General features: G+C 34.0%; 56 protein-coding genes, 2 tRNA genes and 1 rRNA gene (1 of these 59 running past the window's edge). 35 read left to right on the top strand and 24 right to left on the bottom strand.

The window, feature by feature from the left end:
- Positions 1-1197: the 3' portion of a diaminopimelate decarboxylase gene (gene lysA, locus FDM27_RS11180; protein WP_071183604.1), read on the top strand. The gene continues 27 nt to the left of window position 1, outside the view; 1197 of the gene's 1224 nt are visible here — the last part of the coding sequence; the start codon falls outside the window, past its left edge; its stop codon occupies positions 1195-1197.
- Between the two features lie 47 nt (positions 1198-1244).
- Here the strand turns inward: lysA and pafA are convergent, their stop codons facing one another.
- Positions 1245-2858, bottom strand: coding sequence for an alkaline phosphatase PafA (pafA, locus tag FDM27_RS11175; protein WP_140486524.1), 1614 nt, complete (start codon positions 2856-2858; stop codon positions 1245-1247).
- Between the two features lie 175 nt (positions 2859-3033).
- Here pafA and FDM27_RS11170 point away from each other — a divergent pair, with 175 nt between their 5' ends.
- From FDM27_RS11170 to FDM27_RS11155, 4 genes are all read left to right on the top strand, one after another.
- Positions 3034-4425 (top strand): alpha/beta hydrolase family protein, encoded by a 1392-nt coding sequence (locus tag FDM27_RS11170; protein ID WP_140486522.1) that lies wholly within the window; start codon positions 3034-3036, stop codon positions 4423-4425.
- 234 nt (positions 4426-4659) lie between these two features.
- Positions 4660-6900: a TonB-dependent siderophore receptor gene (locus tag FDM27_RS11165; protein ID WP_140486520.1), complete on the top strand. Its 2241-nt coding sequence runs from the start codon at positions 4660-4662 to the stop codon at positions 6898-6900.
- A gap of 115 nt (positions 6901-7015) precedes the next feature.
- Positions 7016-7903: a dienelactone hydrolase family protein gene (locus FDM27_RS11160; RefSeq protein ID WP_140486518.1), complete on the top strand. Its 888-nt coding sequence runs from the start codon at positions 7016-7018 to the stop codon at positions 7901-7903.
- 76 nt (positions 7904-7979) lie between these two features.
- Positions 7980-9194, top strand: coding sequence for an RsmB/NOP family class I SAM-dependent RNA methyltransferase (locus tag FDM27_RS11155; protein WP_140486516.1), 1215 nt, complete (start codon positions 7980-7982; stop codon positions 9192-9194).
- Positions 9195-9294: 100 nt separating this feature from the next.
- Here FDM27_RS11155 and rho read toward each other — a convergent pair whose 3' ends face one another.
- On the bottom strand, positions 9295-11085 hold the full coding sequence (gene rho, locus FDM27_RS11150; protein WP_140486514.1) for a transcription termination factor Rho: 1791 nt from the start codon (positions 11083-11085) through the stop codon (positions 9295-9297).
- Positions 11086-11267: 182 nt separating this feature from the next.
- On the opposite strand from rho, the gene FDM27_RS11145 reads away from it, so the two are divergent.
- The 3 genes from FDM27_RS11145 to FDM27_RS11135 all read left to right on the top strand — a co-directional run bounded on the left by FDM27_RS11145 (position 11268) and on the right by FDM27_RS11135 (position 14159).
- Entirely contained in the window at positions 11268-11681 is a 414-nt protein-coding gene (locus tag FDM27_RS11145) for a DUF4293 domain-containing protein (RefSeq protein WP_140486512.1), read from the top strand.
- 103 nt (positions 11682-11784) lie between these two features.
- On the top strand, positions 11785-12447 hold the full coding sequence (locus FDM27_RS11140) for a response regulator (RefSeq protein ID WP_140486510.1): 663 nt from the start codon (positions 11785-11787) through the stop codon (positions 12445-12447).
- A 143-nt stretch (positions 12448-12590) separates the two neighbouring features.
- Positions 12591-14159: an ATP-binding protein gene (locus FDM27_RS11135; RefSeq protein ID WP_410503845.1), complete on the top strand. Its 1569-nt coding sequence runs from the start codon at positions 12591-12593 to the stop codon at positions 14157-14159.
- Here the strand turns inward: FDM27_RS11135 and FDM27_RS11130 are convergent, their stop codons facing one another.
- Complete coding sequence (locus FDM27_RS11130) at positions 14160-14657, bottom strand: metallophosphoesterase family protein (protein WP_140486506.1); 498 nt, start codon at positions 14655-14657, stop codon at positions 14160-14162.
- 235 nt (positions 14658-14892) lie between these two features.
- Between FDM27_RS11130 and truA the strand changes: the two genes are divergently transcribed.
- The 3 genes from truA (at position 14893) to FDM27_RS11115 (ending at position 18295) form a co-directional block, all read left to right on the top strand.
- A complete protein-coding gene (gene truA, locus FDM27_RS11125; RefSeq protein ID WP_071183614.1) occupies positions 14893-15663 on the top strand; it encodes a tRNA pseudouridine(38-40) synthase TruA in 771 nt (256 codons plus the stop codon).
- 86 nt (positions 15664-15749) lie between these two features.
- Positions 15750-17504 carry an ABC transporter ATP-binding protein gene (locus FDM27_RS11120; RefSeq protein WP_071183615.1) on the top strand — a complete coding sequence of 585 codons (1755 nt, stop codon included), beginning with the start codon at positions 15750-15752 and terminating at the stop codon, positions 17502-17504.
- Between the two features lie 5 nt (positions 17505-17509).
- The gene (locus tag FDM27_RS11115) at positions 17510-18295 is read left to right on the top strand and encodes an ABC transporter ATP-binding protein (RefSeq protein WP_140486504.1); all 786 of its coding nucleotides are present in this window, start codon (positions 17510-17512) and stop codon (positions 18293-18295) included.
- 89 nt (positions 18296-18384) lie between these two features.
- Here FDM27_RS11115 and FDM27_RS11110 read toward each other — a convergent pair whose 3' ends face one another.
- The 5 genes from FDM27_RS11110 to FDM27_RS11090 all read right to left on the bottom strand — a co-directional run bounded on the left by FDM27_RS11110 (position 18385) and on the right by FDM27_RS11090 (position 21953).
- Positions 18385-18849, bottom strand: coding sequence for a tRNA (cytidine(34)-2'-O)-methyltransferase (locus FDM27_RS11110; protein ID WP_140486502.1), 465 nt, complete (start codon positions 18847-18849; stop codon positions 18385-18387).
- Positions 18850-18871: 22 nt separating this feature from the next.
- Positions 18872-19456: a pseudouridine synthase gene (locus FDM27_RS11105; RefSeq protein WP_140486500.1), complete on the bottom strand. Its 585-nt coding sequence runs from the start codon at positions 19454-19456 to the stop codon at positions 18872-18874.
- Between the two features lie 65 nt (positions 19457-19521).
- Positions 19522-20922, bottom strand: a complete 1401-nt coding sequence (locus FDM27_RS11100; RefSeq protein ID WP_140486498.1) for a hypothetical protein — start codon at positions 20920-20922, stop codon at positions 19522-19524.
- An 11-nt stretch (positions 20923-20933) separates the two neighbouring features.
- On the bottom strand, positions 20934-21485 hold the full coding sequence (locus tag FDM27_RS11095) for an RNA polymerase sigma factor (RefSeq protein ID WP_071183620.1): 552 nt from the start codon (positions 21483-21485) through the stop codon (positions 20934-20936).
- Positions 21486-21542: 57 nt separating this feature from the next.
- Complete coding sequence (locus FDM27_RS11090) at positions 21543-21953, bottom strand: hypothetical protein (RefSeq protein WP_140486496.1); 411 nt, start codon at positions 21951-21953, stop codon at positions 21543-21545.
- Positions 21954-22101: 148 nt separating this feature from the next.
- Between FDM27_RS11090 and rmuC the strand changes: the two genes are divergently transcribed.
- Both rmuC and FDM27_RS11080 read left to right on the top strand, forming a co-directional pair.
- Positions 22102-23469, top strand: a complete 1368-nt coding sequence (gene rmuC / locus FDM27_RS11085; RefSeq protein ID WP_140486494.1) for a DNA recombination protein RmuC — start codon at positions 22102-22104, stop codon at positions 23467-23469.
- Positions 23470-23580: 111 nt separating this feature from the next.
- Positions 23581-24123 carry a YceI family protein gene (locus FDM27_RS11080; protein WP_071183622.1) on the top strand — a complete coding sequence of 181 codons (543 nt, stop codon included), beginning with the start codon at positions 23581-23583 and terminating at the stop codon, positions 24121-24123.
- A 2-nt stretch (positions 24124-24125) separates the two neighbouring features.
- Here FDM27_RS11080 and FDM27_RS11075 read toward each other — a convergent pair whose 3' ends face one another.
- Positions 24126-25040: a TIGR01777 family oxidoreductase gene (locus FDM27_RS11075; protein WP_140486492.1), complete on the bottom strand. Its 915-nt coding sequence runs from the start codon at positions 25038-25040 to the stop codon at positions 24126-24128.
- A gap of 110 nt (positions 25041-25150) precedes the next feature.
- On the opposite strand from FDM27_RS11075, the gene FDM27_RS11070 reads away from it, so the two are divergent.
- From FDM27_RS11070 to FDM27_RS11035, 8 genes are read left to right on the top strand one after another with little or no spacing between them, the layout of a single operon-like run.
- Complete coding sequence (locus tag FDM27_RS11070; protein ID WP_071183624.1) at positions 25151-25810, top strand: TetR family transcriptional regulator C-terminal domain-containing protein; 660 nt, start codon at positions 25151-25153, stop codon at positions 25808-25810.
- Positions 25810-27111, top strand: a complete 1302-nt coding sequence (locus FDM27_RS11065; protein WP_071183625.1) for an ABC1 kinase family protein — start codon at positions 25810-25812, stop codon at positions 27109-27111. Before FDM27_RS11070 ends, FDM27_RS11065 begins: the two co-directional genes overlap by 1 nt.
- On the top strand, positions 27111-27239 hold the full coding sequence (locus FDM27_RS11060; RefSeq protein ID WP_071183626.1) for a DUF2256 domain-containing protein: 129 nt from the start codon (positions 27111-27113) through the stop codon (positions 27237-27239). Before FDM27_RS11065 ends, FDM27_RS11060 begins: the two co-directional genes overlap by 1 nt.
- Positions 27221-28699, top strand: coding sequence for a cryptochrome/deoxyribodipyrimidine photo-lyase family protein (locus FDM27_RS11055; protein WP_071183627.1), 1479 nt, complete (start codon positions 27221-27223; stop codon positions 28697-28699). Before FDM27_RS11060 ends, FDM27_RS11055 begins: the two co-directional genes overlap by 19 nt.
- A 57-nt stretch (positions 28700-28756) precedes the next feature.
- Entirely contained in the window at positions 28757-29041 is a 285-nt protein-coding gene (locus FDM27_RS11050; RefSeq protein WP_083382030.1) for a TIGR03643 family protein, read from the top strand.
- A 23-nt stretch (positions 29042-29064) separates the two neighbouring features.
- A complete protein-coding gene (locus tag FDM27_RS11045; RefSeq protein ID WP_140486490.1) occupies positions 29065-29748 on the top strand; it encodes an SDR family NAD(P)-dependent oxidoreductase in 684 nt (227 codons plus the stop codon).
- A 12-nt stretch (positions 29749-29760) separates the two neighbouring features.
- Entirely contained in the window at positions 29761-30372 is a 612-nt protein-coding gene (folE, locus tag FDM27_RS11040) for a GTP cyclohydrolase I FolE (protein WP_232227126.1), read from the top strand.
- Positions 30373-30388: 16 nt separating this feature from the next.
- Positions 30389-31807, top strand: a complete 1419-nt coding sequence (locus FDM27_RS11035; RefSeq protein WP_140486488.1) for an SDR family oxidoreductase — start codon at positions 30389-30391, stop codon at positions 31805-31807.
- Between the two features lie 150 nt (positions 31808-31957).
- Here FDM27_RS11035 and FDM27_RS11030 read toward each other — a convergent pair whose 3' ends face one another.
- From FDM27_RS11030 to FDM27_RS11000, 7 genes are all read right to left on the bottom strand, one after another.
- Positions 31958-33253: a cryptochrome/photolyase family protein gene (locus tag FDM27_RS11030; protein ID WP_140486486.1), complete on the bottom strand. Its 1296-nt coding sequence runs from the start codon at positions 33251-33253 to the stop codon at positions 31958-31960.
- The gene (locus FDM27_RS11025; RefSeq protein ID WP_071186077.1) at positions 33253-33714 is read right to left on the bottom strand and encodes an SRPBCC family protein; all 462 of its coding nucleotides are present in this window, start codon (positions 33712-33714) and stop codon (positions 33253-33255) included. The genes FDM27_RS11030 and FDM27_RS11025 overlap by 1 nt, the downstream gene beginning before the upstream one ends.
- Positions 33715-33868: 154 nt before the next feature.
- Positions 33869-34309 (bottom strand): sterol desaturase family protein, encoded by a 441-nt coding sequence (locus tag FDM27_RS11020; RefSeq protein ID WP_071183631.1) that lies wholly within the window; start codon positions 34307-34309, stop codon positions 33869-33871.
- 24 nt (positions 34310-34333) lie between these two features.
- A complete protein-coding gene (locus FDM27_RS11015; RefSeq protein ID WP_140486483.1) occupies positions 34334-35176 on the bottom strand; it encodes a phytoene/squalene synthase family protein in 843 nt (280 codons plus the stop codon).
- On the bottom strand, positions 35173-36648 hold the full coding sequence (locus tag FDM27_RS11010; protein ID WP_140486481.1) for a phytoene desaturase family protein: 1476 nt from the start codon (positions 36646-36648) through the stop codon (positions 35173-35175). Before FDM27_RS11010 ends, FDM27_RS11015 begins: the two co-directional genes overlap by 4 nt.
- 34 nt (positions 36649-36682) lie before the next feature.
- Entirely contained in the window at positions 36683-37579 is an 897-nt protein-coding gene (locus FDM27_RS11005) for a MerR family transcriptional regulator (RefSeq protein WP_071183634.1), read from the bottom strand.
- A 102-nt stretch (positions 37580-37681) separates the two neighbouring features.
- The gene (locus FDM27_RS11000) at positions 37682-41182 is read right to left on the bottom strand and encodes a methylmalonyl-CoA mutase family protein (protein ID WP_140486479.1); all 3501 of its coding nucleotides are present in this window, start codon (positions 41180-41182) and stop codon (positions 37682-37684) included.
- A gap of 121 nt (positions 41183-41303) precedes the next feature.
- On the opposite strand from FDM27_RS11000, the gene FDM27_RS10995 reads away from it, so the two are divergent.
- The 3 genes from FDM27_RS10995 (at position 41304) to FDM27_RS16075 (ending at position 43511) form a co-directional block, all read left to right on the top strand.
- Complete coding sequence (locus tag FDM27_RS10995) at positions 41304-42011, top strand: DUF4197 domain-containing protein (RefSeq protein ID WP_071183636.1); 708 nt, start codon at positions 41304-41306, stop codon at positions 42009-42011.
- 135 nt (positions 42012-42146) lie between these two features.
- Positions 42147-43001 (top strand): formyltetrahydrofolate deformylase, encoded by an 855-nt coding sequence (purU, locus tag FDM27_RS10990; RefSeq protein WP_140486477.1) that lies wholly within the window; start codon positions 42147-42149, stop codon positions 42999-43001.
- A gap of 369 nt (positions 43002-43370) precedes the next feature.
- Complete coding sequence (locus FDM27_RS16075) at positions 43371-43511, top strand: hypothetical protein (RefSeq protein WP_181161663.1); 141 nt, start codon at positions 43371-43373, stop codon at positions 43509-43511.
- Here the strand turns inward: FDM27_RS16075 and FDM27_RS10985 are convergent.
- Both FDM27_RS10985 and pyrF read right to left on the bottom strand, forming a co-directional pair.
- On the bottom strand, positions 43506-44306 hold the full coding sequence (locus tag FDM27_RS10985) for an ABC transporter substrate-binding protein (protein WP_140486475.1): 801 nt from the start codon (positions 44304-44306) through the stop codon (positions 43506-43508). The two genes, FDM27_RS16075 and FDM27_RS10985, sit on opposite strands and share 6 nt — an antisense overlap.
- Positions 44307-44390: 84 nt before the next feature.
- Positions 44391-45212: an orotidine-5'-phosphate decarboxylase gene (gene pyrF, locus FDM27_RS10980; protein WP_140486473.1), complete on the bottom strand. Its 822-nt coding sequence runs from the start codon at positions 45210-45212 to the stop codon at positions 44391-44393.
- 173 nt (positions 45213-45385) lie between these two features.
- Between pyrF and FDM27_RS10975 the strand changes: the two genes are divergently transcribed.
- The 8 genes from FDM27_RS10975 to FDM27_RS10940 all read left to right on the top strand — a co-directional run bounded on the left by FDM27_RS10975 (position 45386) and on the right by FDM27_RS10940 (position 50676).
- Positions 45386-45949, top strand: a complete 564-nt coding sequence (locus tag FDM27_RS10975; protein WP_071183639.1) for a helix-turn-helix domain-containing protein — start codon at positions 45386-45388, stop codon at positions 45947-45949.
- Positions 45950-45965: 16 nt separating this feature from the next.
- The gene (locus tag FDM27_RS10970) at positions 45966-46412 is read left to right on the top strand and encodes a response regulator (protein ID WP_071183640.1); all 447 of its coding nucleotides are present in this window, start codon (positions 45966-45968) and stop codon (positions 46410-46412) included.
- A 3-nt stretch (positions 46413-46415) separates the two neighbouring features.
- The gene (locus FDM27_RS10965; protein ID WP_140486471.1) at positions 46416-48182 is read left to right on the top strand and encodes a CHASE3 domain-containing protein; all 1767 of its coding nucleotides are present in this window, start codon (positions 46416-46418) and stop codon (positions 48180-48182) included.
- An 84-nt stretch (positions 48183-48266) separates the two neighbouring features.
- A complete protein-coding gene (locus tag FDM27_RS10960) occupies positions 48267-48800 on the top strand; it encodes a hypothetical protein (RefSeq protein ID WP_140486469.1) in 534 nt (177 codons plus the stop codon).
- 192 nt (positions 48801-48992) lie between these two features.
- Complete coding sequence (locus FDM27_RS10955) at positions 48993-49622, top strand: porin family protein (RefSeq protein WP_071183643.1); 630 nt, start codon at positions 48993-48995, stop codon at positions 49620-49622.
- 27 nt (positions 49623-49649) lie between these two features.
- Positions 49650-49802 (top strand): lmo0937 family membrane protein, encoded by a 153-nt coding sequence (locus FDM27_RS10950; protein WP_140486467.1) that lies wholly within the window; start codon positions 49650-49652, stop codon positions 49800-49802.
- A 25-nt stretch (positions 49803-49827) separates the two neighbouring features.
- A complete protein-coding gene (locus FDM27_RS10945; RefSeq protein ID WP_071183644.1) occupies positions 49828-50094 on the top strand; it encodes a YtxH domain-containing protein in 267 nt (88 codons plus the stop codon).
- Positions 50095-50139: 45 nt separating this feature from the next.
- On the top strand, positions 50140-50676 hold the full coding sequence (locus FDM27_RS10940; protein ID WP_071183645.1) for an outer membrane beta-barrel protein: 537 nt from the start codon (positions 50140-50142) through the stop codon (positions 50674-50676).
- A 99-nt stretch (positions 50677-50775) separates the two neighbouring features.
- Here FDM27_RS10940 and FDM27_RS10935 read toward each other — a convergent pair whose 3' ends face one another.
- The 3 genes from FDM27_RS10935 to FDM27_RS10925 all read right to left on the bottom strand — a co-directional run bounded on the left by FDM27_RS10935 (position 50776) and on the right by FDM27_RS10925 (position 55395).
- Positions 50776-52839: a DUF5723 family protein gene (locus tag FDM27_RS10935; protein WP_140486465.1), complete on the bottom strand. Its 2064-nt coding sequence runs from the start codon at positions 52837-52839 to the stop codon at positions 50776-50778.
- A gap of 143 nt (positions 52840-52982) precedes the next feature.
- Complete coding sequence (prfA, locus tag FDM27_RS10930; protein ID WP_140486463.1) at positions 52983-54059, bottom strand: peptide chain release factor 1; 1077 nt, start codon at positions 54057-54059, stop codon at positions 52983-52985.
- A gap of 175 nt (positions 54060-54234) precedes the next feature.
- Positions 54235-55395, bottom strand: coding sequence for an MFS transporter (locus FDM27_RS10925; protein ID WP_140486461.1), 1161 nt, complete (start codon positions 55393-55395; stop codon positions 54235-54237).
- Between the two features lie 150 nt (positions 55396-55545).
- Here FDM27_RS10925 and FDM27_RS10920 point away from each other — a divergent pair, with 150 nt between their 5' ends.
- From FDM27_RS10920 to FDM27_RS16145, 3 genes are all read left to right on the top strand, one after another.
- Positions 55546-56025, top strand: coding sequence for a DUF6265 family protein (locus FDM27_RS10920; protein WP_255510522.1), 480 nt, complete (start codon positions 55546-55548; stop codon positions 56023-56025).
- 155 nt (positions 56026-56180) lie between these two features.
- A complete protein-coding gene (locus FDM27_RS10915) occupies positions 56181-56885 on the top strand; it encodes a family 43 glycosylhydrolase (protein ID WP_219846414.1) in 705 nt (234 codons plus the stop codon).
- Positions 56861-57148 carry a hypothetical protein gene (locus FDM27_RS16145; protein ID WP_255510521.1) on the top strand — a complete coding sequence of 96 codons (288 nt, stop codon included), beginning with the start codon at positions 56861-56863 and terminating at the stop codon, positions 57146-57148. Before FDM27_RS10915 ends, FDM27_RS16145 begins: the two co-directional genes overlap by 25 nt.
- A gap of 192 nt (positions 57149-57340) precedes the next feature.
- Here FDM27_RS16145 and FDM27_RS10910 read toward each other — a convergent pair.
- The 3 genes from FDM27_RS10910 to rrf all read right to left on the bottom strand — a co-directional run.
- A tRNA-Leu gene (locus tag FDM27_RS10910) sits at positions 57341-57426 on the bottom strand.
- Between the two features lie 7 nt (positions 57427-57433).
- A tRNA-Phe gene (locus FDM27_RS10905) sits at positions 57434-57506 on the bottom strand.
- 74 nt (positions 57507-57580) lie between these two features.
- Positions 57581-57671: ribosomal RNA gene (gene rrf / locus FDM27_RS10900) — 5S ribosomal RNA — on the bottom strand; the annotation flags it as partial.

Here is a 57671-nt window from a genome sequence, read left to right as displayed (position 1 = left end):
GCTGAACAATTTGGCAGTCCATTATATGTATATGATGCCGAAAAAATAAAATCACAATACGAGAGATTAACGAAAGCTTTTTCTAAAGTAGAAAAACTACGTATCAATTATGCTATGAAGGCGTTGTCTAACGTTGCCATCCTTCAGTTGTTGAGAGAATTGGGATCTTGTTTAGATGCAGTTTCTATTCAGGAAGTACAATTAGGACTTCACGCAGGATATTCTCCTGATCAGATATTCTTTACTCCAAACGGTGTTTCTCTCGAAGAAATTGAAGAAGTACACGCTTTAGGTGTTCAAATCAATATTGATAATCTATCTATTCTGGAGCAATTTGGTGCAAAACACCCACATGTTCCGGTTTGTATCCGTATCAATCCTCACGTTATGGCGGGTGGAAACGAAAACATTTCAGTAGGACATATTGATAGTAAATTTGGTATTTCAGTTCACCAATTACCACATTTAGTGCGTATTGTTGAAAACACAAATATGAACATCGCAGGTATTCACATGCACACAGGTTCTGATATTTTAGATATCGAAGTTTTCCTTTATGCTGCTGAAATCTTATTTGATGCTGCAAGAAATTTCAAAAATCTTGAATTCCTGGATTTTGGAAGTGGATTCAAAGTACCTTACAAAAAAGACGATATCGAAACAGATATTGAGGAATTAGGTAAAAAATTATCTAAAAGATTCAATGCTTTCTGTGCTGAATACGGTAAAGATTTAACGCTTATTTTCGAACCTGGGAAATTTTTAGTGAGTGAAGCAGGTTTCTTCTTAGCAAAAGTAAACGTAGTAAAACAAACTACTTCTACTGTTTTTGCTGGAATTGATTCTGGATTCAACCATTTGATTCGTCCAATGTTTTATGGTTCATCACACCATATTGAAAACATTTCAAATCCAAAAGGAAAAGAGCGTTTTTACTCAGTAGTAGGATATATTTGTGAAACGGATACTTTTGCAAGCAACCGTAGAATTCAGGAAATTGCCGAAGGTGATATCCTTTGTTTCAGAAACGCAGGAGCTTATTGCTACTCTATGTCTTCTAACTACAATTCAAGATACAAACCAGCTGAAGTATTGTGGATTAATGGCGAAGGACATTTAATCAGAGCGCACGAAACATTTGAAGATTTATTAAAAAATCAAATTCCATTACCTGCTGCTGTAGCACTAGCTAAATAATAAAACCAAAAAAAGGGACTTTAAGTAAGTCCCTTTTTTTTTACCATCTATTTATCTAAAACTTCTGTTAGCACATCTGCTTCTGTTCCGTTCGGGAAAGTCACTTTAATTTTTTGGGCAATTGTCGGTGCAATCTGGGTAATTGCCTTTTTATCAAAAGATTCTCCTTTTTTAATATTCCAGCCGTAAAACAACAATGGCACATGGGTATCATAACTATAAGGAGTTCCATGAGAAGTTCCTTTTCCTTCATGCTCAATATAACCCGCTTTATCAAGAATAACCAATTCTCCATTTTGCTTTGGATCATAACCTTTGGTAACATATGTTAAAAAATAATCTGAAGTTGTTCCTGCCAAAATCTCTTCTTCAGTATAAACTCGTTTTATTTGAGGTAAATTCATCAAATAATCTTTGAACGCCAATTTCACTTTATCCAAAGAAAGTCCTTTTTCCTGAATTTGCTTTTTATCGAAAAACAAATTGAAATTTGAATAATTCAAAACCAAATCGGCACCGAAAGTAGTTTTAGAAAAATCGCGTAATTGAGTTGTCAACTTTTTATAATCAACCGCATTTACAGCATATTTATTGTCTTTTAAGAAATTCACATTTTCAGCAGCAGCATGATCGGAAGTCAAAAACAATAAATAATTTCCCTTACCTACTTTTTTATCTAAAAAAACAAGAAAATCAGCAATAGTTTGATCCAAACGTAAATAAGTGTCCTGAACTTCTCTGGAACGTGGTCCTGTTAAATGTCCAATATAATCAGTTGAAGAAAAACTAACTGCTAAAAAATCAGTATCATTATCTGCTCCTAAATTCTCGTTTGTAATAGTTTCTTTAGCAAAATCAGCTACTATATCATTTCCAAAAGGAGTTGATTTTATTACTTTTGCTCCTTTTGCAGCAAACATTTCTTTTAAGTTATACGGAAAAACCGGTTTTTCACTCCCGTACAAAAGACCTTCATACGGATTATCATCAGACAAACTCTTCTCATAAACTGATTCCGGTTTCAACAAAGTCCAATCATTATTCAAATAGGCCTCATAATGCTTTTTAGCGTTAAAATCAACAACCCACTTTGGTAATTCTTTCCCATAAAAAGTACTGGATATAAAATTTCCGGAATCGCTCAGCCAAAATGCCCAATTGGCAAAATGCCCGGCCGGTAGTATAGCACCACGATCTTTAACACTAATACCAATAACTTTTCCTTTAAAATTAGTAGCCATACGCAATTCGTCAGTTATTGTAGTGCTTTCCAAATTAAGCGGTGACATTTGTCCTTCATCTAAATCTCCTGTTCCTAAAATAGAAACCGTAGCATCTTCAGTACAATATCTCGATTTACCAACGGATTTATCAAACCAGGTATTACCAACAATTCCGTGAACCGCCGGCGTTGTCCCTGTATAAATAGAAGCATGACCCGGACCCGTATAAGTAGGCATATAATTGTAATGTGTATTATGAAAAACATAACCGTCATTCATCAAACGGCGAAAACCATTCTCTGAAAAATCATCCGAAAAACGATAAAGGTATTCTGTCTTCATTTGGTCAACAACAATCCCAACAACCAACTTAGGTCTTTGTTGTGCATTTCCATTAAAAATTGCAAGTGTTGTAAATAATAAAAATATTCTTTTCATGGTATAAATTGAGTATTTAACAAAAATACAAATTAAAGCAAGAGTCTGCATTAGGAAATTGTTATCTATGAAAATCATCGAACTAAAATTTAAATAATCCTATCCAAATCAAACTATAAAAAGTTATTTTTGTAATTCCATAATAGAAAAAAACCGTTCTTCGAAACAAAACACAATGAAATCCACTTCTGCCGCCTTTTCTACTCTTTCAGCAAAAAATTATTTATTTAGTTTTTTACTCAGTCTTATTACAACAATAAGTTCATGGGCTACTACCGGAAAATGGCCCAGTAAAGTTACCGGAGGAAAAATTGAATACCTATCGACTGAATCAAAAAAACCGATTAAAGACTACAACGGAAATTATCTGACAGTAGTTTACTTAAAAAATTTATCTGTAAAAAAAATTGGTAGAAACAGTATTAAAAAAGATGTGAATTGGTTGTTATCTCAAGGCTATAGAGTGATTGAACTTGATTATTCCAAAAACAGCAATGCCAAAGCTTTAAAAATAAACGAAGACATAATAGCGATTAACGATTCTATAGCAGCCGGGAATTTTTGTGGTTATAAAAACTGCTCTCAATACAAATCTTATGTTTTATTCGAAGGGTATCGTATTGCCAGGGATGTTAGCTATTGTATTGATGACCCTAAAGTTTACAACATGCCTGAACAATACACAATTGGCGACTCTTTACACATGGACATCATTTATCCCGCCAATCCAAAAGTCAAAGTACCTACTATTTTATCTTTTTCATACAGCAATAGTCATGCGTTTTATGACAGTAACAAAGGAATGCTAACAGACGCATACAAAGATCAAAGAGTGAATCTCGCCTATTCATTTGCGGGTTTTAACGATTCTTTTCTCGAAGGTGCTCCCGCTAACGGCATGGCTTGGGCAATTGCCGATCATCCGAAATATTGTCCTTGGGGAAAAGGTAAACCCATAAACGGTGCTAATGATGCCTACAAATCATTTCAAACCAATCCGGATGCGGCTCAAAAAGTAAAATCAGCTATACGAACATTACGCTTTTTTAGCAAACAAATGGGACTTTCAAACAAAATAGGCATTTATGGTTTTTCAAGAGGTTCTACAGCGGGCTCGATGGCTATAGGCGATAAAAAAGTAAAAGAACTGGAAAACGCCGGATTTCATATTGATATTTCCGATGATGTACAAGCTGCTGCTCTTGGACCCGGAGTTTTTGATTACACAATTATTTACAACACTCCGGATAATGGTGATAAAAATCTGGAACAAAGGTGTCCTTGGGTTTGGGGAAAATTAGACGATAACCGAAAATTATGGGAATCAATGGGATCTTATTTTTTGATTGAAACCAAAGCAACTGCCCCTACACTATTTTTTTACAATACTGATGACGATCCTTACTATCAGGAACAAATTACACATCTAAAAGACAAATTAGACTACTTAGGTGTTCCCACATTTTCATTAATCAACTACGGAAAAGGACATGCTATTCCACAAACTTCCTCTAGTTTAAATACTCTTTATAGTTTCTTTAAAGAGTATCTTAATACTCCTAAATAAGCCAAATACACAACAAAAAAACACAACATATTGATTATCAATAAAAAACAAGCAAACAAAATTCTTCTTTATGATTTTTTAATTAGATTTAAAAAATATAGCAGAACAAATATTATACAATTTACCAATATTTTGTTACTATTTGTTTTTATTTATTCTAAATAATCCTTGCTGAAACCAAATTCAGATTGTACTTTTGCGGCATTATTTTAAATAAATCCAAATAAGTTCAAAATGAAACGAGTTTTACTACCCTTAACAGCAATACTATTCACTCTGAGTATTCAAGCACAAGAAGTAGCTTCTGTAACTGATTATAGTAGTTCAAAAGAAACCATCTCATCTCCTTTCGATACAATCAAAAATAAAAAAGGACAAATTCTTAAGGAAATTGTTGTTACCGGAAACAAACCACAAAAACCAGTTTCAGTATCAAGATCAGGTATTAAACCGATGGATTTACCACAAAGTGTTCAAGTAATTGACAATGAAGTTATCGAACAACAACAAGCTATCCGTTTAAGCGAAGTCATTAAAAACGCTAATGGTGTTTATGTAGGATCGGCTCGTGGTGGTGCTCAGGAATCATTTTTCTCAAGAGGTTACGATATGTCTGCTAATAACATGTTTAAAAACGGTTTTCGTTATAATGCAGGTTCAATTCCGGAAGTTTCTTCTTTAGAAAAAGTAGAAATTTTAAAAGGAGGATCGGCCTTATTATTCGGAAATGTTGCTCCTGGAGGAATTTTAAATTTGGTTACAAAAACTCCAAAATTTACTAAAGGCGGAGAAATTTCAATGCAAGCAGGAAGTTATGACTTCTACAAGCCTGCAATTGATTTTTACGGCCCTTTAAACAAATATATTGCTTATCGTTTTAACGGTTCTTACGAAAACTCAAAAAGCTTTAGAGATTATGTAAAAAATGATCGTATCTATTTCAACCCTTCATTTTTATTCAATATCTCTGAAAAAACACATATTACTGTTCAGGGAGATTATTTAAGTGCCGATTGGACTCCTGACTTTGGAACCGGAATTATTGGAGAAACCGTTTTAGATCTTCCACGTAATATTTACTTTGGAGCATTATGGTCAACTGGAAATACTAAATCGTCCAGTGCATCGATATTATTCAACCATGATTTTAACAAAAACTGGAAATTAGCCTTCAACTCTTCTTTTCAATCTTACAGAAGAACACAAAAATCTACAGCTCAAATGAATGGTGTAACTACCACTGGTAACTGGAAACGTGGATTAACTCAAGCTGATGCTGCCGAAAGAATTTTTGGAGACCAATTAAGCTTACAAGGAACTTTTAACACAGGAAGTATCAAGCATCAAATATTTACCGGTGTTGATTATGAAAATTCGATTGCACCAAGTTATACTTTTGCTTTTGCTTTAGCTGATTATGGCACAATTAATCTTTTTGATTATGATTACAGCACACAAAGCACGGAAATTCCTTTTTCACAGGCTACACAACTAGCAACTACTAACACACAACGCTTTGGAGCCTATGCACAGGATTTAATTTCAATTACCGATTACATTAAAGTTTTAGGAGGTATCCGTTGGTCTTGGCAAGAGGCGGAAGTTGACACAAAAAATTTATCAACAAACATCACAACGACAAGTGTTAAAACCTTAAACAGAGCTTTTTCTCCTAAAGCAGGATTGGTTATTCAACCCAACAAAGAAACGTCTTTATTTGCCAGTTATTCGAATTCATTTACTCCAAATACAGGAACAACAGTTGACTTAAAAACATTGGATCCTTCAATCATTGACCAGTATGAAGTAGGTATCAAAAAAGACTTTTGGAGAGGAATTTTAAGTACAAATGTTACTTTGTACCAAATAACCAACAATAATTTAGCCCAAACAGCTCAATTTCAGGCTGACGGAGTGTCATTAAACGTAAACAACAATTTAAAAGAATTAGTAGGAGCTACAAAAGGAAAAGGTTTAGAAATTGACATTACTGCTAAACCTACTGAAGGATTAAACATCATGGCTGGTTATAGCTTTAATGAAACAAAAATTTCTAAATCTTCAGGAACAAGCGGAAGCCTTGTTGTAGGCGATATTTTAGCAAGAACACCTAAACATACTGCCAATTTAAGTTTCTTTTACAAATTACCTAGCGGTGTATTAAAAGGATTAAGTTTTGGAGCTATCGCAAACTATATCGGAGACAGAACCGGAGGATGGAATGACCGTTATGTTTGGACAGAAGTTCCAAATTCAAATCCAAAAACATATACTGTTACAATCGAAGATAGAGATATTCCATTAGAAGGCTATACTACAGTTGATGCTTCTGTAGGTTACGAATGGAAAAAAATCTCAATCTTATGTAGATTATCTAATATTACTAACGAGTTGAATTACACAGTTCACGAAAACTATAGTGTAAATCCAATTGCTCCTCGTCAAATAATGGCTAGTTTAAAATACAAATTATAAAAAACCTTTCCGGTCATTTTGTAAAAGCTCCTGTTTTTCAGGAGTTTTTTTTTGTTTTAAAAACAATCAAAAAAATAATTACATTTAAGCTATCTTGAAATTAATTCATCCAACCATGAAAAAAATAACCAAAGAAGATATTAGTCAGGAAATATTTGACCTATACGATGATTACGCTCACAACAAAATTGAACGCAGACAATTTATTGAGAAACTTTCTGTATTTGCTGTAGGCACACTCACCCTGCCATCCCTATTGAGTTTTATTACGCCTGATTATGTCAATTCAATGACTATCCAACCTGATGATCCCAGAATAAGCTCTGATTACATCACTTATAATTCTCCAAAAGGTGGAGGAAAAATCAAAGGATTACTTTCCAAACCCGGCAAAACCCATAAAAAACTACCCGGAGTAATCGTAGTACATGAAAACCGTGGTTTGAATCCATATATTGAAGATGTAGGACGCCGCACTGCAATTGAAGGCTTTATTAGCTTAGCGCCTGACGCTTTAACTCCATTAGGCGGTTATCCCGGAAATGATGACGAAGGCAGAGAAATGCAGAAAAAAAGAGACCGTTACAAAATGCTCGAAGATTTTATTGCAGCCTACTATTATTTAAAAACACATCCTGATTGCAATGGACATATCGGCGTTGTTGGTTTTTGTTTTGGCGGATGGATTGCTAATTTAATGGCGGTAAAAATCCCAACATTAAATGCTGCTGTTCCTTTCTACGGAGGACAACCCACAGCCGAAGAAGCCACTCAAATCAAAACGCCTTTGTTATTACAATATGCAGGTTTAGACACCAGAGTAAACGAAGGTTGGCCAGCCTTTGAAGCCATTTTAAACAAAAACAAAGTTCCGAACGTAGCTTATATTTACCCTAATGTCAATCACGGATTTCATAATAATACCACGCCTCGTTATGATGAAAAAGCAGCTACTTTGGCTTGGACAAGAACGATTGACTTTTTCAAAGAAAAATTAAAATAAAACGAAATAACAGAATTGAAATTTTAATTTAACTTTCAAATCTTTTAATAGTACCTTTGCAACTCAAATAATAAAAATGAGATTACACAGAAACTTAGTATATACTACAATCGATTCTCTAAATGCGATATTTAACGAAGGAGAATATGCCGATAAAGTAGTAGCAAGAGCATTAAAAAAAGACAAGCGTTGGGGAAGTTCCGACAGGAAATTTGTCGCCGAAACCATATACGAAATTGTTCGTTGGAAAAGATTATACTCCGAAATCGCCGAAGTAAAAGAGCCTTTCGACAGAGATAATCTTTGGAGAATGTTTGCTGTTTGGGCAGTTTTAAGAGGTTATCCAATTCCCGATTGGCGTCAGCTGGAAGGAACTCCTGAACGAAAAATCAAAGGACGTTTTGATGAACTTTCAAAAATCAGGCCGCTCAAAGAATCTATCCCAGACTGGATGGACGAATTGGGAGTAAAAGAATTGGGAGAAAAAGTTTGGGCTAAAGAAATCACGGCTCAAAACCAACCTGCCAAAGTAATTCTTAGAACTAATACTTTAAAAACAACTAAAGAAGCATTAAGAGCTATTTTGATGGATTTAGATATCGAAACCGAATATCTAAAAGATCAACCGGATGCTTTAGTTTTAAAAGAACGCGCTAATGTTTTCATGACCGATGCTTTCAAACAAGGTTTATTTGAAGTTCAGGATGCCAATTCTCAGTTAGTAGCCGCTTTTCTGGATGTAAAACCAGGAATGAGAGTTGTTGATACTTGCGCAGGTGCGGGTGGAAAGACTTTACATATTGCATCTTTAATGCAAAACAAAGGGCAGTTAATTGCTATGGATTTATACGAAAGTAAACTAAAGCAATTAAAATTAAGAGCAAAACGAAATAGTGCTTTCAACATTGAATATCGCATTATTGACACCACCAAAGTTATCAAAAAACTGCATGAAAAAGCCGACCGCGTTCTGATTGACGCTCCATGCAGCGGATTAGGTGTTTTAAAAAGAAATCCTGATGCTAAATGGAAATTGAAACCGGAGTTTATTGACAATATTCGAAAAGTACAATCGGAAGTTTTAGAAAGCTATTCTAAAATTGTAAAACCAGGCGGAAAACTGGTTTATGCAACCTGTTCTATTCTTCCTTCAGAAAATCAAGAACAAGTAGAGCATTTTTTAACTACTGATATTGGAAAACAATTCACTTTCATTAAAGACCACAAAATTCTGGCCTCTGAATCTGGTTTTGACGGTTTTTATATGGCTTTGTTGGAAAGAAAAGCATAATTCAGTCTGCAGAAAGCAGAATTTAGATTACAGATATAGAAAAGGGATTTCAATTTGAAATCCCTTTTCTATTATACTTTTTAGACTGAAATCTGAAAAACTAGTCGTTCATCGAAATCAGGAATTCCTCGTTATTTCTGGTTTTCTTAAAGCGATCGTTTATAAATTCCATTGCTTCAACTGGATTCATATCCGAAAGGTATTTTCTCATAATCCACATTCTTTGTAGCGTATCTTTATCAAGAAGCAAGTCATCTCTTCGGGTACTTGACGAAGTCAAATCGATAGCAGGGAAAATTCGTTTATTAGCAATTTTTCTATCCAATTGCAATTCCATATTACCTGTTCCTTTGAATTCTTCAAAGATAACCTCATCCATTTTCGAACCGGTTTCTGTCAATGCAGTAGCAATAATACTCAACGAACCACCTTTTTCGACATTACGGGCAGCACCAAAGAAACGTTTTGGTTTTTGCAAAGCATTTGCATCTACACCCCCACTCAATACTTTTCCTGAGGCTGGTTGTACTGTATTATAAGCTCTGGCCAAACGTGTAATCGAATCTAACAAAATCACTACATCATGACCACATTCTACCAAACGTTTTGATTTTTCAAGAACGATATTTGCAATTTTAACGTGTTCTTGTGGCTCTCTGTCAAATGTTGAAGCTATTACTTCACCACGTACCGAACGCTGCATATCAGTAACCTCTTCAGGTCGCTCATCAATCAATAAAACAATAAGATATACTTCAGGATGATTCGCCGCAATGGCGTTAGCTATTTCTTTCAACAACATGGTTTTACCCGTTTTTGGCTGGGCTACAATCATACCACGTTGTCCTTTTCCTATTGGAGAAAACAAATCGATAATTCGGGTTGAAATACTGCTGTCTCTTTCGGCTAATTTGAATTTTTCTGATGGAAATATTGGTGTTAAATGCTCAAATGAAATTCGATCCCTAACCACCTGAGGATCGTGTCCGTTAATTTTTAGCACACGCACTAAAGGAAAAAATTTCTCTCCTTCTTTTGGAGGCCTTACTACACCTTTTACGGTATCTCCTGTTTTTAAACCAAACAATCTGATTTGTGATGTTGACAAATAAATATCATCTGGAGAAGCCAAATAATTATAATCGGAAGAACGCAAAAATCCGTAACCATCAGGCATCATTTCAAGAACACCTTCGCTTTCTATAATTCCGTCGAATTCAAAATCAGCGTCTCTAAAATTATTTTTCTTGTTTTTAAAATTAGGATTTTGATTCCCGTTTTGATTCTGATTCGGGTTTTGCTTATTTTGTTGATTTCCTTCGTCAGTTCGCTTACGCTCGTGTGGATTTATTTTCTTTTGTGGCGCAGCAAGAGCTACAACTTCATTTTCAGTAGCTAATTCCTCCTGTTTTACTTCTTCAACAAGCAAATTTTCAGTTGCCGTTTCTTTTTGTTCTTTATTCTTTTTTAAAGCAATTTTCTTTTCGTAAGTGGCCTTATTAAATTTTACCGCCTTTGTTTTTTCAACAGCTGTCTCTTGTGCTATTTCCCCTTTTTCTTCTTTTGTTTCAGCTATATCTTCAACAGGAAAATCAAGTTTTTCAGTATTATTTTCAACTGATTCTTCTGGATTTTTTGACGAATTCTTGGCAACTATTTTAGGAGCAGCCTGCTTTTTAACAGGAGCAATACGCTCTCTCTTGGGTTTATCTTCAGTTTTAGGATTAACTTTTTCCTCAACAGCTGTTGCTTCCAAAGATTTTTGAAAATCCAAAATACTGCTAATAAGAGCATCTTTTTTTACACCGTTAAATTTTATTGTTTTAGCAGCCTTAGCTATTTGTTGAAGCTCAGAAAGCTTCATTTCTTTTAATGCCGAAATATCAAACATGAATGTTCTATGAGTTTAATTAAATTGGGGAATCTTAAAAAAAGATAGGTGTATTTTTACTTTGAATCCACCGCAGTATGAAGTGCTTACGGTATTATGTTGCAATAATACGAATAAAATTTAATCATACAATAGTATTTTAAAAAAAGAAAATATATTTTTGTGGAGCAATTTTGATACAAATGATACAACGAATTCAAACCCTATATCTACTTTTAGCCTTTGTAATCACAGGAATTTTGCCTTTTATTTTCCCTTTGTGGACTATGAGCAATGGCAAATCTTTCTTTTTTATGCAAAGTCAGGTTTACGCTATTTTGTTTGGACTAAGTACCACTCTTTCTGTATTAAGCATTTTATCCTATAAGAAAAGACAAAATCAATTTGTGATTAACAGATTGAATATCATATTAAATTTGATTTTATTAGGATTGTTTTTATATCGTTCACTAAATTTATCTGGAGAAACTCCTGTAGTTTCTGAGAAAGGTATTGGGATGTTTCTACCTATCATTGCTATCGTAGCATTAGTTTTGGCTAATAAGGCGATCAAGAAGGATGAGGATCTTGTAAAATCTGTGGATCGATTGAGGTAAACCTATAAATTTTAATTTATTAGTGCGAAGGAAACCCGAATTTTACATTCGGGTTTTTTTGTAGTCTTTTTTTTCAATACATTTGGTTTATTAGAAATCACCTATGGAAACCCCAATACGAATACATTTAGCCGACGATCATCAAGTATTAATCAATGGTATGCGTACTTTATTGAATGCTGTTCCTTACTTTAATGTCGTTGGTTTTTCCTTAAAAGGAACCGTTCTTTACGAAGAAGTAACGAACAACTCTACCGATATTTTAGTTTTAGACATCAGTATGCCCGAAAAAGATGGCATCGAAGTACTGAAAGAATTTGCTAAAAAAGGATACCCATGCAAAGTAATTGTACTTTCGGCTTACGATGATGTTAAAATCGTTCAGGAAGTTATGAAATTAGGTGCCAGTGGTTATTTAACTAAACAATGTGCCTGCGAAAACATTGTGGAAGCCATACAAACCGTCAATAAAAATGAAGAATATTTTTGTGATCAGGTGCGGGAAAAAATATTTTCTTCGGCTACAAAAAATAATACTAAACTCAACAAAACCAAACTAGAACTTGATTTTCAATTAAGCAATCGTGAAATAGAAATCATTACTTTAATCGCATTGGAATATAGCGGAAAAGAAATCTCGGACCAACTATTCATTAGCACTAATACCGTAGAAACCCACCGCAAAAATATTATGAAAAAATTAAAAGCTAAAAACATGGTTGGCTTAGTTAAATTTGCTTTGAAACACAACCTCATCAATCCTTAAAGTCATTCTCCTTTTTCACCATGCCTTACAAACGCATTTATAGCTTGTTATTACTACTTTTTTTAAGTACGACTAACCTATTTTCACAGGCAGAAAATTTGCAAAAACAAACAAAATCTTTAGCACAAAAGGCTACACTATTAATGAAAAACGAGAATTACGAAAAATCATTAATTCTTTCCAGACAAGCCTTAAGCCAAGCTATAGTACTAAAAGACAATAATTTAATCGCAGCATGTTACAACACCATTGCTGCTAATTTTGACCAGTTAGCCGAATTTGAAAAAGCTTTATTTTATTATAAAAAAGGACTTATCTATGCTGACAAAACCAACAATAATCATCTTAAAAACTGGATCAACAATAATTTGGGAAACATTTATTGTTTTGATAAAAAAGAATATGCCAAAGGAATTTATTATTATAAAAAATCATTAGAATACAGCAGCAAAATTGCCGATTCCTCTGAAATTCTTTTCACAAAACTCAATATTAGCTGGGCTTATTTTGACATTGGAAAATTCAACAAAGGACTTCCTTACTTAAAATACATCAATAAACACCATAAAATTCATGGTGATGAAACAACTATTGTGGCACTAAATATGCTCAACGGTATGTATTACTCCCACGCTAACAATCCCCAAAAAGCACATTATTATTTTGAAAAAGCCATCGAATTAGGACAAAAAAGCAATGAAAAATCTGATTTATCTTTTGCTCATCAGGAATATTCTAAATTTTTATTCAAGATAAAAAAATTCAAAAAAGCCTATGAAAATCTTTATGCTTACAACGAACTTACCGCAAAACTTAATGATGAAGAAAAATTAAAAAAAATTAATATTGCCGGAATCAATCTGGAAATTGATGAATACAAAAGAGAAATTGACAACATTAAAACAGAATACAAAACCAGTCACCAAATTTTATTAGAAAAACAATCTAAAAACAAATTTATCAGCATCATCATAATTACGATATTACTCCTTTTTATTGTTTTTTCATATTTGTATTTTCAAAACAAACAACTGAAACAAACTAACAACCTCAAAGATATTGAAAGTAAAATTCAGGAAAACATCATTACAGCTTCGATTAACGGACAAGAAATGGAGCGCAAAAAAATCGCTTCGTTCTTGCATGACAATATTAGCGCATTACTTTCTTCGGCGGCCATGCACCTGACTATTTTTTCTACAAAAAACCAGAGCAATAGCGAGGAAATTACAAAAACAAAGGCTATCCTTATCCAAACACATTACAAAATCAGAGATTTATCACATCGTCTCTTACCAACTTTATTGGCTCGTTTTGGCTTATTTTATGCCTTAAATGATTTATGCGAAATGAATTCTAATTCAACCATTCATTTTCATTATTCCAGTGATGTTTCGGACGAAACGCGCTATGATGAAGATTACGAAATGAAAATGTATTTTATTGTTAGCGAATTATTAAACAACATTACCAATCATAGCGAAGCTAATAAAGCAAAACTGCATTTAAAAGAACTCAACAAACAACTGCATATTGTAGTAAAAGACAACGGCGTAGGATTCGAAATCAACCAATACCAAACCATAGAGGGATTTGGATTAAATCAAATTAAAGCCCGAATTAACACAATGGAAGGAAAGTTTACTATTATTTCTAAACCCAATCAAGGAACCACAATTGAAATTATCGCTCCTATTGATTACAAAAGTTAATCAGACTCTTTTTTCAATTTCGATAATTTCCAAATCTTTGATTTTATCACCTTCAATTACAAAACGCAGCATTGTACGCACTTGATGAAAACCACTTTTACCACAAGCTCCGGGATTCATGTGTAAAAGATTGTGTTTTTTATCAAACATAACTTTTAGAATGTGCGAATGCCCACAAATAAACAATTGTGGTGGATTAGCCGTTATTTCGGCTTTTATATTAGGATTGTATTTACCCGGATAACCACCAATATGTGTAATCCAAACCGATACTTCTTCGCACATAAAACGATTGTGTAACGGAAATTCCAAACGCGCCTGGGCATCATCAATATTACCATAAACAGCTCGCAACGGCTTGAATTTTTTAATAGTATCCGTTACCTCCAAATCACCAATATCTCCCGCATGCCAAACCTCATCGGCTTGTTGTACATATTTTAAAATAGCATCATCAATATGACTATGGGTATCCGAAAGCAAAAGTATTTTTTTCATTTTCTTCGAGTCTAAGATTCTCGGATGCTAAGGTACTTAGGTTTTCCTTAGGTTCAAAAAAAGATAATTTCAAAGTTTTAGGTACAAAATCAGCAGCGAATACTTTTTAAAAGCGAATGTCCTGTTATCAAATGCGTCATCAGGCATCTCTTAACAAAAACTTAGTATCTTAGTCACTAAGCACCTTAGTTACTTTTTTGTACCTTTGAAATCCTTAAACTTTGAGATTAAAAACTTGAGATATTTTATAAAATTAGCCTATAACGGAACACCATATCATGGTTGGCAAATTCAGCCTAATGCCGCTTCGGTACAGGAAACACTGAATAAAGCTTTTTCGGTTCTATTAAGTTCCGAGATTAACCTTATGGGTGCCGGACGCACGGATACCGGGGTTCATGCCCGAGAAATGTACGCTCATTTTGATTTTGAAGCAGCTTTTGACATTCCAAAATTAATTCACAAACTCAATTCTTATCTTCCTAAAGATATTGTTATTTATCAAATTTTCCCTGTTGACAGTGAAGCACACTGTCGTTTTGATGCGACTAAAAGAACTTATGAATACCATATCAATGTTTTTAAAGACGCTTTTTCACAAGAACAAAGTTGGTATTTCCATCAAGAATTAGATGTTGATTTAATGAATAAAGCAGCAAAACTATTACTTAACCACACTGATTTTCAATGTTTCTCTAAGGTAAAAACAGATGTAAACACATTTGATTGTACTATTTTTGAAGCTTACTGGACTCGAGGCGGAGCCGAACAGAGCGAAGCTAAACAGGAAGGAAACAAACTAATTTTTACCATTTCAGCCAATCGATTTTTGAGAAATATGGTACGCTCTATAGTTGGAACCTTGATTAATATTGGTTTACACAAAATAACATTAGCCGATTTTAATACAATTATCGAAAGTAAAAGCAGAGAAAAAGCGGGATTTTCGGTACCGGCTCACGGATTGTATTTAACTAAAATTGAATATCCTTATTTAGACAATTAGTACTTAGTACCTAGTCCTTAGTTTTAAATTCTAAAAACTAAGGACTAGGTACTAAAAACTAAGAGCTAAAGGACTAAAATAAAAAAATGAAAGCAAAAGCATTTGACACTCGATTATTCAAACGAATACTACAATATACAAAGCCATACCAATGGCGTTATAACGGTGTGGTTATTTTTGCCATTTCCTTATCTGTTTTTGCAGCTTTACGCCCGTATTTATTAAAACGAACAGTTGATGATTATATTCAGACTGAAGATGCTCAAGGACTTTTATTTTACGTTAGCTTGATGGGAATTGTGCTTTTACTGGAGGTTTTTTCTCAATTTTATTTTGTGTATTGGGCAAACTGGCTGGGACAGGATATTGTCAAAGACATTCGCATTAAATTATTCAAACACATTTTGAGTTTCCGAATGAAGTATTTTGATTTGGTTCCTGTAGGCCAATTGGTAACCCGTTCAGTTTCTGATATTGAATCTATTGCACGTATTTTTAGTCAAGGTCTATTCATGATCATCAGTGACTTGATGAAAATGGTCGTGGTACTCCTTTTTATGTTTTACATGAACTGGAAACTGACCTGGATTGTAATTATTGCTATGCCAATTTTAGTCTTTATTACCCGAATTTTCCAACGCAAAATGCAGGTTGCCTTTGAAGAAGTACGAACGCAAATTGCCAACATGAACACTTTCGTTCAGGAACGCGTTACCGGAATGAAGATTGTACAACTGTTCAACCGTGAAGAAATTGAATCGGAAAAATTTAAAGACATTAACGAAAAACATCAAAATGCCTGGATAAAAACCATTCTTTACAACTCCATCTTCTTCCCTATTGCCGATATTATTTCGTCACTAACACTTGGATTTATTGTGTTGTACGGAGGAATCAAAATCCTGAATGGCGATAATTTTACCACTTTTGGAGATTTGTTTTCTTATACCATGTTCATCGGGATGTTATTCAACCCTTTGCGCCAAATTGCGGATAAATTCAACGAGATGCAACTGGGAATGATTGCTGCCAATCGTGTTTTTGAAATTATTGACACCCAAGATCAAATTCAGGATACCGGGAAAATTGAAGCGCCTGTTTTTGATGGAAACATTCAATTTAAAGACGTTCGTTTCAGTTATATTGAAAATGAAGAAGTAATAAAAGGTATTGATTTAAGCGTAAACTCTGGCGAAACAATTGCAATTGTAGGTTCAACCGGAGCAGGAAAATCAACTATAATCAACTTATTGAATCGTTTTTACGAAATAAAAAGTGGTACCATTTGCATTGATAACGAGAATATTGAAAACTACACTTTGAGTTCGCTTAGAAAACAAATTGCAATCGTTTTACAAGATGTATTCTTATTTGCAGATACCATTTACAATAATATCACGCTCAACAATCCTGAAATTACAAGAGAGAAAGTGTATGCTGCCGCAAAAGAAATAGGCGTTCATAATTTTATTATGAGTTTACCTGATAATTATGATTTTGACGTAAAAGAACGCGGTGTGATGTTGTCTTCAGGACAACGCCAACTGATTGCTTTTTTAAGAGCTTATGTGAGTAATCCAAGTATTTTAATTTTGGACGAAGCAACCTCATCAATCGATACCTATTCGGAAGAATTAATTCAGCGTGCCACTGAAACCATAACTAAAGGAAGAACATCGATTGTTATTGCCCACCGACTGGCAACTATTGTCAATGCTGATAAAATTGTGGTTATGGACAAAGGATTAATTGTGGAAGAAGGAACGCATCAAGAATTAATTAACAAAGAATCCGGTTACTATAAAAACCTTTACGATTCTCAATTTTCATTAGTAGAATAATTAAAATGAGTACTTCCAACATCATATTACAAGCGAAGCAAATAAGCATTGGCTATACTCATAAAAAAGAGCAGACTGTTATTGCTTCTAATATTGATTTGACCTTAGAAAAAGGCAAACTCATTGCTTTAGTTGGTGCTAACGGTATTGGAAAATCAACCTTATTACGAACCATTACCGGAATCCAAAAAACGATTAATGGAACTGTTTTCTTGAACGGAAAAAACATTCACGAAATGAATGCTTTGGCTTTAGCCAAAAACTTAAGCGTTGTCTTAACCGAAAAATTACCACCAAGTAATCTAACCGTTTTTGAATTAGTCGCCTTAGGCAGACAACCTTATACCAACTGGATTGGCACCTTAGCTGATGAAGATATTGAAAAAGTAAACCACGCCTTAGTGCTTACGCAAATTGAACATTTGGCTTCCAAAAGACATTATGAAATAAGTGATGGACAATTACAAAAAGTGCTTGTAGCAAGAGCGCTGGCACAGGATACTCCGCTGATTATTTTAGACGAGCCCACCACCCATTTGGATTTACTGCACAAAGTAGCCTTATTCAAACTTTTGAAAAAACTCACTCAGGAAACTCAAAAATGTATTTTGTTTTCAACCCACGATATTGATATGGCGATTCAACTGAGTGACGAAATGATCATCATGACTCCTGAAACTGTAGTCCAAGATGAACCTTGTAATTTTATTTCAAAGGGAAGTTTCAATACCTTGTTCAAAAACGAACATATTGTTTTTGATGCTACAAAAGGAAAGTTTGTAATTAGTTAGTTTTTTTAAGTCCTTAGTTAGTAGTTCCTAGTCCTTAGTTTTGAAATCTTTTTTCTATATTCTAAAATCTATTTTCTGCCTACTGAAATCTATTTTCTGCCTACTGAAATCTGTCTCTTCGCTTCTCCAACCACAAAAGCCACCGAATTAGCAATATTAAAACTTCGAATTAAAGAAGACATCGGAATTGTCAATTGATTCTTTTTATCGAATAACTCCAGAAATTCTTGACTCAAACCAACGCTTTCTTTACCAAAAACCAACCAATCTCCATCCTGAAATTCATTTTCCAAATAGGATTTTTCAGCATGGGAACTCATCAGGAAAACACGGGATTGATCAGGAACCTGAGCCATCCATTCGGCTACATTTTGATATTCAGTAACATCAAGATGCACCCAATAATCTAAACCGGAACGTTTCAAATTTTTATCGTTGATTACAAATCCAAACGGATGAATCAGATGCAAACGGCTTTCGGTTCCTACACACAAACGACCAATATTTCCAGTATTATTAGGGATTTCAGGTTCTACTAAAACGATGTTAAGCATTATTATTGATTTGTTTATTCTGTTATTGATTATTGTCATTGCTATTGAAATTTTCAACTTCAATCACTTCTCCTGATTGCAAATTGTTCAAATGTACATTGCCAATCCGCACACGCACTAAACGCAAAGTAGGAAAACCAACAGCCGATGTCATTTTTCGCACCTGACGAAATTTTCCCTCATTAACTGTTATCGAAGCCCAGGAAGTAGGACCATGACGTTCATCACGGATTTTCTTACCTCTTGCGCCAAAATTAGGGATTTTGTGAATCAATCTGGCTTCGCAGGGTTTTGTAATGTATTTAGTTCCATTAAAACCTATTTCGACTCCTTTTTTTATTTCGTCAATAGCTGTCTGAGTAATGATACCATCCACCTGAACATAGTATTCTTTATCGACTTTTCGGGAACGAATGTACTCACTCATTTTTCCATCAGTAGTCAACAACAATAAACCTTCGGAGTCTTCGTCTAATCGCCCAATAGCCATTGTCCCTTCGGGAAAATCATGTAATTCCCCTAATAATTTCTTTTTTCGTTTCAATTCGTAAATAAACTGACTCAAATAACCATAGGGTTTATGAAGAATAAAATGATGATGCGACATGCTAAAAGATGAAATTTGCGCAAAAATACACAAATCAGCGCAGTGTTAACCCATTTTGAAACGAATTAAAAAGACACATTTAATCCAAAATTAAAAATCAACTGGAATTGATTGAAATTTTGATTTTGCGCAGGCTGGGTATAATAATTCATTCCGGGCTCTACAAAAACTTTTGTCTTTTTGAATAATTCATATTGCAAAGTACTACTCAAAACCGTTCCAAAAACGACCTCATTTATATCCTGATTTTCCCCTATGGAGCTATTGTCGAGCAAGACTTTATTAGAAATTGCTTTTCCCACAAAGCCTCCGGTATTCATATTAATATGTGTTTTTCCCTTGTTTAAAATCGAATAAGAAATCTCTATTGGCATTTCCAGATATTGTACGCGTTGCGATAAATTTCCGGTTTCGTAAAAATTATTACTACTCAATACATTTTTAGAATTATCGGCTGTTTTTGGGATAAACAAATAATTTGTATTGGCAACAATTGAACCTTTTAACTGAGGCGCACTCATGGGTTCTTTAGCAATACTAACCAGACTTTTAGCCGAATTAACATAAGAAACATTAGCCAGTTGCTGCCCCAATTCACTCACTTTCAAACCAGTGCTTACCGCCCAGCGACGATTGAGTTTGTAATTAGTTTTCACTCCATAGCTGTGTCCTCTTTGAGATTCAATTGTATTTCCCAAGGATTTTTGATTCTTGATGTTTTGCGAATTGTTTATTCCTGCAAAAAGCTGTAACGACCACTTATCTGTTGTTGAAACTGTTTTGTCTTTCTTTTGCAGTTCTTTTTCTATTGCAGCCAACTCATTTTCTTTTTCTTCAATTGTTGCCGATTTTTCTTTTATTTTATCTTCGACAGCTGATTTTTCAACTATCTTTTTATTTTGTTCCGCAATTGGATTTGGCTGAGTCAAAACTGCTTTTTCAGCACTTTTGATTTCTTTTGATTGAGGTATAGTCTCATTTTTATTAGCTGAAACAACTGTGTTTGGGTTTGTAATTACCGCTACAGCCGCTGTATTTGAATTGGTTATTTTTCGATTATTCAAATTAATAACAGATGATTTTGCGTTAGTTACAGGCTCTTGTGTTTTAGTTTCAACAGTCGCATTTGAATTTGAAAATGGCTTATCCAAATCATTCTTTGCTGCTTCTGCTTCATTCGCAACATTTTCTTTTTCCTGAGCGTTTGTTGATCCTGACTGATTGACCACTCCGTTTTTAGATTCATCAGGTATTGTTATCGAATTGGTATCAGGATGAGAATAAAAAGTAGCCAAAAGTCCTAATCCAACAACTAAAGTTGCTGCTATAGACCACCAGAAAGGAAATCTCTTTTTAGTTTTCGAATTATCTAATTTCTCCTCAATTCCTTTCCATAAATCATCCGGAGGAGTTTTAGAAAAATCTTCTAACGAAGAAAATAATTTTTCTATATTATCTTTTTTCATAACTGCTATTTTTAAGCATCCTTTGAAGCCATTAACGCTAATATTTTCTTTTGTAAATTACTTTTTGCCCGATTCAAATTGGATTTAGAAGTTCCTTCGGAAATATTCAATAAACTGGCAATTTCTTTGTGTTTCATTTTTTCGAAAAAATAAAGATTAAAAACCAGTCGGTATTGATCGGGTAAATGCTGAATGAATTCTAATAATTTTTCCTGGGGTATCGAAAATGAATCTATCTCCTGTTCTTCATCAACAAAATCTTCCTGATGGAGTACATCCAAAAAAGGCATTTCCCTTTTTCTCTTATTGAGGGTCTCTATCAGTTTATTGATAAAAATACGTTTCAGCCAACCTTCGAAACTGCCTTCAAACCGATACTGACTTATTTTTTGAAAAGCAATTACAAATGCTTCCTGAAAAACATCTTTGGCATCCTCTTCATTCTTCATGTATTTGATGCAAAGACCATACAATACAGGAGCAAACAACTGATAAATCTTCTGTTGTCCTCCTCTATCATTTTCAATACATTGCCTTATATAATGCTCTATTGGTTCTTTCAAAAAATAACTCTTAAAAACGGTTTAACGCTAACAAATTTAAACATTCATAACTTAAAATTACTTTGTATAAGTCAAAACATAGCCATCAACAAAATTATCCTGAATACTCAAACGCCGCTTGTCTATATACTGAATCACATAACTCATCTCACTAAAAGTCAGCAAATAATGCTCTTTATGGTCTAAAAAACTATTTCCTTTTGCTATTTTGTAGGTATAATTTCCTGTTTCAATATCATTAGTAAAAACAGTAACTTTTTTATTGGCTGCAAAAACTAATTTTTTATTTACTCCTGTGGTTTTTGGCGTTATTATTTCCTTTCCGCTAATTCCTCCTTTAGATTCCTGCCAATACCAGGTTCCCACAATAGCACTACTATCCTGAGTATTCTTTCCGTCATTTGTCAAAGAACAGAAAGTAAGAAAGAGCATCAAAACACTCCAGAATAAATGCTTAACTTTTCTCATACCGCTACTTTGTTTACTATTAAATAGACAAGCCATTCTAAAAATGGTTGCGTGAAAAGTTTAAAAAAAAACAATTTGATTCGAATAAAAAAATGCTCAAAATCGGCATTAATCTCTATTTTTGCGTACTTACTTATAAACTTTAGCCATGTCTGATTTGTTTCCGTTTTTATTGTCTTTTATTGTTGCGCTCGCCATTGGAATTTTTATTGGAAAATTGATTTTTTCTGCCCGTTTTCAGTCCGAAAAAACAAGTTTAGAAGAAAAACTAATTGCCCTAACTTCGCAAATCAATCAATTGAAAGAGCAATTTTCGAATGACAAAATGCAATTCGAAAAACAATTAGCAATCATCAATCAGGAAAAAGAAGCCATCAGAAACGAAAAAGACAGTCTGGCAATCCAGCTTTCGAAAAAAGAAGTCGATTTTGAAAATCTTTGGGAACGAAATAAAGAACAAAAAGACGAAGTGGAGAAATTACAGGAAAAATTCACCAAAGAATTCGAAAATCTGGCCAACAAAATATTAGACGAGAAATCAAATAAATTTACCGAACAAAATAAAGAAAACATGAAAAATATCCTGTCGCCTTTACAGGATAAAATTCAGTTATTCGAAAAGAAAGTCGAAGACACCCACAAAGAAAGCATCGATTATCATGCGGCTTTACGCCAACAAATTTTAGGCTTACGCGAAATGAATATTCAAATGAGCAAAGAAACCCTGAACCTGACTAAAGCCTTAAAAGGAGACAGTAAAATGCAAGGAAACTGGGGCGAATTAGTCTTAGAACGTGTTCTGGAAAAATCAGGTCTGGAAAAAGGGCGTGAATACGAAGTACAGCAAAGTTTTGCTACCGAAGATGGAAATCGTGTGATTCCTGATGTCGTGATTAATTTACCCGATGGAAAAAAAATGATTGTGGATTCTAAAGTTTCGTTGACCGCTTATGAAAAATACATCAATGAAGAGGAAGATGATTTAAAAAGCAGCTATTTAAAAGAGCATGTCAATTCCATCAAACGCCACGTGGAGCAACTAGGCAACAAAAATTATCAGGATTTGTACCAAATTGAAAGCCCTGATTTTGTACTGCTTTTTATTCCTATCGAACCCGCTTTTGCCATCGCTTTAAACGAAGACACCAGTTTATACAATAAAGCATTCGAAAAGAATATTGTAATTGTAACTCCTGCCACTTTATTAGCCACTTTGCGCACTATAGACAGTATGTGGACTAACCAAAAACAACAGGAAAACGCACTCGAAATTGCGCGTCAGGCCGGAGCTTTGTATGATAAATTTGAAGGTTTTGTAGCCGATTTAATCAAAATTGGAAAGAAAATCGATGAAACCAAAATTGAATACAGCGGTGCCATGAACAAACTGGTTGAAGGAAGCGGAAACCTGATTACCAGAGTTGAAAAACTCAAAAAAATGGGTGCTAAAGCAAAAAAAGCACTTCCGGAAAGTATTATTGCAAGAGCAAAAAAAGATGATAATCTAATAGATTGAAATTAATAGATAAAAAGCATTAAAAAACGTTATTCTACTTCATTTTCACTGCAGTTTTATTAGGATTTTTTGACTTTTTTTTCTAACTTTAAGTAGAAAAATGAAGCTGCCATGAAAAATTTTCTACTCGCATTTTTATTTATTTTCAGTATTTCCATAGTTGCTCAGGATAAAAAAACAGTAACTAATGGAAACATTACTTTTGAAGCATCAGTTCCTTTTTACGAAGCTGTTGAAGCGGTAAACAATCAGGTTATTGGAACTTTAAATACAAAAAACAATAACATTCATTTTATTGTATTCATCAAAGATTTCAAATTTGAAAGAAGTTTGATGCAGGATCATTTTAATGCCAATTATATGGAAAGTAAAAAATATCCCAAAGCCGTTTTTAAAGGTGGGATTGAAAAATTTTCCGCCAACAAAATCAATACTACTCCGGGGCGTTATTACATCAAAGGAAAAATCCAGATTCATGGCGTAACTAAAAACATTAGAGTTCTTGCATTAATTCATAAAACGGCTACTAATTCAATTGCTGTTCAATCACATTTCTCATTGAACACAGAGGATTTTAAAATTGAAATTCCTTTTATAGTAAAAAACAAAATTTCTAAAACGGTTAACGTAGCATTAAACGTCGATTTAAAGTAATTTTATTTTAACAAACACTCTTTGATTGCGGTTTCTAAATCCTCATGCTGAAATTGAAAACCCAATTGTTTTATTTTTTCATTCGAAACTCTTCTGCCTGTTAGAACCAGTTTTGACATTTCTCCCAGAGCTATTTTTATTAGCATTGGAGGCACATTAGGCAACCAAATTTTGTATCCGTAAACTTTTGCCAATATTTTAGAAAATGATTCATTAGTAGTATCATCCGTAATTGCAGCATTATAAGCTCCTGAGAACATCGGATTTTTTATGGCTTCCAGGTAAATTTGACACAAATCGTCAACATGAATCCAAGGCATGTATTGCTTTCCTGTACCTAAAGCAGAACCCAGTCTTAATTTGAAAATAGGAACTAACTTTTTCAGAAAACCATCCTCTTTTCCTAAAACTAAACCAGTACGAATTTTAACGGTACGAATTCCTAGTTTTTCAAATTGATTTGCTGCTGCTTCCCATTTTTGACAAGTCAATCCTAAAAAATCATTTGCAGGCTGCATATTTTCATTACAAATTGCCCGACCATTAATTGCTCCGTAAATCCCCACTGCCGAAGCCGAAACAAAAGCTTCCAGATTCTTATTCCATTTTAATAATGAATTGTAAATTAATTGTGCGGCCTGTTCTCTACTGGATAAAATCTCTGCTTTGCGCTTTTTAGTCCAGCGTTTTTCACCAATATTGGCTCCAGCCAAATGAATGACAAAATCAGCCCTTTGAATCGCTTCTTCTTCAATAAACTGCTTTTCCACATCCCACTTATAATAAAAAACATTGGCAGTATTTACTCTTTTACTTCTACTCAAAACAGATACCGAAAAACCATTTGCAACCAGCAAATTAGTCAAATGCCTGCCTACAAATCCGGTTCCGCCAGTAATCAATACATTCTTTTTCATTACAATAGTTTTTACATCTTAACCAAAGATAAAAATATTTTGTTTAACATTAACACAAAATCATTAAACATTTTAGTATCTTTATAAACCAATAAAAAACAGAAAGCAACATGGCAACTAAAAAAACAAAAATAAGCAAAGAGTCCATTGTCTCCATGTATATGGATGCTACTTTAGAAAACAATGAGAAACCAAAATCAGTATATCAATTCACTAAAAATCATGGATTTACAGAAACAGAATTCTATTCATTTTTTGGAACTTTAGAAAGTATTGAAAAAGAAATTTACAATCAGTTTTTTGAAAAAACCATCGAATTATTACACAAAGACAGTAATTACGAATCATACGATATGAAAAGTAAACTACTGAGCTTTTATTTTACTTTTTTCGAATTGCTCACTGCTAACAGAAGTTATGTAAGCATGAGTTTGAATGAAGACAAAAATCAGTTAAAAAACCTGATGAAACTTTCAGGATTGAGAACCCACTTTAAAAAATTTATTGCAGAAATAACTACTGATGACTTCCGAATTCAACAAGAAAAAATTCAGAATTTTCAAGAAAAAGCTATTCAGGAAACGGCTTGGATACAATTTTTATTTACACTGAAATTTTGGCTCGAAGATGGATCAGCAAATTTTGAAAAAACAGACATTTTTATCGAAAAATCGGTAAAACTAAGTTTCGAATTACTGAATACCGCACCTATCAATAGCATTATCGATTTTGGGAAATTTATTTTTAAAGAAAAAATGCAAGCTAAATAATGAAAACAATCGACTACATTCCAACTTCAAAAATTGAGCGAGCTACAAAACTGGTACAAACAGGAGCTAAAGTAGGCGTGAATTACCTGAAATATTACGGCGAAAAAATGGTCAATTCTGATTTGAGTCGCGATAAACTCAATGAAGAAAATGCCGAAGATATTTATGATGGACTAAAAAGTTTAAAAGGTAGCGCTTTAAAAGTTGCCCAAATGCTAAGCATGGACAAGAATTTCCTGCCACAGGCTTATGTTGAGAAATTTTCTTTGTCCCAATTTTCAGTTCCTCCCCTTTCGGCTCCTTTAGTATTGAAAACCTTCAAGAATAATTTTGGCAAAACGCCTTATGAAATTTTTGACGAGTTCAATCCAAATTCGGTTAATGCGGCGAGTATTGGTCAGGTGCATTTGGCGGTAAAAAACAACAAAAAACTGGCGGTAAAAATCCAATATCCGGGTGTTGCCAATAGTATTTCGTCCGATTTGGCTTTGGTAAAACCTATTGCTATCCGAATGTTTAATCTACAAGGAAAAGATTCTGATAAATATTTCAAAGAAGTCGAAGACAAACTAATTGAGGAAACCAATTATTTATTGGAACTCAAACAAAGTCAGGAGGTAGTGGATGCTTGCAAAAAAATTGATAATCTGGTTTTCCCGGAGTATTATCCTGAATATTCTTCAGAGAAAATCATCACGATGGATTGGATGACTGGCGTTCATTTATCGGAATTTAAAAATTCAGATCCTGAAATTGCCAATAAAATTGGTCAGGCTTTATGGGATTTTTATATGTATCAAATTCACATTTTGAAAAAAGTTCATGCCGATCCACATCCCGGAAATTTTCTGATTAATGACAAAAACCAATTGGTTGCTCTTGATTTTGGTTGTATGAAACAAATTCCAACTGATTTCTATATTCCGTACTTTGAGTTAATCAACAAGGAAGTGATTGATAACCAAAAGCTTTTTAGAGAAAAATTATTCGAATTGGAAATTCTTAGAACCGATGACAGCAAAGAAGAAATTGCCTATTTCACGCAAATGTTCTATGATTTGTTATCGCTGTTTACTAAACCCTTTCAAACGGAAACCTTCGATTTTTCGGATGAAGTATTCTTTGAAAACATAGCACAATTGGGTGAACGTTTTTCTAAAGACACCAATCTTAAAAAAATGAATGGGAATCGCGGTTCGAAACATTTTATTTACATGAACCGAACCTTCTTTGGTTTGTACAACCTAATGTTTGATTTGAAAGCAGAAATTGTGGTGAATGCTTTCGAAAAATACAAATAATGAAAAAAGAAAATCTTCCGTCAAAAATATGTTTGGTTTGCAAGCGACCTTTTAATTGGCGGAAAAAATGGGAAAAAGTTTGGGATGAAGTCAAATATTGTAGTGAAAAATGCAAAAGGAACAAATAAATGTGGTTTGGTTTAAAAGAGACCTTCGTTTACAGGATAACGAAGCGATTTTTAATGCTGTACAGTCAGGTAAACCTACATTGTTGTTATATGTTTTTGAAAAATCTTTGGAAAATGATCCACATTATAGCCCAAGGCACTGGAATTTTATCAAACAATCTCTTGTTGACATCAATAAACAATTAAAAAAATCAAATACCCATGTTTTGGCAGTAACTTCAGAAGTGAATGCTGTTTTCAATACGCTTCAGGAATTCTACAAGATAGATACTGTTTTTTCGCATCAGGAAACCGGTTTAAAAATCACTTACGAAAGAGATAAAGCTTTCAAACGATTTTGTAAAAACAATCAAATCAATTGGGTCGAGAATATTAACAATGGAATTTTCAGAGGATTGAAAGACCGAAACGATTGGGTTTCTAAATGGGAAAAATACATGAACGCTCCCCTATTTATTTTTGATCCGAAAGCAGAAAATTTTCTCTCCTCGGAAGCAATAAATGAACTCGAAAAGACATTAGAAAAAACGAATTTAGAAACTATTCCAGATACTGTTTTCCAAAAAGGGGGCAGTGCAATGGGCTATAAATATTTAGAAAATTTCCTTGAAGAACGCTATTACAATTATAGTTCACATATCTCAAAACCTGTATTAGCGAGAAGAAGTTGCAGCAGATTATCTCCTTACATTGCCTGGGGAAATCTATCATCCAGACAAGTTTTGCAAAAAGTGGCAACGTTTAGATTGACTTGCAGCCATAAAAAACAAATCGATTCTTTTGTATCCAGACTTACCTGGCAGGCACATTTCATTCAAAAATTTGAAATGGAAGAAATCATGGAGTTTGAAAGTATCAACAAAGGCTTTCATTTGCTAAAAAAGAAAATCAAACCCGATTATATTTCAGCATGGAAAACAGGACAAACAGGATTTCCGCTAATTGATGCTTCAATGCGCTGCCTGAATGAGACCGGTTATCTGAACTTTAGAATGCGCGCCATGTTAGTTTCATTTTTCACACATAATTTATGGCAGCCCTGGCAGGAAGCGACACAACATTTATCACAAATGTTCTTGGATTTTGAACCCGGAATTCATTTTCCACAGTTGCAAATGCAGGCCGGTGAAACCGGAGTCAATATGTTACGCATTTACAATCCCATAAAAAACAGTTACGAGCACGATCCTGATGGTGAATTTATAAAAAAATGGGTACCGGAATTAAGTCATTTGCCAACAGCATTTGTACACGAACCCTATAAAATGACTTATTTAGACCAAAAATTTAACAATTTTGAAATAGGCATCAACTATCCGAAACCAATTGTTGATATGGAACGGACACGAAAATTTGCCAGTGATTTTTTATGGAAAATGAAAAAGAATCCATTAGTAAAAGAAGAAAGTTTCCGTATCCTGAAATTACACACCATGGCGGATATTGGCGATAATGAATAATAATTAAGTCCTAATTGCAACAGCAAAAATAAATTTCAAATTCAAATAAAAAATATCGTGACTACAAAAAAAGAACTTACTGATTTAGACAAAGACCGTATTATAGAAATGGCCTGGGAAGACCGAACCACTTTTGAAGCAATTCAACTGCAATTCGGACTAAAAGAACAAGAAGTTATCGAGCTGATGCGCACCGAAATGAAAGCTTCTAGTTTTAGAATGTGGCGCGAAAGGGTTCAAGGCCGTAAAACAAAACACGAAAAACTGAGGATTTTCAATGAAGGTCGTTTTAAATGCAGCAGACAGAGACAAATTAACAACAACAAAATTTCGAAACGATAATTCGATAAAAAAGTATTTCAACCATGAAAAACATCGTCATCATAGGAGGCAGCAAAGGAATTGGAAATACGATTCTGCAACAACAACTAGCAACTAATTTCATTTATAACATCAGCAGAAATGCGCCTGAGACTACACATACTAATCTTAAACATTACAGCATTGACATATTACAAGATGTACTTCCTGAAATTGAATCTATTGACACCTTAATCTATTGCCCCGGTTCCATCAACCTGAAACCTATCGGCAGTTTGAGCATAGACGATTTTAGAAATGATTTTGAAATAAATGTTATTGGAGCCGTTAAATGTATTCAGAAATACTTGCCTCAATTGAAAAAAGGAAATCATCCATCGATTCTTTTATTTAGCACAGTGGCGGCCAAATTAGGAATGCCGTTTCATGCCAGTATTGCAACGGCAAAATCAGGAGTTGAAGGACTGGTAAAATCGTTGGGAGCCGAATTGGCTTCAGTAGTACGCATCAATGCCATTGCTCCTACGATTACTGAAACTTCACTTTCGGCTAATATTCTTAGAAATGATCGAATGAAAGAAAATATGATAGAACGTCATCCGATGAAAAGCTATTTGAAACCGGAAGAAGTTGCCGATATGGCTGATTTTTTAATTTCAGAAAAAGCAAAATCCATTTCAGGACAGATTTTTGAAATGGATTACGGAATAGTAACTTTTAAAATTTAAACACAAAACAACATGATAAAAGAAATGAAAAGTTACGAAAAGATCGAACAATACGATACGGAAATAACAGAATCACTGGCAGATAATTATAGAATAATCATTGATAATTTAGGTGAAGATGTAACTAGAGAAGGTCTAGAAAAAACACCGGAACGTGTAGCCAAAGCCATGCAATATTTAACTCATGGCTACGGATTGGATCCATTAGAAATATTGAAATCAGCCTTATTTACCGAAGAACACCAGCAAATGATTGTGGTAAAAGACATCGAAGTATATTCGATGTGTGAACACCACATGTTACCTTTTTTTGGAAAAGCTCATGTAGCATACATTCCGAATGGCAAAATTGTAGGACTGAGTAAAATTCCAAGAGTGGTTGATGCCTACGCCCGCAGAATGCAGGTTCAGGAACGGTTGACCGATCAAATTAAAAATTGTATTCAGGAAGCCTTGAATCCGCTTGGTGTTGCCGTTGTTATTGAAGCACAGCACATGTGCATGCAAATGCGAGGAATTCAAAAACAAAATTCTGTTACCACCACTTCTTCTTTCACGGGTGCTTTTGAAAAAGACAAAACCAGAAAAGAATTTATCAGTTTAGTTTCTAATAAATTAAGCTAATTTTAAATTAAAAACCATGAAAATTCTCTTAACAGGCGCAACAGGTTACATCGGGAAAAGGCTCCTGCCTATTTTGGCAGGACAGGGACACGAAGTTATTTGTTGCGTAAGAGATAAAAACCGGTTTTATTGTCCCAAAGAATTTGAAAATAACGTCAGCGCGATTGAAATTGATTTTCTAAATCAGCATAGTTTAAATGCCATCCCAAACGATATTGATGCCGCTTATTATCTCATACATTCCATGTCGGGTGCTGCTTCCAATTATGATGAGTTAGAAAGTATTTCGGCTAAAAATTTTGTAGAAAGACTCAATCAAACTTCTGCCAAACAAGTAATTTATTTGAGCGGAATAGTAAATGACCAATCGCTCTCCAAACATTTATCTTCCCGAAAAAATGTGGAGACAATTTTAGGCACAGGCACTTTTGCTTTAACCACCTTAAGAGCTGGAATTATTGTGGGTTCAGGCAGTGCTTCTTTTGAAATTATTCGGGATTTAGTAAACAAACTTCCTGTAATGATTACGCCAAAATGGCTGAATACCAAATGTCAGCCCATTGCTATAACTGATGTATTGGAATTCCTCACCAAATCCTTGCTGAATCCCCTAACCTATCATCAGAGTTTTGATATTGGCGGCCCTGATATTCTGACCTACAAAGAAATGTTATTGGGTTTTGCCAAAGCTAAAAACCTAAAAAGATGGATTTTAACAATTCCAGTAATGACACCCAAATTGTCATCTTACTGGCTGTATTTTGTGACCTCAACTTCTTATAAACTCGCTACAGCATTGGTCAGCAGCATGAAAGTAGAAGTGATTTGCCAAGATACGAAAATCAACGATTTATTAGGAGTCCAACCCATGACTTACGAGCAAGCTTTATCAAGAGCTTTGATAAAAGTAGAAGAAGACCAAGTAGCATCCAGTTGGAAAGATTCCTTAATCAGTGGAAGATTTAGCAACAATATTTCGGAATACCTGAAAGTCCCTAAAAAAGATTGTTTTATTGATAGACGGAAAATGGAAATCATGAACCGTGATTTCACCATTGAACGTATTTGGTCAATAGGTGGGGAAACGGGCTGGTATTATGGAAATTGGTTATGGAATATCAGAGGATTTATTGACAAATTATTTGGAGGTGTAGGACTAAGACGAGGACGAACCAATAAACATAGTATTCATTCAGGCGATGTATTGGATTTTTGGAGAGTTTTGTATGCCGATAAAGAAGAAGGTAAATTAATTTTATTTGCCGAAATGAAACTCCCGGGAGAAGCCTGGCTCGAATTCAAAATTATAGGAAATACACTGTATCAATCAGCGACATTCAGACCAAGAGGAATTGGCGGAAAATTGTACTGGTATTCTGTTTTACCGTTTCATGGGTTTATTTTTAAGGGGATGTTGCGAAGATTGATTCGCTGATTTTTTAAAACATATAAGCCATATAAGCTTAAGCAAATAAAAATAGCCAACCATTAAAAAATCAAGTTCAATTAAGTAAAAGAAAGCTAAATAAAACTTAATTCCTTAATGGTTAAAAACTTATATAACTTATATGTTTTAAAAATTAAATCACTTCAAAATTCCAGCTTTGTAAGTAGCAATAGCTCTGTCTCTTGCCATAGCATGATCAACCATAGGTTCGCCGTAGCCTAAATCGAATTCAGGAATCCATTTACGGATGTAAATTCCTTTTTCGTCAAACTTTTTTAATTGAATTTCAGGATTAAAAACCCTGAAATAAGGGACTGCATCACAGCCTGTTCCGGCTGCCCATTGCCAGTTGCCCACATTGGCCGACAAATCATAATCCAATAATTTCTCGGCAAAATAAGCTTCGCCCCATTGCCATTGAATCAACAAATGTTTGCACAAAAAACTTGCAACAACCATACGAACACGATTGTGCATATAACCTGTTTCATTCAGCTGACGCATTCCGGCATCGACCATTGGATAACCTGTGTTTCCGGCACACCAGCGTTTAAAATCTTCCTCATTATTGCGCCATTGAATTCCATCATAATCGGATTTAAAATTCTGGGTCACCACTTTTGGAAAATGATAGAGAATTTGCATAAAAAACTCACGCCAAATCAATTCGCTCAAAAAAACCTGATTTGTTTTTGCTGCAAAATTGACCATTTTTCGAATGCTTACCGTTCCAAAACGCAAATGTGGCGACAAATACGAAGTGGAATCTACCGCCGGAAAATCGCGGGTTTCCTGATAATTCTTAAGATTATCGAGAGAAAATGGCTTTACTCTTATTGTGCTTTTTTCAAAACCAATTTGTTCCAAGGAAGGAAAACTGAAATTGCTTTTATAAAAATTAGAAAACAACTCAGAAGTATCATATTCCCTGAGCGGAGTCATTGTTTGAAACTTCTCCAACCATTTATTTTTATAAGGCGTATAAACCGTATAGGGCAATCCATCAGCTTTTGTGATTTCTTTTTCTTCAAAAATGACCTGATCTTTAAAACAATAGCTTATGCTTTTATTGGTATCTAATAATTGACAAATGGCTTCGTCGCGGTTGATAGCAAAAGGTTCGTAATCTTTATTGAAAAAAACTTCTTTTATATCGAACTCACTAATTAATTCCTGCCAAACTACTACCGTTTTTCCTTTTTTGATTAAAATAGAACTTCCTATTTCATTAAGTTGACTATTTATTTTAGAAAGTGATTCATGGATAAAAGCGACCCTTGCATCTTCTTTAGGTAAAGAATCCAGAATAGCTTCATCAAAAATAAATAATGGGATTACCGGAAAATTAGATTTTAAAGCATGAAATAATCCAATGTTATCTTCGAGTCGTAAATCACGTCTGAACCAAAAAATAGAAACCGCTGTTTTTGCCATTATTTAGAATTGAAAATTTCGTTAACTTTTTTCTCCCTGTACTCAAATATTTCTTTGAGTTTGTGTTTAACAACCAAAGTATTCATCATACGACCAAGAAATCCAAAAGGCAACGCATAATGAACCAAATCGGTCATTTTTACGCCGTTTTCAGTCGGTTCAAAAAAATGTTTGTGATGCCATAAAGCATAAGGCCCAAAACGTTGTTCGTCTATAAAATAACTGCCTTCTTTAACAATGGTAATTTCAGTAACCCAAGGTAATTTGATTCCCAAAAGCGGAGAAACTTTGTATTGAATGATTTGACCGGCATACATGTTTTTTTCGTCAAAATCAGTGATTTGAAATCCCATAGTTTTGGGAGTTATTTTTTGCAGATTGCGTGGACTGGAAAAAAATGCCCAACATTCTTCAATCGAAGCATTGACATGTTGAACTGTTTGTTTAGAATATACTTTCATGGGTTTATTTTTTAGACCAAGTGAGGTTTGCGTTAGGGATAGTAGTGAAAATCCTTTATGTTTTTTCTTTAAAAACATAAAGATTGTAACGAATAGCCCGACCTTTTTAAAAAACATTTTTCTTGTTTTTAAAAAAGGTAACGCCCTAATTATGCTACATTTTAAAATACTTAAATGGGACAAAAAGCATCCCGAAACATTCTCCGTCTTCTTTTCCCAAATGTTTATGATGTACTTTATGGGCTTTGCGTAAACCAATCAGGTATTTGTTTTTAGTGTTTTTAAACCACTTGAAACGCTGATGAATCAAAACGTCATGAATCATAAAATAACAAAAACCATAGATAGTAATTCCCAGACCGATGAAAAATAAATAGTTGATTCCGCCCTCGACACCAAAGTAAAAAAGTACGATGCTGGGAATGGCAAAAATGACAAAAAAGATATCGTTGCGTTCAAAAATATGCTCGTACTTGGGTTGGTGATGATCGGCATGAAAATACCACATGAGCCCGTGCATCACGTATTTGTGCGTGAGCCAGGTGACACATTCCATAAAAAGAAAAACGCCCAATGTAATTAAAAATGAAATCATTTTTTAGTATTTAAAATCGTTTATTTATTCGACCAGTCGCAACTTATAAGTAACGAAAGATTGTGCTAAAAGCGTAGCTTTAGTATAATTAGAAACCCGGATTCGGGCATTTCCAATCTCTTTACATGGTGTGTTTTCGAGTTTTTTTAATAGCTTTTTGTAATACACATAAGCCGTGTAAACGCCAAATTTAGCTTCGATAGGCAATTTAACAATTCCCTGATAGGCAATTCTGAAATCTTCTTTGATTTCATTAATGATGGCTTTTTTTGCATTTTCATCAAAAGAATTCAAATCGACTCCCGGAAAATAATTCCGATTCAGAATCAAATTATCATCTCTTAAATCGCGAAGGAAATTTACTTTTTGGAAAGCAGAGCCCAATCGCATGGCTTCGTCTTTCAATTCCTCATACTTATGTTCTTTTCCGGACACAAAAACTTTCAGACACATTAAGCCTACCACATCGGCTGAACCGTAAATGTATTCTTCGTATTCGTCTTTAGAATTGTAATCTAATTTGATTAAATCCATTTTCATGCTCTTCAAAAAAGCCTGAATCAAATCGTCTGAAATATTATATTGATTAACCGTTTGCTGGAACGAATTCAAAATAGGATTCAAACTTATGCCGGAATTATAGGCTTTGTAATATTCTTTTTCGAAATCGTTGATTAAATTTTCTTTGTCAAAACCATGAAAAGAATCGACAATTTCGTCTGCAAAACGCACAAATCCGTAAATGCTGTAAATAGCATCTCTGATGCTTGGCGAAAGCATATATACCGCCAATGAAAACGAAGTACTGTAGTTTTTAGTCACTAACCTACTGCATTTAAAAGAAACATCGTCAAATAATTGCTTCATAAATATTGTTTTAGAAATTGTTTATCTATCAAATCAGACACTAATTTTCCCGAAATTAATGCCGGTGGAACTCCAGGCCCAGGAACGGTTAATTGTCCTGTAAAATATAAGTTACGAACTTTTTTACTCTTTAGTTTTGGTCTTAAAAAAGCTGTTTGTAATAAAGTATTCGCCATTCCGTAAGCATTTCCTTTATACGAATTGTATTGTTCTACAAAATCGTTCTTACAAAAGGATTCCTTAAATATAATATTCTCTTTAATATTTTGCTGCGTTAACTTTTCAAAGCGATCTATAATTTTATCAAAATATTCTACTCGCAATTCTTCTGAATCATTGATTCCCGGTGCTAATGGTACTAAGAAAAACCCTGATTCCATTCCGTCCGGTGCTGCCGTTTTATCAGTCAATGATGGAAAATTAGCATAAAACAACGGTTCGACTGGCCATTGTGGTTCGTCATAAATATCTTTTGCGTGCTGGTAAAAATCAGTGTCAAAAAATAAGGCGTGATGCGAAATGTTTTCGATTTTTTTATTGAAACCTACATAAAACAACAACGACGAAGGTGCAAAAACACGAGATTCCCAATATTGCTCCGAATACATTCTATGTTCCTTATCCAATAAAGTTTCGGTGTGATGGTAATCGGCACCACTTAAAACCAAATCAGATTCAATTCTTTCTCCATTGACAACGATAGCTATGGCTGTTTTATTTTCGACAATTATTTTTTCAATATTCGAATTGACAAAAAACTGCACTCCTAATTCGGTTGCTAAACTTTCCATAGCCCGAACCACATCAAACATTCCCGTTTTTGGATGCCAGGTTCCAAGACCAAAGTCGGCATAATTCATAAAACTATAAAAAGAAGGCGTATCAGATGGTTTGGCTCCAAGAAACAAAACGGGGAATTCTAATATTTGAATTAATCTTTCATTCTTGAATTTCTTGCGAACATCCCGACTGATGTTGCTAAAAAACTGTCCGATTTTCTTAGTGGTTTCTACAGTGACCAATTCTAGCGGAGAAACTCCCGGACGATACACCAAATCTTTAATAGCAATATCATAATTACTTTTGGCTTCGGCTATAAATTCACGAAGCACTCTTCCACTTCCTTTTTCGATAGCTTCAAATGTGGAAACTATTTCGTCCAGATTATCGGCTATAGCTATGAACTCGTTGATTCCAAAATAAACCCTATAAGCTGGCGACAACTTTACCAGCTCATAATAATCGCTTGTCTTTTTTCCAAAATCGGCAAAAAAACGTTCAAAAACATCCGGCATCCAATACCAACTGGGCCCCATATCGAATGTAAAACCGTCTTTTTTTAATTGTCTTGCCCGACCACCAATGGATTCATTTTTTTCAAAAACCAAAACATCATGTCCGCTTTTTGCTAAATAACAAGCAGCAGACAATGCGGAAAACCCTGAGCCTATAATTGTAATTTTCTTTTTCATTTGTTTAACAAATATACAAAAATATTAAACAAAACTACAATCTTGATGTTAATTCTGCCATAGAATTAAAAACAGACACTTTCTCTAAAAGTGTTTCCGAATTAATACAGGAAACCAAACGCCCTGTGAACCACAACTCGGTATTTTCATCTAACAATTCGTTTACCATTTCCTGAACATACTCATTTACCTGATCTCTGTCAGGCTTTACAGTCAGGCAGGAAACATATACGATAGCATCAAAATGTTTTTTCAAATCTTTCAAACTATCGATTGGCATACTCTCACCTAAATAAATACTTTTGTAACCTTCTAAAAGTATTTCATAATGCAAATACATTAAACCTAATTCATGAATTTCATTCAACGGAAGTGACAACACAAAAACCTTGTCTTGCTTTTTGGGTTCTAAAAATTGTAACTTCTCGGAATTTAAAATGATTTTTTGCCTTATCAAATAGCTGATAAAATGCTCATGAGCAGGTGAAATTGTATCCGTTTGCCACAACAAACCAATTTCATCCAAAAGAGGAATAAATACCTGATAAAAAATTTCTTTAAATGACTTTTCTTCCGCTAACCAATTGTAAGTGTTTAAAAAAAGCTGTTGATCAAAATTCATCATCGCCATTTTAAAAGCATTAATAGCATGATTTTTAGCATTTTTAGCTGAAATAATTTGCTTTACCAACGCCTGAATTTCTCCCTCTGAGTAATTAGCAATTTTAGAAATTTTATAACCATACTCATGCAAAAAAGTAATATTTAGCAATTTCTGTAAACTAACTAAATCATACAAACGAATATTGGTATCGGTACGCATAGGCTCAAGAACCTGATACCTTTTTTCCCAAATACGAATGGTATGCGCCTTAATACCTGAAAGATTTTCAAGGTCTTTTATACTAAAAACATTTTTTATATTGTTCATCTATTTAAGTATATCATTAAACAAATATACATTTTTATAATAATAAAAGAACAATAAATTAAAACATAATCAAGAGCTATTTTTCAGAACAAACTATTTTTTTCACATATTTCGTCTATACTGACCTCCCACCTCAAACAAAGCCGAGGTAATTTGTCCTAAAGAACATATTTTAGTCGCTTCCATCAAATAACTAAATAAATTCTCATTGTTAACCGCAGCATGTTTTATGGCTTGCAATTGTTCATTTACCTTATCCTGATTTCGTTGCTGTAAATTGTGCAGCATTTTAATCTGGTATTGCTTTTCTTCCTCAGTAGCCCTAATGACTTCGGCAGGAATGATTGTTGGCGAACCTTTAGTATTTAAAAAAGTATTGACTCCCATGATAGGCAGTTCTCCGGTATGTTTTAAATTTTCATAATACAGACTTTCTTCCTGGATTTTAGATCGCTGATACATGGTTTCCATGGCTCCCAAAACTCCTCCCCGCTCAGAAATTTTATCGAATTCCTGCATAACTGCAGCTTCTACCCAATCAGTCAAGGCTTCGATTAAAAACGAACCCTGTATTGGATTTTCATTTTTAGTCAAACCAAATTCTTTATTAATAATGAGTTGTATTGCCATTGCCCTGCGTACCGATTCTTCGGTAGGTGTAGTAATTGCTTCATCGTAAGCATTGGTATGCAAAGAATTGCAATTGTCATAAATGGCATATAAAGCCTGCAACGTTGTTCGAATATCATTAAAATCAACTTCCTGAGCATGAAGAGAACGACCTGATGTTTGGATGTGATATTTCAACATTTGAACCCGTTCATTTGCATGGTATTTATTTTTCATGGCTTTCGCCCAAATTCTGCGCGCTACCCTGCCAATTACAGCATATTCAGTATCCAATCCATTAGAAAAGAAAAAAGACAAATTAGGACCAAAGTCATTGATATCCATTCCGCGATTCAGGAAATATTCTACATAGGTAAATCCATTGGCTAAGGTGAAAGCCAATTGGGTAATGGGGTTGGCTCCGGCTTCAGCTATATGATAACCTGAAATTGAAACCGAATAAAAGTTTCGGACATCATGAGTTATAAAATACTCCTGTACGTCACCCATCAATCGCAAGGCAAATTCAGTAGAAAAAATACAAGTATTTTGCGCCTGATCTTCTTTCAAAATATCAGCCTGAACAGTTCCACGAACTTGCGACAAAGTCCTTGCTTTTATTTCGTTATACACTTCAAAAGGCAAAACAGCGTCTCCCGTTACTCCCAGAAGCATTAATCCCAATCCATTATTCCCTTCCGGCAAATCCCCCTGATAATGCGGTCTTTCAATTCCTTGTTGTTCAAAAATGCGATTAATTTTTTCTTCAACCTCTTCTTCTAATTTATGGGCTTTAATATAAATTTCGCACTGCTGATCGATTGCTGCGTTCATAAAAAAACCTAACAAAATGGGAGCTGGCCCATTAATAGTCATGCTTACAGAAGTCAGAGAATGCAGCAAATCAAAACCGGAATATAATTTTTTAGCATCGTCCAAACAGCAAACTGCCACTCCTGCATTTCCTATCTTCCCGTAAATATCAGGGCGTATATCAGGATCGTTACCATATAAGGTGACACTATCAAAAGCTGTAGACAATCGTTTGGCTGAAAATCCCGAACTCAAATAATGAAAACGTCTGTTAGTTCGTTCAGGGCCACCTTCTCCGGCAAACATTCGGGACGGATCTTCGCCTTCTCTTTTAAAAGGATACAATCCGGCTGTAAAAGGAAATTCTCCCGGCACATTTTCCTGTAAAGACCACTTTAAAATATCTCCCCAAGCCTCGTATTTAGGCAGTACAACTTTAGGGATTTGAATATGAGATAATGATTCTGTTTGGGTTGTCCTGCTTATTTCTTTATCCCTAACCTTAAAAGTGTACAGTGGATTTTTGTATTTATTTACTTTTTCATTCCAGCCTGAAATAATTTCCCAATTCTTTGATTCTAAATCCTTTTTAACTTTATCAAACTGATTCAATAAAAGATTTATAAAAATTCGTTGGTCATTGTGTTCTACTAAAGCAGTCGGAAAAACAGAATCATCATCTATTCCAGATTTATTGACAAGAGGTGCTTTACCACAAACACTTTCCAATGTTTTAAAAATCCCATATAATTTTTGAGCAATTTCTTGCTGGCTTTTTGCATTTTCATCATAATCCCGAATCGTTTCTACAATTTCAGACAGATAACGCGTTCTTTGTGGAGGAATCACATAAACTTTCTCACTAACCTCTGATTTGGCTTCAAAAGTCGAAAGTAAATTGGCTTTTGTCTTTTCAGAAATTGTATGCATAACCGCCTGATACAATCTATTCATTCCCGAATCGTTAAACTGTGATGCAATAGTACCAAAAACAGGAAGATTATCTACATTAGCATCCCAAAGATTATGATTGCGTTGGAACTGTTTTTTCACATCCCGCAAAGCATCGAGAGCACCTCGTTTGTCAAATTTATTGATCGCTACCACATCGGCAAAATCAAGCATATCGATTTTTTCGAGTTGGGTAGCAGCACCAAATTCCGGTGTCATCACATACAAAGTCACATCGGCATAATCTACAATCTCAGTATCAGACTGGCCAATTCCTGAAGTTTCCACAATAATAATATCATATTGCGCCGCTTTTAAAACCTGAATCGCATCCTGAATGGATTTTGACAAAGCCCTGTTAGATTCACGGGTAGCCAATGATCGCATGTAAACACGGGAGTTATTAATTGCATTCATTCGAATTCTATCGCCTAATAAGGCACCACCTGTTTTCCGTTTGGATGGATCAACGGAAATTATTCCGATAGTTTTCTCCGGAAAATCAATCAAAAAACGACGAACAAACTCATCAAGCAAAGAAGATTTCCCAGCACCTCCTGTTCCTGTAACTCCGAGAATAGGAATCCCTCCAACCTCCGAAGGGGGAGCTATCTCCGATTGAGGAAATACTTTGTGAAATTCATCAGGATTATTTTCGGCAAGTGAAATTAATCGGGCAATTATGTCTACTTCTTTATTTTGCAAACTTTTCAAGACACCATCATTACCCAATTCTATTAATCCAGATGCATCCATATTAGGATTCAACCTGTTGACTACTAACTCCCCTCCTTCGGAGGGGTTGGGGGAGGATTTTTGAAGCAAATCATTAATCATTCCCTGCAATCCCATCTTTCTGCCATCATCAGGAGAGTAAATTGCCGTAATTCCATAAGCCTGCAATTCGGCAATTTCCGAAGGTAAAATAACGCCTCCACCACCGCCAAATATCTTAATATGAATTGCCCCTTTTTGCTGAAGCAAATCAAAAATGTATTTAAAAAACTCAATATGTCCTCCTTGATAAGAAGTAATTGCAATGGCATTAACATCTTCCTGGATGGCCGTATTTACTATTTCGGCAGCACTTCTGTTATGTCCCAAATGAATTACTTCCACCCCACTGGCCTGCATAATTCTGCGCATAATATTAATTGCCGCATCGTGACCGTCAAAAAGAGCCGCTGCAGTTACAATTCTTATCTTATGTTTAGGGCGATAGATTTTCATTTGAATTACAATTTCATTAATTAAGCCCAAAAATTAGTTTTATACAGAACGAATTAAGCCACTTTTTCAAAACAAAACGATGTTTGTGTATCTTTGACCAAAATCAAATACACATAAAGTTATGAAAAAAATCGTATTATTCTTTATCTGCTTCACTCTAATTAGTTGTGCCGAAATGCAACAGGTTTTAAGTCAACTGCCACAAACCGGAACTACTGGAATGATTGATATTTCAGGTGGACTGAAAGAAGCCTTGAATAATGGAATTTCAAAACAAGTAAGCAAATTGACCGCTACAGATGGTTTTTATAAAAACGAAGCGGTTAAAATCTTATTACCTGAAGAATTAAGAAAGGTTGATACCGGGTTGAGAAGAATTGGACTCAATTCATTAGCCGATGAAGGATTAAAAGTATTGAATCGCGCTGCCGAAGATGCGGTAAAAGAAGCCACACCTATTTTTGTTGATGCGGTAAGAAACATGTCTTTTGCCGATGCAAGAGGAATTTTGATGGGAAATGAAAGTTCAGCAACAAGCTACCTGCAAAACACCACCTCTACTTCTTTATATGGAAAATTCAATCCTGTTATAAAAAGTTCTTTTTCAAAAGTAGGAGCCGATAAAGTATGGCAAAACATCATCACTAAATACAATAGCATTCCGTTAGTAAGCAAGGTAAATCCTGACCTGACTGACTATGTTACCAATCAGGCTATGAAAGGTGTTTTTAAAATGGTAGCGGTTGAAGAAAAGAATATCCGAACTAATATCAGTGCCAGAACATCGCCATTATTACAAAGAGTTTTTGCTTTACAGGACAAAAAATAAAAAGCGTTAAGCACCTAAACAAACAGGCGAAACAGCATTTGTTTTATTAAAAAATAAGTTTAGTTTTGAATCCTTTAGAACTTCAATAAAAATTGATTTCAATAGACTTTATTGAAATCATGAAATAATTATAAAATGCAAAAAATAACAATACTTATCCATTGCGAGGATCAGAAAGGAATTATCGCTTCTGTAACCAATTATATTGCAGGAATCGAAGGAAATATCATTTATCTGGATCAGCATGTTGACGAAAATGAAAATGTATTTTTCATGCGTTTAGAATGTGAATTCAGTACTCAAAACTGGGATTTAGAATTAATCAAAAAAGATTTCCAATCTAATCTGGCAGATAAATTCAATATGTCCTGGGAAATTTATACTCAGGAATACAAACCCAGAATGGCACTTTTTATTTCTAAATACGACCACTGTTTATATGATCTTTTAGGACGATACAGTGCCGGCGAATTACCTCTTGAAATTCCGTTAATTATTAGTAATCACGAGGATTTAAAAGGAGTTGCACAACGTTTTGACATTCCGTTTCATTATGTTCCTTTCACTAAAGATATCAAAGAAGAAGGTGAAAAACAACAAATTGCTTTGTTGAAAGAATACAACATTAATTTTATTGTATTGGCCCGATACATGCAAATTATTACACCTAAACTGATTGAGTTGTATAAAAACAGAATCATCAATATCCATCACTCGTTTTTACCGGCATTTCCCGGAGCAAAGCCCTATCATTCGGCTTTTGCCCGTGGAGTAAAAATTATTGGTGCTACCAGTCATTATGTAACTGAGGAATTGGATGAAGGACCAATTATTGAACAAGACATTACCAGAGTTTCCCATAGTCACTCCATCGAAGATTTTATTGTAAAGGGTCGTGATTTGGAGCGCAGCGTATTGGCAAGGGCTGTAAAACTGCATGCCGAACGTAAAACAATGGTTTACAATAACAAAACCGTTATTTTCTCTTAAACGCTAATCAAACTTATTAAACATGTGTTTAAATCTTAACTTATAACCAACAAAGTAATAACATATCCTTAACAGCTTTTCCCGCTGTTATGTGGCATCTTTGCAATGTAATGAACTGGTTATTTATTATATTTGGTTTTGGTTAGTTAAAACAAGTGCTAGTATTTTTGAATACTAGCACTTCTTTTTTTAAAACATATAGTTTGTTCTTTTTTCTAAAAAACAATATTGTTACCCCATTTTTCTTCTCCAACAAGTTTAGTATTATTCTTAATTTTTAGCTCAAAACTCCATTAAATTATTAAACTTAACTTAAAAAACTAGGTTTTTAATGTTGTCTTAATGTAAATTTGCGAAAAATTTACTGTTATGAATGGACTTTTGAAAGAGACGAGTGAAATTGAAAAACTACAAGAAGAATTTAAAATTCTAACTCAAATAAAACAAAAAAAGACTGCTGCAACTAAAAATGAGCAGGAAGAATTAGTTTTAGAAGAATGCGAATTATAACTTTTGTCGTAATTCTTTAAAATAGTCGAAAGCTTTTAACAATCGGCTTCCATGCCAGGAAAACATTTCACCATCTACAAAAATACATTTTGCGGAATTAGTGTAATTTGCCATTTTTAAAGCATCTTTTTCTTTAAAAGGATAAGGTTCTGAGGACAAAAAAACATAGTTTAAATCTCCATCCGGATTTAATTTTTCAAGTTCAATCTCAGGATACCTTGGTTGGTTTGCAAACGCGTTTTCAAAATGATTTAATTGCAATAATTCATCAATAAAATTACCTGAACCCGCCACCATATAAGGATTTTTCCAAATAAAATAAGCCACTTTTTTCACAGGCTTCGTTGTTATAAAACTTTTAAAATCACTAAAAGCTAAAGCTAATTTTCTATTCCAATTTTCGGCTTCAGCAACACAATCAAAGAGATTTCCAAAATCGCTTATCATCTTAAAATTATCTTCAACGGTAATAATATCAGTTACCCAAACGTGACAGATTTCACGAAGATTTTCTACTATTTCCAAAGTGTTTTCTTCTTTATTACAAATAATAATATCGGGAGCTAAGGCTCTAATCTTATCATAATCTACCTTTTTCGTTCCGCCTACAATTTGTTTTTTAATTCGTAAATCTTTTGGATGAATACAAAATTTTGTAATCCCAACCAATTTAGCTTCCAATCCTAAATCAACCAATAATTCCGTTTGCGAAGGCACTAAAGAAATAATCCGTTGCGGTACTTTATCAAAAGTATGCTGAGTTCCAATATCGTCGATTAATAAGTACTGTTTCAACTGATTCGATTTAAAATTTGAATTAAAAAAACCATTAAAAAGCAATACTCTTTAATGGTTCTATATACAATTTAGAAACTAATTTTATTTTCTGGATTTCAAAATAGCTTCCATTTCCTGCTGCATTTTCAAAGCTTCAGCTCTTGCTTTCTCGGCAAAATCAGCTTCTTTAGAAGCATAAATAATTCCTCTTGAAGAATTAATTAGTAATCCTACATTGCCATTCATTCCGTATTTACAAACTTCTGATAAACTTCCTCCTTGCGCGCCAACACCCGGAACTAACAAGAAACTATCGGGAACAATTTTTCTTATCTCAGTAAAATACTCCGCTTTAGTAGCTCCTACTACATACATCAAATTCTCCGAATTCTTCCATGTTTTAGAAGTTTCTAAAACGCGTTTGTATAGTTCTGTTCCATCAACATCAAGGGTTTGAAAATCAAAAGCACCTTCGTTAGAAGTCAAGGCTAACATAATAGTATGTTTGTCTTCGAAAGCTAAAAAAGGTTCTACAGAATCTTTCCCCATATATGGTGCAACGGTAATACTATCAAAGTTCAAATCTTCGAAAAAAGCTTTGGCATACATGGATGAAGTATTTCCAATATCGCCACGTTTAGCATCGGCAATGGTAAAAATATCGGGATAATTATTGTTGATATAATTAATCGTTTTTTGCAAAGAAATCCATCCTTTTATACCGTAAGCTTCAAAAAAAGCAGTATTGGGTTTATAAGCAACTGCCAAATCATGAGTGGCATCAATTATTGCTTTATTGAATTCAAAAATAGGATCTTCTTTTTCTAAAAAACTTTGAGGAATTTTATTCAAATCAACATCTAATCCTACGCACAAGAAGGATTTTTTCAATCTGATTTGTTCAATTAACTGTTGTGTAGTCATTTATTTTTATTTTCAAAGCGCAAAGTTACAAAGCCAATTGTAATTAATATAAGAATTGTATAAGTTTCTCTGAAAATTCTATAATAGAAGTAAATTAAGGCAAAACTAACTTTGAAAAACTATAAATTAATAAAGCTATTTATTACTTTTACTAAAACCCTAAAATAATAGCCTTGAAATTATTTTTAAAAACGGACAGCCATTTTCTAATTAAGAAAATTTTAAAAGAGAAATTAGATGTATTCAACGTCAAATACAATCTTATTAATACCAATGAAATTTTATTTTTAGAAAACATTGATACAGATACTTATCAAAAAATAAATTCGACATTAAACGAATATGGATTTGAAATTATCGAAAATCAAAAAAATATAATTGTACAAAAAATCAAAGAAACCATTATCGAAATGATTGTCAACGACGAAATTCCTTCGGTAAAAAGTTCTGTATATCTTGCTGAAAAACTAAACCATAGTTACGGATACCTTTCTAATCTTTTTTCGGAAGTTACTTATACTTCGATTGAGAATTTTATCATTCTTCAAAAAATTGAATATGTCAAAAAACTCATTACTCACCATAATTTGACCTTAACCGAAATTGCTTTTAAACTCAATTATTCAAGTGTAGCGCATTTGAGTTCTCAATTTAAAAACACAACCGGAATTACACCTTCGGCTTTTCAAAGAATACTAAAAAAACGCAGCGAAATTAACAATCAAAATATCAACTAACCCCCAAAAAACAGCCATGCAAAAAGATTTTATCTTAATTACTCTTGCCGATGATGACGAAGACGACCGATTGTTTTTTACAGATGCTTTTGAGGAATTAAAAATCAATACGGTAGTAAATACGGTAAACGACGGCGTGGCCTTGATGAATTTCCTTAATGCTCCCGAAACGATTTTGCCTAATATTATTTTCTTAGACTTAAATATGCCTCTAAAATCTGGTATAGAATGTTTGAAAGAAATTAAAGCGAATCCTAAATTTAAAGATATTGTAATAGCTATTTATTCGACTTCTTCCTCTGAGGAAGATATCGAGAACACCTTTGTTTTAGGAGCGAATATTTATATAAAAAAACCAAATCATTTTGGAAAACTAAAAGAAGTTTTATCAGAAGTAGTGACTTTGAACTGGCAATATATCACCTCGGGATTAAATAAAGATAATTTTTTATTACGCATGTAAACTATGTTTAAATCTAAATTATTCGATTCAATAGGCTTTATCCGATCCGTATTTTTGATCGCCTTTTTTATCTTAATCTTTCTGGCGTCTATCACTTACAGACACATTAAAGAATTGGATAAAATAAGTGATTCGATTATGAATACCTATGCTATTTCAATCGAATTAGGTCAACTTATATCCTACATAAAAGATGCCGAAACAGGGCATAGAGGCTATGTTATTACTAATGATTCTACTTATTTAGAACCTTTTATCAATGCCCGAAAAAATGTAAATCTCACTTTTCAGTCCTTAAATAATACCATAAAATCAGACACTGTTAAGCAACAACAACTCATTCGGATTTACGATTTGGTTGACAAACGTTTTTCGTATTTCAAAAACAATTTTGCCAATAATGACGAATTTAATACCGATTTTAAAAACGGAAAAATAGTCATGGATTCCTTGAGAAATGAGATTGACACTATGCTCAGTACCGAAAATAAATTATTAAGTACCAAAGACAAACTCTATAAATACAACAATTCTAACACACCTTTAATTGTATTTTCTACTTTCTTAATTTCAATTCTGATTTTAGGTTTGGGTTATATGCGAATTATTAAAAACTACAAAGACTTAGTTACTCAAAATATTAGACTGAAAATATTTGACGAATCGAGTAAACAAGCCGAAATACTAGGGAAATACGGTAGCTGGGTTCTTAATATCGAAGACAAAAACTTTAGTTTTTCGGATAATAAATTTCGTTTGCTGGGTTGTAAACCGCAATCCTTTGAAGCTAATTTAGAAAATTTATTAAACTTCATTCATCCTGATGACAAAGAGATTTTTACAGCTGCTTTTCAGGAAATCGAAGAATCAGCCATGCTGCCACTTATCCATTATCGAATATTAAAAAAAGATACGCTTGAAGTTCGTCATTTTAGAACTACAGCTAAAATTTTCATCGATAAATTGGGGAATAAAAACATGATAGGTACCACTCAGGACATTACCGAAGATTATAACAAAACCCAATTAATCGAGCTGAGAAATAAAGAATTAGTACAAAACAACAAGGAATTAACTGAATTTAATCATGTAGCCAGCCATGATTTACAGGAACCACTTCGGAAAATTCAAACTTTTATTTCCAGAATTGAAGACCGGGAAAAAGAGCAATTGTCGGAAACAGCAAAGGGTTATTTCGAAAAAATTCAGGAAGCTTCTAACAGAATGCGCATTTTAATTGATGACTTATTACAATATTCCAGAACCAATCGCTCAGAAAAAAGATTTGAAGAAGTCGATTTAAATCAGGTTGTATCCAATGCCTTAAGCGAACTTTCGGAAAATATAGCCGAGAAAAAAGCGGTAATCCATTTCGAAAAACTACACAGCATTCAGGGAATTCAGTTCCAACTGGAACAACTCTTTATTAATATTATAAGTAATTCATTAAAATATTCAAAAACCGATGAAGCAGTCATTGTGGATATTAATTCTAAAAAAGTAAAAGCATTTAAAGTTCCAAAATTAAAAGACGATTCGAAAAAAGAATACCTAAAAATTACTTTCAAAGACAACGGACTGGGATTTGAACAGGAATATGCCGAAAAAATATTCTTGCTTTTCAACAGATTACATGGTAAAAAGGAATATCCCGGAACCGGAGTGGGACTGGCTATTTGTAAAAAAATTGTCGAAAACCACAAAGGCTACATTTTTGCAAAAGGAAAAGTCAATCAGGGAGCTGAATTCGAGATTTATTTACCCATTTAAGCAATTGCAATTCTATAACATTATCAGAAAATCATATAACTAAAATAGATGTCATTTTATTTAATTTTGCATAAAAACAAGCTAATGAGCACTCTAAAAAGTAATAAAATTATTTTATTCTTTATGCTTTTTTCCATCAGTTGTTTGATTGTAACATCTTGTGAGAAAAAAAATAAAGTTGAAAAGAGTGCTACAAATACCAAAATAGAAGCACAAGTCTTGATTGAAATTGCCGAATCGAACCTTAAAATAGTGGCAATTACTCAAAAAGCCCAAGAACGGGAAGCAGAAAACAGTAGTGATATTGTTTTTAAACAAGTTGAAAACGATCATCTTTTACTAAAAAATAAAATAAAAAAAATTGCAAAAGACAATTTTATCATCATTCCCAATACCTTGTATGATACTACACCTTTAAAAAGTTTTATCAGCGAAGCCAACACTTATTTATACTTAAAAAAAACCGCTGATTTACTTCTTTCCGAATTAGAACAGTACAAAACAATTGCCACAACTACTCAAAACAAAGCTTTAAAAACAGTAGCTGCAGAAAGTATTACAAGTATTCAAAATAATATTGCTCTTGTTCAAAAAGAGCAAAAACTACATCAACAGTAAAGCTTTATCTATAATAAAATACAATTATCCAAACACCTTTTACGAGGTGTTTTTTTATACCTAAACCGAAATGGAAATTGTATAAAAGTCTTAAAATATCCTATAACACTTTTAATACTAAGATATTGCAACTTTGTAATGTAGCCTAGGAACTACTCTCAAATCTATTTATAAATCAAAAAAAATAAAATCATGAAAAGATTATTTTTAGCAGCAATGATTTGCTTTTCATTTGTAAGTTTTACTAAAGCACAATCACTGAGTCCTTCAATGGGAATTAAAGGAGGTGTTAATTTTACCAATCTCTACACCGAAGATGTTGATGACAATAATATACTAACCAGTTTCAATGCCGGTTTGTATGCCAACTTACCTGTTTCGTCAGCAGTATCCATTCAACCTGAGCTTAACTATTCCCGTAAAGGATCAGAACTAATTTATGATAATGCCTTTGCTACAGGAACAACAAGGCTAAAACTAAATTATTTAGAAATGCCAGTGCTCTTGAAATTAAATGTTACACCTAACTTTAATGTTCATTTTGGTCCTTATGCCGCCTATTTAATAGATGGAAATGCAACAAATGAAAGTAATACTGGTGTTTTTGATTTTGAAGAAAACATAAGTAACGATGACTTAAACAAATGGGATTATGGTTTAGCAGCCGGAATTGGCTTTGATTTTGCCTCAACTTCATTAGGAATTCGCTACAATTATGGATTACAAACCATCGGAAAAGAACGCAATTTTGGAGGAAACACCTATACTTTTCCTGACTCAAAAAACAGTGCTTTGAGTTTGTACATAGGTTTCAAACTCTAAGAAAAGTTTAATTTAAAAAATACAATCATGGGAAATATACTTTATCTAACTGCTGTATTGCTAGTAGTATTCTGGGCATTAGGTTTCTTTGTATATAGTATAGGGAGCTTAATTCACATTTTATTAGTCATTGCAATTATTGCAGTATTGATGCGAATTATTAGCGGAAAACAACTTTAAATAATAACCCTTAAATGATATAATTATGAAAACAAATAAAGTAATATTAGGAGTAATAGGCGGATTAGCAACCGGAGCCATTTTAGGAATCCTGTTTGCACCGCAAAGCGGAAAAAAAACCAGAAGAAAAATCAGAGAAAAATCGCGAGAACTCAAAGATAACATGAAAGAAGACTTTGATAAAATGATTCAGAAAATAGATGCCAAATACCAATCTGTTTCAGATGATGCCCATCAATTTCTTCACAATGGAAAAGCAAAAATTGAAAGCGAAACAGGAAAGAAAAACTAGTTCTTTATTTCGATTCTATAAAAAGTAACCCCAAATACAACAATCATGATAAAATCAATCAAAACAATAGCAATGCTGGCTTTGCTAACAATTGGTACAACTAAAGCTCTAGCACAGGACATTTCTAATGATAATTACGAGCAAAAATTCAAATTAGGAATTGGTGCTTCTGTGGGTTATCCATTTGAAGATCCTTATAAATTAAATGTAGGTGGTGATGTTCGTTTACAATATGATTTATCCAAAAAATATTCACTTACAGCCACTACCGGATTCAATAATCTTTTTGTAACAGGAGATAATAATGATTTGGGCTATATTCCTGCCAAATTAGGTTTCAAGGCTTTTGTTTTAAAAGATAAATTCTATTTAATGGGTGAAGCAGGTGCTGCATTTGCAGTAACCAATGATTACAACGACAAATCCTTATTGTTAAGTCCCGGTATTGGATATGCCACAAAATACATAGATATAAGTGTTCGCTACGAATACTTACCTGATTTTCCAGCCCTAAGAAACGATAATCCCGATAAAGGATTAGGTCAAGTTGCTTTGCGTCTGGCCTACGGTTTTAAACTTTAGAATAAAAAAGCTTCTTATTTCTGTTAAAAAAGAAACTTTAAATTTTTTCCAAAAAAAATGAGGCCCGAAAGCCTCATTTTTTTATAGCAATAACTATGATTATTTTACCAGAATAATTTCAACTCTACGGTTTTCAGCTCTTCCTTCTACCGTTTTGTTAGAAGCAATTGGCTTAGTGATTCCATAACCTTCTGACGAAAGTCTGTCAGCACTAATACCTTTAGCAACTAAATAATCTTTTACTGCAGCGGCTCTATCCTTAGATAATTGAAGGTTTTTAGCAGCATTACCAGTACTATCAGTATGTCCTTCTAATTTAAAATTAGCATTACTGTATTCGTTCATCACTTTTACAATTTCTTCTAATTTACTGTTAGATTCTGGTTTGATAGTCGCTTTAGAAGAATCAAATAAAATAGATTTAGAGAAATCATTTAATTTTTTAATTACTTCAGTAGTTACTTCAGGACAACCATTATTAGCAAGAGTTCCTTTTACTTTTGGACATTTGTCATCTTTGTCTAAAACACCATCTCCATCAGTATCTGGCCAAGGGCAACCTGCATTTTCTTTTGGACCGGCAACAGTAGGACATTTATCATCTTTGTCTAAAACACCATCATTATCCTTATCTTCCCATGGACAACCATTATTAGCAGCAGGACCGGCAACGTCCGGACATTTATCATCTTTGTCCAATATTCCATCATTGTCTCTGTCTCCCCATGGACATCCTTTATTTTCAACAGGACCAGCTACAGTAGGACATTCATCATCTTTATCTAAGATACCATCTCCATCCTGATCTTTAGCTTTCTTTTGATATACAGGAATCTTAAATCCTAAATGAATATCAGCAGCTCTTGAACTTTTTGAAACTGCATTAGATAGAATTGAACCAGATCCAATGAAGAACACTCCTGTTCTTAAACCAAATCCCACTTGTGCCTGTTTGCTATAATCCATATACGAAATTGGAACATAAGCACTAAACCATTTGGATTCGTAACGAGGTGTCACACTCACACGGTTAGCAATACTGTTTTGATTTAATTTTGTTTTGCTAACTACTCCAAAATCAGCATTAGCGTTCAAATAGAATTTATTATGAATATTCCAGTCCACATCGGCATGAATAGCTGTAGGTAAATATGACCTTACTGTACCAGTTATTATATCTCTATTTTCGACAGGATATAAATCATAAATACCATCTGCATTATCTAAATCGTCCTGAGTAAAAGTATGATCTAAGTCATACAAATTTCGAATCCCTTTTTCATATTTCATAGAACCCAAATCTGTAACAGATAAACCAAATCGCAATTTGTATTTATTTACCTCTTTTAAATCATTGATATCGGCTCTGTCTGCAGTGTATTCCGGTCTCCATTCGTAAACCAAACCTAAATCAAGACCAAAACCTCTTGACTTTGAATCAATTTCAACATCTGAATTATTCTCAAAATCCTGACTTGAACCATAGATTGCTTCTCCGGTAGTAACATATGTACTGTTTTCTGGTAGAATCAAATCTTCATTGAATTCCATTGTAATATCTGTACCCTTAAAATGATAATTAGCCACACCTTGTAAATACTTAGCAGTAATACCTCCTTTTAAGAAATGCTGACCTCTTTGATACAAAACAGCAGCGTAAGAAAGCCCTAATTCTCCCCATGAATTTCCAACTCCGTTAAAACTTCCTACCTGAGCCTCAGGAAAACTAGAAGAATTATCTTTTGTGACATCATTAATTACTTGTCCGTTTACATCAACAACATTAATAAAAGCTCTTGCTCTTGTAAAAATTGCTAACGAATGTTTTGGAGCGATGTTAAACATAACAGATGGTCCCATAATATCTGTATTAAAGGCCACATTATTAGCGTTACTAAAACTCTTTTTAGCCTCCAGATCAAAATCGTAACCGTCTTTGAAAACGTCAAAAATCTTTACGCCATACAAGTCGTTAGTAACAGAAGAACTAATTGAAAACAAATTAATATCCGTTTTAAAACGAGAGTCAACAATAGACGCAGGATTGTACAATACACCTTGTACACCTGCATAATTATCATGAACATAACCTAAATAAGACTGGGCATTTGCCGCGCATAAACTTGCAAAAGCAAACAACGAAAGATAAATTCTCTTTTTCATACTTAATATTTTTAGTTAGTAAATTGGGGGCAAAAAAAAACACCTAATTTGATAACGCAAATTAAGTGCTTTTTCTTATTAATACCATTAAAAAAATTATGTTTTTCTTAACAAATAATCTTTAATTAACTCTCGGAAAACTACTAGAAAACCTCACTGGCTTCTTTTAGTTTTTCAGTATTATTTACTAATTGTAACTCATCTACAATCTTCTGAATATCGCCATTCATGATATTTCCTAAATCGTATAGTGTTAATCCAATTCTATGATCGGTTACACGACCCTGAGCATAATTATAAGTTCTAATTTTTGCCGAACGGTCTCCGGAACTTACTTGAGAAGTTCTTTTAGACGCATCTTCTTCTTGTTTTTTAGCCAATTCCATTTCGTACAAACGAGAACGCAATACATTTAAAGCCTTATCTTTATTTTTGTGTTGTGATTTCTGATCTTGACATTGTGCCACTAATCCGGTCGGGATGTGTGTCAAACGCACCGCCGATTTAGTCGTATTTACCGATTGTCCTCCAGGTCCTGACGAACAGAAGAAATCCACACGCACATCATTCATATCAATTTGAACATCAAATTCCTCTGCTTCCGGTAAAACCATAACCGTCGCAGCCGATGTATGTACACGTCCCTGAGTTTCTGTTTGCGGTACACGTTGTACACGGTGTACTCCTGCTTCAAACTTCAAAGTTCCGTAAACATCCTCACCTGTTACTTCAAAAATAATCTCTTTAAATCCTCCTGAACTTCCCTCGTTCATATCCACAACCGATGTTCTCCAACCACGGCTTTCACAATATTTGGTGTACATTCTAAATAAATCACCTGCAAAAATACTTGCTTCATCCCCACCGGTTCCGGCACGAACTTCCACCATAACATTCTTAGCATCTTCAGGATCTTTAGGAATCAACATAAATTTGATTTCTTCCTCAAGAATAGGCAATCTTTCCTTAGCTTCATCCAGTTGCATTTTAGCCATTTCGGTCATATCTGCATCACTTCCGTCAGCAATAATTTCATTTGCTTCGTCAATATTAGCCATCAAAAGAACATATTCATCTCTTTTTTCAGCCAAGGCCTTAAGATCTTTATATTCTTTATTCAACTGCACATAACGTTTTTGATCGGCAATAACATCCGGTTGGATAATTAAATCCGAAATCTCATCAAAACGTTGTTTCACTATTTGAAGTCTGTCTAACATAGTTGTATTCCTTATAATTGGAGTGCAAAAATACAAAAAAGATTGCACAATTTTGTTTCAGTATTTCAGATTTTTTCAGAAGCTTTTTCCTGCTGTCCGCTCTATCTTTTTCTAGCAAAAAAAGCTAGAAAAAGGATGCCGCTTCCATCAGGGCTAGGAATCTGTTTTAGCTGAATTAATTATCCTCCGAAATTTTATTTACCATAAAAATCATAACACTCCCTAAAAGTGCCATAACCAAAAAAGCCCATTTCATACTCAAAGCTTCCGAAATGAAACCAACCATCGGCGGAACCACTAAAAAACCAAGATAACCAATAGTCGATATGGAAGTCAATGCCGAACCACTACTCAAACTTTTTGATCTTCCGGCTATACTAAACACCAATGGAACAGTACAGGAAACACCAACACCTATTAGAATAAAACCTACAATAGTTGGAATAATAAACGGTAATAGAAAACAAATCAAAAAACCAACGCTAATCATTATAGCACTGTAAAACAGAATGTTTTTGATTCCAAAACGCATCACCGCATAGTCCCCTAAAAAACGTCCCAAGGTGACCGCAGTCATAAAAAAGACAAAAGCAGCAGTTGTAATCTTTTGCGAAGCATGCAATACATTCTGAAAATAAATTCCACTCCAATCGTACATAGTGTTTTCGCAAGCCATCGATACAAAACAAATAATGGCAAACTTTAAGAGATTTTTATCAGGCATAGAAAAGAACTTACTTTCTTCTTTCGATGGTTCAGTCTCTATTGTTAACGGATAAAAACAACTCACCACCGCTAGCATAGCTACTCCAATACCTAACAAATGAAAGGATGGATCAATATGTTGTGTCACCATAACATAACCCAAACCTGCACCTGCAAATCCGGCTAAACTCCAAATAGCATGAAAAGTGGTCATAATCGATTTAGGATACAAGCGTTGCACTTCCAGCGCCTGTGCATTCATCGACAAATTCAAAATATTTCGTGAAGCTCCAAAAATCAAAAGAATAAGAACCAACTGCCACACATATGCCGCAAAACCAGGTAATGTCAAAATAATATTAAACAAAACAGCTCCTGACAACATACAATAACGACTACTGAAAAGATTCAGAATTCTTTTCGTAAACGGCATCGTAAGCATTAACCCAATTGGAAAAGCAAATAAAACAGCTCCAAATTCAGCTTCCGATAAATGCAATTGAGCTTTAATAGCAGGAATTCGCGATGCCCATGAAGAATATCCAAAACCAGAAATGAAGAAAAATGCGGTTGTTGCCAATCGATACCCTTTTGGCGATTGACGTAAATTATTAAAATAGTCTAAAATCATTAATTTGTGTCCCTTTCAATTTGGAGGGCAAAAATAAGCCTTTTAAACGGGTATAGAATGTTAAAAATGGCTAAATAACATTCTTGAAATCTTATTGGTATTTTTACTAATTTTACTCTGAATTTGATACAAAATCTCTTCAATTTAATTATGCAAAAAATAACTTTATTACTATCAATACTCTTGATTGCTTCGGCTTGTAAAAAAAACAATAATGCCGAAAAAGATTTAATAAAAAAAGCCGATTGGCTTATCGGAAATTGGGAAAACAAAACTAATCTTGGTACACTTTCTGAAAATTGGGAAAAAGTAAACGACAGCACATTTAAAGCCAAATCACTCTTTATAAAAGACAAAGACACCATTCATAACGAAAGTATCATTCTGGAACAAAAAGGAGAAAATTTAAGTTATACCACAACCATAATAGGTCAAAACGAGAACAAACCTATTCGCTTTCAACTAAATGAAGATATTGAAAACGAACTAATTTTTGAAAATCTTAAAAACGATTATCCTCAAAAAATCAGCTATAAAAAAACATCCAAAACCAGTTTAACAACTCAAATCTCCGGATTACAATCAGGTAAAAGCAGTACCGAAAAATACAATATGGTTAAGACCAAATAATTACAATCTCATCATTTTATGAACCTCACTTTATTGAAGCGAGGTTTTTTTTTGCAAAAAATCCACTTCATTAATCAATAAGTTAACCAACAGACTTAATTTTCATACAATAAATCAAGTATATTTACAAATCAACCAATGAACCACAAAAAAATATGAATAAAACAAAAGTATTTTCAATTGTAGTCCCACTACTTATTACAATTTTAAGCACTAATAGCTACTCCCAAAATCCGCTCAACTTTGGCAGTAAAATATTCACTGCCGATCCTTCAGCCCATGTGTGGAAAGATGGAAAAATGTATGTGTACACCTCACATGACGAAGAATGTCAAACCGATTTTTTCATGAAAGACTGGTATGCGTTTTCTTCCAGTGATTTAGTCAATTGGACTGACCACGGAGTCATTTTTTCTGTTAAAGACCTTAGCTGGGCCGACAATTTTGCCTGGGCACCGGACTGTGCTTATAAAAATGGTAAATACTATTTCTGTTTTCCGGTTGGAACAGGTTTTAAAGATAGAGTTAATCCAAAAAACAGCACCAAATGGATGGGAATTGGTATTGCCGTGAGTGATTCTCCAACTGGTCCATTTAAAGATGCCATTGGAAAACCTTTATGGACAACTCCTTATGCTAATGATCCTTGCCTTTTTATAGATGATGATGGTAAAGGCTATATTTATTTTAATGGTGGTGGCGATTATTTAGTTGCTGAAATGAACAACGATTTACTCAGCGTAAAAGGCGAAATGTATAAAATGGATAGGGAGGTTACAAACCTAAAAGAGAAGGCCCTTGGGTCTTTAAGAGAAACGGAATTTATTATTATACCATGCCTGAAGAAAACAGAATCCTAACTTATTATACTGCTAAATCTCCTAAAGGTCCTTGGAAATACCAAGGAATTATTATGGATCAAGAAGGCGAAAGTAATAATCATCATTCTATCGTAGAATACAAAGGAAAATGGGTTTTATTTTATCACAGATGGCTAGAAAACAAATCAGAATGTGGCGAAAAACAACGTCAGGTATGTGCTGAAAACCTATTTTTTAACGAAGATGGCACAATACAAAAAATCAACCGAACTGATTTAGGAGTAGGAAACACTTTTAAATAAAAATTTTATTCTTTTTAGCGTTACCCTACGGGTCGGGCTGTCCGCTTTATCTTTTGTTCGGGTACTTTTGGTTCTTATCCGGAATATAAATTTCACTCACAAAAGGATACCGCTTCCATCCCTAACGCGAACTCAAATCCTACATAAAATCCAAAAAAAAACTTCAATCAGCATAGCCAATTGAAGCTTTTGTACTCAGAGCGGGACTTGAACCCGCACGAACATTGCTGTTCACTGGATTTTAAGTCCAGCGTGTCTACCAATTTCACCATCCGAGCATTAATGTGGTACCTCCAGGGATCGAACCAGGGACACATGGATTTTCAGTCCATTGCTCTACCATCTGAGCTAAGGTACCTAATCTTACTTAAAAATAAGTAAAAGCAAAATAAGAATAAAAAACCCCGTTTCATTAGAATCGGGGTTTTCAAAGAAAGGCGACGACATACTCTCCCACAAAACTGCAGTACCATCTGCGCAGGCGGGCTTAACTACTCTGTTCGGGATGGGAAGAGGTGAGCCC

It is taken from the genome of Flavobacterium sp. GSA192 (genome assembly GCF_006386525.1).
In the GTDB taxonomy this organism is placed as follows: Bacteria; Bacteroidota; Bacteroidia; order Flavobacteriales; family Flavobacteriaceae; genus Flavobacterium; species Flavobacterium commune.
Note: the sequence above shows the minus strand (reverse complement) of the source record. Positions and strands in the feature narration are given on the sequence as shown.

Coding starts and splice junctions, on each gene's coding strand:
- pafA (WP_140486524.1), bottom strand. CDS start 2,858: ATGAAAAGAATATTTTTATTATTTACAACACTTGCAATTTTTAATGGA.
- FDM27_RS11170 (WP_140486522.1), top strand. CDS start 3,034: ATGAAATCCACTTCTGCCGCCTTTTCTACTCTTTCAGCAAAAAATTAT.
- FDM27_RS11165 (WP_140486520.1), top strand. CDS start 4,660: ATGAAACGAGTTTTACTACCCTTAACAGCAATACTATTCACTCTGAGT.
- FDM27_RS11160 (WP_140486518.1), top strand. CDS start 7,016: ATGAAAAAAATAACCAAAGAAGATATTAGTCAGGAAATATTTGACCTA.
- FDM27_RS11155 (WP_140486516.1), top strand. CDS start 7,980: ATGAGATTACACAGAAACTTAGTATATACTACAATCGATTCTCTAAAT.
- rho (WP_140486514.1), bottom strand. CDS start 11,085: ATGTTTGATATTTCGGCATTAAAAGAAATGAAGCTTTCTGAGCTTCAA.
- FDM27_RS11145 (WP_140486512.1), top strand. CDS start 11,268: ATGATACAACGAATTCAAACCCTATATCTACTTTTAGCCTTTGTAATC.
- FDM27_RS11140 (WP_140486510.1), top strand. CDS start 11,785: ATGGAAACCCCAATACGAATACATTTAGCCGACGATCATCAAGTATTA.
- FDM27_RS11135 (WP_410503845.1), top strand. CDS start 12,591: ATGAAAAACGAGAATTACGAAAAATCATTAATTCTTTCCAGACAAGCC.
- FDM27_RS11130 (WP_140486506.1), bottom strand. CDS start 14,657: ATGAAAAAAATACTTTTGCTTTCGGATACCCATAGTCATATTGATGAT.
- FDM27_RS11120 (WP_071183615.1), top strand. CDS start 15,750: ATGAAAGCAAAAGCATTTGACACTCGATTATTCAAACGAATACTACAA.
- FDM27_RS11115 (WP_140486504.1), top strand. CDS start 17,510: ATGAGTACTTCCAACATCATATTACAAGCGAAGCAAATAAGCATTGGC.
- FDM27_RS11110 (WP_140486502.1), bottom strand. CDS start 18,849: ATGCTTAACATCGTTTTAGTAGAACCTGAAATCCCTAATAATACTGGA.
- FDM27_RS11105 (WP_140486500.1), bottom strand. CDS start 19,456: ATGTCGCATCATCATTTTATTCTTCATAAACCCTATGGTTATTTGAGT.
- FDM27_RS11100 (WP_140486498.1), bottom strand. CDS start 20,922: ATGAAAAAAGATAATATAGAAAAATTATTTTCTTCGTTAGAAGATTTT.
- FDM27_RS11090 (WP_140486496.1), bottom strand. CDS start 21,953: ATGAGAAAAGTTAAGCATTTATTCTGGAGTGTTTTGATGCTCTTTCTT.
- rmuC (WP_140486494.1), top strand. CDS start 22,102: ATGTCTGATTTGTTTCCGTTTTTATTGTCTTTTATTGTTGCGCTCGCC.
- FDM27_RS11080 (WP_071183622.1), top strand. CDS start 23,581: ATGAAAAATTTTCTACTCGCATTTTTATTTATTTTCAGTATTTCCATA.
- FDM27_RS11075 (WP_140486492.1), bottom strand. CDS start 25,040: ATGAAAAAGAATGTATTGATTACTGGCGGAACCGGATTTGTAGGCAGG.
- FDM27_RS11070 (WP_071183624.1), top strand. CDS start 25,151: ATGGCAACTAAAAAAACAAAAATAAGCAAAGAGTCCATTGTCTCCATG.
- FDM27_RS11065 (WP_071183625.1), top strand. CDS start 25,810: ATGAAAACAATCGACTACATTCCAACTTCAAAAATTGAGCGAGCTACA.
- FDM27_RS11060 (WP_071183626.1), top strand. CDS start 27,111: ATGAAAAAAGAAAATCTTCCGTCAAAAATATGTTTGGTTTGCAAGCGA.
- FDM27_RS11055 (WP_071183627.1), top strand. CDS start 27,221: ATGCAAAAGGAACAAATAAATGTGGTTTGGTTTAAAAGAGACCTTCGT.
- FDM27_RS11045 (WP_140486490.1), top strand. CDS start 29,065: ATGAAAAACATCGTCATCATAGGAGGCAGCAAAGGAATTGGAAATACG.
- folE (WP_232227126.1), top strand. CDS start 29,761: ATGATAAAAGAAATGAAAAGTTACGAAAAGATCGAACAATACGATACG.
- FDM27_RS11035 (WP_140486488.1), top strand. CDS start 30,389: ATGAAAATTCTCTTAACAGGCGCAACAGGTTACATCGGGAAAAGGCTC.
- FDM27_RS11030 (WP_140486486.1), bottom strand. CDS start 33,253: ATGGCAAAAACAGCGGTTTCTATTTTTTGGTTCAGACGTGATTTACGA.
- FDM27_RS11025 (WP_071186077.1), bottom strand. CDS start 33,714: ATGAAAGTATATTCTAAACAAACAGTTCAACATGTCAATGCTTCGATT.
- FDM27_RS11020 (WP_071183631.1), bottom strand. CDS start 34,309: ATGATTTCATTTTTAATTACATTGGGCGTTTTTCTTTTTATGGAATGT.
- FDM27_RS11015 (WP_140486483.1), bottom strand. CDS start 35,176: ATGAAGCAATTATTTGACGATGTTTCTTTTAAATGCAGTAGGTTAGTG.
- FDM27_RS11010 (WP_140486481.1), bottom strand. CDS start 36,648: ATGAAAAAGAAAATTACAATTATAGGCTCAGGGTTTTCCGCATTGTCT.
- FDM27_RS11005 (WP_071183634.1), bottom strand. CDS start 37,579: ATGAACAATATAAAAAATGTTTTTAGTATAAAAGACCTTGAAAATCTT.
- FDM27_RS11000 (WP_140486479.1), bottom strand. CDS start 41,182: ATGAAAATCTATCGCCCTAAACATAAGATAAGAATTGTAACTGCAGCG.
- FDM27_RS10995 (WP_071183636.1), top strand. CDS start 41,304: ATGAAAAAAATCGTATTATTCTTTATCTGCTTCACTCTAATTAGTTGT.
- purU (WP_140486477.1), top strand. CDS start 42,147: ATGCAAAAAATAACAATACTTATCCATTGCGAGGATCAGAAAGGAATT.
- FDM27_RS16075 (WP_181161663.1), top strand. CDS start 43,371: ATGAATGGACTTTTGAAAGAGACGAGTGAAATTGAAAAACTACAAGAA.
- pyrF (WP_140486473.1), bottom strand. CDS start 45,212: ATGACTACACAACAGTTAATTGAACAAATCAGATTGAAAAAATCCTTC.
- FDM27_RS10970 (WP_071183640.1), top strand. CDS start 45,966: ATGCAAAAAGATTTTATCTTAATTACTCTTGCCGATGATGACGAAGAC.
- FDM27_RS10965 (WP_140486471.1), top strand. CDS start 46,416: ATGTTTAAATCTAAATTATTCGATTCAATAGGCTTTATCCGATCCGTA.
- FDM27_RS10960 (WP_140486469.1), top strand. CDS start 48,267: ATGAGCACTCTAAAAAGTAATAAAATTATTTTATTCTTTATGCTTTTT.
- FDM27_RS10955 (WP_071183643.1), top strand. CDS start 48,993: ATGAAAAGATTATTTTTAGCAGCAATGATTTGCTTTTCATTTGTAAGT.
- FDM27_RS10950 (WP_140486467.1), top strand. CDS start 49,650: ATGGGAAATATACTTTATCTAACTGCTGTATTGCTAGTAGTATTCTGG.
- FDM27_RS10945 (WP_071183644.1), top strand. CDS start 49,828: ATGAAAACAAATAAAGTAATATTAGGAGTAATAGGCGGATTAGCAACC.
- FDM27_RS10940 (WP_071183645.1), top strand. CDS start 50,140: ATGATAAAATCAATCAAAACAATAGCAATGCTGGCTTTGCTAACAATT.
- FDM27_RS10935 (WP_140486465.1), bottom strand. CDS start 52,839: ATGAAAAAGAGAATTTATCTTTCGTTGTTTGCTTTTGCAAGTTTATGC.
- prfA (WP_140486463.1), bottom strand. CDS start 54,059: ATGTTAGACAGACTTCAAATAGTGAAACAACGTTTTGATGAGATTTCG.
- FDM27_RS10925 (WP_140486461.1), bottom strand. CDS start 55,395: ATGATTTTAGACTATTTTAATAATTTACGTCAATCGCCAAAAGGGTAT.
- FDM27_RS10920 (WP_255510522.1), top strand. CDS start 55,546: ATGCAAAAAATAACTTTATTACTATCAATACTCTTGATTGCTTCGGCT.
- FDM27_RS10915 (WP_219846414.1), top strand. CDS start 56,181: ATGAATAAAACAAAAGTATTTTCAATTGTAGTCCCACTACTTATTACA.
- FDM27_RS16145 (WP_255510521.1), top strand. CDS start 56,861: ATGCCTGAAGAAAACAGAATCCTAACTTATTATACTGCTAAATCTCCT.